Annotated in this window: 54 protein-coding genes and 3 pseudogenes (1 of these 57 running past the window's edge); 32 read left to right on the forward strand and 25 right to left on the reverse strand. The window is 40.6% G+C overall.

From position 1 onward, the window contains the following. Positions 1-19 precede the first annotated feature (19 nt). Together ACQXR1_RS04300 and fdhF are read right to left on the reverse strand one after the other, a co-directional pair. Positions 20-502, reverse strand: a complete 483-nt coding sequence (locus ACQXR1_RS04300) for a DUF1641 domain-containing protein (protein ID WP_069839593.1) — start codon at positions 500-502, stop codon at positions 20-22. A 22-nt stretch (positions 503-524) separates the two neighbouring features. Then, entirely contained in the window at positions 525-3,467 is a 2,943-nt protein-coding gene (fdhF, locus tag ACQXR1_RS04305; RefSeq protein WP_103749985.1) for a formate dehydrogenase subunit alpha, read from the reverse strand. 315 nt (positions 3,468-3,782) lie between these two features. On the opposite strand from fdhF, the gene ACQXR1_RS04310 reads away from it, so the two are divergent. The 7 genes from ACQXR1_RS04310 (at position 3,783) to cypB (ending at position 10,782) form a co-directional block, all read left to right on the forward strand. Then, the gene (locus ACQXR1_RS04310; RefSeq protein WP_014664781.1) at positions 3,783-4,151 is read left to right on the forward strand and encodes a DUF2294 domain-containing protein; all 369 of its coding nucleotides are present in this window, start codon (positions 3,783-3,785) and stop codon (positions 4,149-4,151) included. Positions 4,152-4,412: 261 nt separating this feature from the next. After that, positions 4,413-5,213 (forward strand): formate/nitrite transporter family protein, encoded by an 801-nt coding sequence (locus ACQXR1_RS04315; RefSeq protein ID WP_069149959.1) that lies wholly within the window; start codon positions 4,413-4,415, stop codon positions 5,211-5,213. 391 nt (positions 5,214-5,604) lie between these two features. Beyond that, on the forward strand, positions 5,605-5,754 hold the full coding sequence (locus tag ACQXR1_RS04320) for a YrzI family small protein (RefSeq protein WP_004399102.1): 150 nt from the start codon (positions 5,605-5,607) through the stop codon (positions 5,752-5,754). Between the two features lie 155 nt (positions 5,755-5,909). Then, positions 5,910-6,068: a hypothetical protein gene (locus tag ACQXR1_RS04325; protein ID WP_134975278.1), complete on the forward strand. Its 159-nt coding sequence runs from the start codon at positions 5,910-5,912 to the stop codon at positions 6,066-6,068. Between the two features lie 187 nt (positions 6,069-6,255). After that, positions 6,256-6,798, forward strand: coding sequence for a class I SAM-dependent methyltransferase (locus tag ACQXR1_RS04330; protein WP_134975279.1), 543 nt, complete (start codon positions 6,256-6,258; stop codon positions 6,796-6,798). A 219-nt stretch (positions 6,799-7,017) separates the two neighbouring features. Then, on the forward strand, positions 7,018-7,602 hold the full coding sequence (fatR, locus tag ACQXR1_RS04335) for a transcriptional regulator FatR (RefSeq protein ID WP_071581504.1): 585 nt from the start codon (positions 7,018-7,020) through the stop codon (positions 7,600-7,602). A 15-nt stretch (positions 7,603-7,617) separates the two neighbouring features. Then, on the forward strand, positions 7,618-10,782 hold the full coding sequence (cypB, locus tag ACQXR1_RS04340; RefSeq protein WP_430771782.1) for a bifunctional cytochrome P450/NADPH--P450 reductase CypB: 3,165 nt from the start codon (positions 7,618-7,620) through the stop codon (positions 10,780-10,782). 246 nt (positions 10,783-11,028) lie between these two features. On the opposite strand, the gene ACQXR1_RS04345 is transcribed toward cypB, so the two are convergent. The 5 genes from ACQXR1_RS04345 to ACQXR1_RS04365 all read right to left on the reverse strand — a co-directional run bounded on the left by ACQXR1_RS04345 (position 11,029) and on the right by ACQXR1_RS04365 (position 15,850). Next, complete coding sequence (locus ACQXR1_RS04345) at positions 11,029-11,319, reverse strand: YrhK family protein (protein ID WP_040082329.1); 291 nt, start codon at positions 11,317-11,319, stop codon at positions 11,029-11,031. A 133-nt stretch (positions 11,320-11,452) separates the two neighbouring features. Continuing rightward, entirely contained in the window at positions 11,453-13,357 is a 1,905-nt protein-coding gene (oatA, locus tag ACQXR1_RS04350) for a peptidoglycan O-acetyltransferase OatA (RefSeq protein ID WP_243572184.1), read from the reverse strand. Between the two features lie 113 nt (positions 13,358-13,470). Beyond that, positions 13,471-14,328 carry an anti-sigma-V factor RsiV gene (gene rsiV / locus ACQXR1_RS04355; protein ID WP_069839585.1) on the reverse strand — a complete coding sequence of 286 codons (858 nt, stop codon included), beginning with the start codon at positions 14,326-14,328 and terminating at the stop codon, positions 13,471-13,473. Next, on the reverse strand, positions 14,328-14,828 hold the full coding sequence (sigV, locus tag ACQXR1_RS04360) for an RNA polymerase sigma factor SigV (protein WP_106073615.1): 501 nt from the start codon (positions 14,826-14,828) through the stop codon (positions 14,328-14,330). The genes rsiV and sigV overlap by 1 nt, the downstream gene beginning before the upstream one ends. Before the next feature lie 194 nt (positions 14,829-15,022). Continuing rightward, complete coding sequence (locus ACQXR1_RS04365) at positions 15,023-15,850, reverse strand: TrmB family transcriptional regulator (RefSeq protein ID WP_014664770.1); 828 nt, start codon at positions 15,848-15,850, stop codon at positions 15,023-15,025. A gap of 153 nt (positions 15,851-16,003) precedes the next feature. On the opposite strand from ACQXR1_RS04365, the gene ACQXR1_RS04370 reads away from it, so the two are divergent. Further along, positions 16,004-16,636 carry a LysE family transporter gene (locus ACQXR1_RS04370; protein ID WP_040082335.1) on the forward strand — a complete coding sequence of 211 codons (633 nt, stop codon included), beginning with the start codon at positions 16,004-16,006 and terminating at the stop codon, positions 16,634-16,636. Between the two features lie 82 nt (positions 16,637-16,718). Here the strand turns inward: ACQXR1_RS04370 and ACQXR1_RS04375 are convergent, their stop codons facing one another. Further along, complete coding sequence (locus ACQXR1_RS04375; protein WP_069149951.1) at positions 16,719-18,107, reverse strand: amino acid permease; 1,389 nt, start codon at positions 18,105-18,107, stop codon at positions 16,719-16,721. Between the two features lie 731 nt (positions 18,108-18,838). On the opposite strand from ACQXR1_RS04375, the gene levR reads away from it, so the two are divergent. The 7 genes from levR (at position 18,839) to ACQXR1_RS04410 (ending at position 26,630) form a co-directional block, all read left to right on the forward strand. After that, positions 18,839-21,646, forward strand: coding sequence for a transcriptional regulator LevR (levR, locus tag ACQXR1_RS04380; RefSeq protein ID WP_430771783.1), 2,808 nt, complete (start codon positions 18,839-18,841; stop codon positions 21,644-21,646). A 189-nt stretch (positions 21,647-21,835) separates the two neighbouring features. Then, positions 21,836-22,276 (forward strand): PTS fructose transporter subunit IIA, encoded by a 441-nt coding sequence (gene levD, locus ACQXR1_RS04385; RefSeq protein ID WP_071581499.1) that lies wholly within the window; start codon positions 21,836-21,838, stop codon positions 22,274-22,276. Continuing rightward, a complete protein-coding gene (gene levE, locus ACQXR1_RS04390; protein ID WP_069150778.1) occupies positions 22,276-22,764 on the forward strand; it encodes a PTS fructose transporter subunit IIB in 489 nt (162 codons plus the stop codon). Before levD ends, levE begins: the two co-directional genes overlap by 1 nt. Positions 22,765-22,780: 16 nt before the next feature. Then, positions 22,781-23,590: a PTS fructose transporter subunit IIC gene (gene levF, locus ACQXR1_RS04395; protein ID WP_069839581.1), complete on the forward strand. Its 810-nt coding sequence runs from the start codon at positions 22,781-22,783 to the stop codon at positions 23,588-23,590. A 22-nt stretch (positions 23,591-23,612) separates the two neighbouring features. Next, positions 23,613-24,440: a PTS fructose transporter subunit IID gene (gene levG, locus ACQXR1_RS04400; protein WP_040082343.1), complete on the forward strand. Its 828-nt coding sequence runs from the start codon at positions 23,613-23,615 to the stop codon at positions 24,438-24,440. A gap of 116 nt (positions 24,441-24,556) precedes the next feature. Further along, a complete protein-coding gene (locus ACQXR1_RS04405) occupies positions 24,557-24,688 on the forward strand; it encodes a hypothetical protein (RefSeq protein WP_227098854.1) in 132 nt (43 codons plus the stop codon). Beyond that, positions 24,627-26,630, forward strand: a complete 2,004-nt coding sequence (locus ACQXR1_RS04410) for a GH32 C-terminal domain-containing protein (RefSeq protein WP_430771970.1) — start codon at positions 24,627-24,629, stop codon at positions 26,628-26,630. Before ACQXR1_RS04405 ends, ACQXR1_RS04410 begins: the two co-directional genes overlap by 62 nt. A 228-nt stretch (positions 26,631-26,858) precedes the next feature. Here the strand turns inward: ACQXR1_RS04410 and ACQXR1_RS04415 are convergent, their stop codons facing one another. Genes ACQXR1_RS04415 through ACQXR1_RS04435 form a run of 5 tightly spaced genes read right to left on the reverse strand, consistent with a single transcriptional unit; the run spans position 26,859 to position 29,176 of the window. Beyond that, entirely contained in the window at positions 26,859-27,158 is a 300-nt protein-coding gene (locus ACQXR1_RS04415) for a spore coat protein (protein ID WP_430771784.1), read from the reverse strand. 15 nt (positions 27,159-27,173) lie between these two features. After that, positions 27,174-27,371 carry a hypothetical protein gene (locus tag ACQXR1_RS04420; RefSeq protein WP_069839578.1) on the reverse strand — a complete coding sequence of 66 codons (198 nt, stop codon included), beginning with the start codon at positions 27,369-27,371 and terminating at the stop codon, positions 27,174-27,176. Positions 27,372-27,389: 18 nt separating this feature from the next. Further along, a complete protein-coding gene (locus ACQXR1_RS04425) occupies positions 27,390-28,526 on the reverse strand; it encodes a zinc-dependent alcohol dehydrogenase (RefSeq protein ID WP_069839577.1) in 1,137 nt (378 codons plus the stop codon). Positions 28,527-28,544: 18 nt separating this feature from the next. Continuing rightward, a complete protein-coding gene (locus tag ACQXR1_RS04430; protein WP_430771785.1) occupies positions 28,545-28,913 on the reverse strand; it encodes a spore coat protein in 369 nt (122 codons plus the stop codon). 17 nt (positions 28,914-28,930) lie between these two features. After that, positions 28,931-29,176 (reverse strand): hypothetical protein, encoded by a 246-nt coding sequence (locus tag ACQXR1_RS04435; RefSeq protein ID WP_014477469.1) that lies wholly within the window; start codon positions 29,174-29,176, stop codon positions 28,931-28,933. 286 nt (positions 29,177-29,462) lie between these two features. Between ACQXR1_RS04435 and ACQXR1_RS04440 the strand changes: the two genes are divergently transcribed. From ACQXR1_RS04440 to ACQXR1_RS04450, 3 genes are all read left to right on the forward strand, one after another. Then, positions 29,463-29,849: a VOC family protein gene (locus ACQXR1_RS04440; RefSeq protein WP_430771786.1), complete on the forward strand. Its 387-nt coding sequence runs from the start codon at positions 29,463-29,465 to the stop codon at positions 29,847-29,849. 448 nt (positions 29,850-30,297) lie between these two features. Continuing rightward, the gene (locus ACQXR1_RS04445; RefSeq protein ID WP_069839574.1) at positions 30,298-30,657 is read left to right on the forward strand and encodes an SH3 domain-containing protein; all 360 of its coding nucleotides are present in this window, start codon (positions 30,298-30,300) and stop codon (positions 30,655-30,657) included. A gap of 51 nt (positions 30,658-30,708) precedes the next feature. Beyond that, entirely contained in the window at positions 30,709-31,065 is a 357-nt protein-coding gene (locus ACQXR1_RS04450) for an SH3 domain-containing protein (RefSeq protein ID WP_103749966.1), read from the forward strand. Between the two features lie 282 nt (positions 31,066-31,347). Here the strand turns inward: ACQXR1_RS04450 and ACQXR1_RS04455 are convergent, their stop codons facing one another. Together ACQXR1_RS04455 and ACQXR1_RS04460 are read right to left on the reverse strand one after the other, a co-directional pair. Continuing rightward, positions 31,348-32,160, reverse strand: coding sequence for an alpha/beta hydrolase (locus tag ACQXR1_RS04455; protein WP_430771787.1), 813 nt, complete (start codon positions 32,158-32,160; stop codon positions 31,348-31,350). 136 nt (positions 32,161-32,296) lie between these two features. Continuing rightward, entirely contained in the window at positions 32,297-32,569 is a 273-nt protein-coding gene (locus ACQXR1_RS04460) for a CD3324 family protein (protein WP_255220428.1), read from the reverse strand. Positions 32,570-33,005: 436 nt separating this feature from the next. Between ACQXR1_RS04460 and csn the strand changes: the two genes are divergently transcribed. The 5 genes and pseudogenes from csn to ACQXR1_RS04485 all read left to right on the forward strand — a co-directional run bounded on the left by csn (position 33,006) and on the right by ACQXR1_RS04485 (position 37,518). Further along, a complete protein-coding gene (gene csn / locus ACQXR1_RS04465) occupies positions 33,006-33,842 on the forward strand; it encodes a chitosanase (protein ID WP_069839571.1) in 837 nt (278 codons plus the stop codon). Between the two features lie 195 nt (positions 33,843-34,037). Next, positions 34,038-34,280: pseudogene (locus tag ACQXR1_RS04470) on the forward strand (sigma factor-like helix-turn-helix DNA-binding protein); the annotation flags it as partial. Between the two features lie 153 nt (positions 34,281-34,433). Then, positions 34,434-35,189, forward strand: coding sequence for a metal-binding protein ZinT (locus ACQXR1_RS04475; protein ID WP_071581495.1), 756 nt, complete (start codon positions 34,434-34,436; stop codon positions 35,187-35,189). A 302-nt stretch (positions 35,190-35,491) separates the two neighbouring features. Then, the gene (locus tag ACQXR1_RS04480; protein WP_038829673.1) at positions 35,492-35,959 is read left to right on the forward strand and encodes a MarR family winged helix-turn-helix transcriptional regulator; all 468 of its coding nucleotides are present in this window, start codon (positions 35,492-35,494) and stop codon (positions 35,957-35,959) included. Between the two features lie 149 nt (positions 35,960-36,108). Beyond that, positions 36,109-37,518, forward strand: a complete 1,410-nt coding sequence (locus ACQXR1_RS04485; protein ID WP_103749968.1) for an MDR family MFS transporter — start codon at positions 36,109-36,111, stop codon at positions 37,516-37,518. Positions 37,519-37,957: 439 nt separating this feature from the next. Here ACQXR1_RS04485 and ACQXR1_RS04490 read toward each other — a convergent pair whose 3' ends face one another. The 4 genes and pseudogenes from ACQXR1_RS04490 to ACQXR1_RS04505 all read right to left on the reverse strand — a co-directional run. Continuing rightward, complete coding sequence (locus ACQXR1_RS04490) at positions 37,958-38,665, reverse strand: YrpD family protein (protein WP_151257265.1); 708 nt, start codon at positions 38,663-38,665, stop codon at positions 37,958-37,960. 394 nt (positions 38,666-39,059) lie between these two features. Next, positions 39,060-39,856: pseudogene (gene murI / locus ACQXR1_RS04495) on the reverse strand (glutamate racemase). A 333-nt stretch (positions 39,857-40,189) separates the two neighbouring features. Beyond that, positions 40,190-41,233 (reverse strand): nitronate monooxygenase, encoded by a 1,044-nt coding sequence (locus tag ACQXR1_RS04500; RefSeq protein ID WP_306289633.1) that lies wholly within the window; start codon positions 41,231-41,233, stop codon positions 40,190-40,192. A 100-nt stretch (positions 41,234-41,333) separates the two neighbouring features. Further along, positions 41,334-41,444, reverse strand: a pseudogene (locus ACQXR1_RS04505) (LysR family transcriptional regulator); the annotation flags it as partial. 243 nt (positions 41,445-41,687) lie between these two features. Here ACQXR1_RS04505 and aadK point away from each other — a divergent pair. From aadK to ACQXR1_RS04530, 5 genes are all read left to right on the forward strand, one after another. Beyond that, positions 41,688-42,542 (forward strand): aminoglycoside 6-adenylyltransferase AadK, encoded by an 855-nt coding sequence (gene aadK, locus ACQXR1_RS04510; RefSeq protein ID WP_306645081.1) that lies wholly within the window; start codon positions 41,688-41,690, stop codon positions 42,540-42,542. 286 nt (positions 42,543-42,828) lie between these two features. After that, positions 42,829-43,332, forward strand: a complete 504-nt coding sequence (locus tag ACQXR1_RS04515; protein ID WP_014664731.1) for a DinB family protein — start codon at positions 42,829-42,831, stop codon at positions 43,330-43,332. Positions 43,333-43,661: 329 nt separating this feature from the next. Beyond that, entirely contained in the window at positions 43,662-43,817 is a 156-nt protein-coding gene (locus ACQXR1_RS04520) for a hypothetical protein (protein WP_014664730.1), read from the forward strand. A 45-nt stretch (positions 43,818-43,862) separates the two neighbouring features. Continuing rightward, positions 43,863-44,234: a YrdB family protein gene (locus tag ACQXR1_RS04525; protein WP_430771788.1), complete on the forward strand. Its 372-nt coding sequence runs from the start codon at positions 43,863-43,865 to the stop codon at positions 44,232-44,234. 230 nt (positions 44,235-44,464) lie between these two features. After that, entirely contained in the window at positions 44,465-45,031 is a 567-nt protein-coding gene (locus tag ACQXR1_RS04530) for a cysteine hydrolase family protein (RefSeq protein ID WP_069839564.1), read from the forward strand. 608 nt (positions 45,032-45,639) lie between these two features. On the opposite strand, the gene ACQXR1_RS04535 is transcribed toward ACQXR1_RS04530, so the two are convergent. Genes ACQXR1_RS04535 through ACQXR1_RS04555 form a run of 5 tightly spaced genes read right to left on the reverse strand, consistent with a single transcriptional unit; the run spans position 45,640 to position 51,515 of the window. Then, entirely contained in the window at positions 45,640-47,139 is a 1,500-nt protein-coding gene (locus ACQXR1_RS04535; RefSeq protein WP_430771789.1) for a glycoside hydrolase family 32 protein, read from the reverse strand. Next, positions 47,132-48,388, reverse strand: coding sequence for an MFS transporter (locus ACQXR1_RS04540; protein WP_430771790.1), 1,257 nt, complete (start codon positions 48,386-48,388; stop codon positions 47,132-47,134). Before ACQXR1_RS04540 ends, ACQXR1_RS04535 begins: the two co-directional genes overlap by 8 nt. Positions 48,389-48,420: 32 nt before the next feature. Further along, positions 48,421-49,269 (reverse strand): carbohydrate ABC transporter permease, encoded by an 849-nt coding sequence (locus tag ACQXR1_RS04545; protein WP_430771791.1) that lies wholly within the window; start codon positions 49,267-49,269, stop codon positions 48,421-48,423. After that, on the reverse strand, positions 49,266-50,204 hold the full coding sequence (locus ACQXR1_RS04550; protein ID WP_069149932.1) for a carbohydrate ABC transporter permease: 939 nt from the start codon (positions 50,202-50,204) through the stop codon (positions 49,266-49,268). Before ACQXR1_RS04550 ends, ACQXR1_RS04545 begins: the two co-directional genes overlap by 4 nt. Before the next feature lie 12 nt (positions 50,205-50,216). Next, positions 50,217-51,515 carry an ABC transporter substrate-binding protein gene (locus ACQXR1_RS04555; RefSeq protein ID WP_430771792.1) on the reverse strand — a complete coding sequence of 433 codons (1,299 nt, stop codon included), beginning with the start codon at positions 51,513-51,515 and terminating at the stop codon, positions 50,217-50,219. Positions 51,516-51,754: 239 nt separating this feature from the next. On the opposite strand from ACQXR1_RS04555, the gene ACQXR1_RS04560 reads away from it, so the two are divergent. From ACQXR1_RS04560 to ACQXR1_RS04570, 3 genes are all read left to right on the forward strand, one after another. Next, positions 51,755-52,729 (forward strand): LacI family DNA-binding transcriptional regulator, encoded by a 975-nt coding sequence (locus tag ACQXR1_RS04560; RefSeq protein ID WP_322393562.1) that lies wholly within the window; start codon positions 51,755-51,757, stop codon positions 52,727-52,729. A gap of 533 nt (positions 52,730-53,262) precedes the next feature. Further along, positions 53,263-54,198 (forward strand): cation diffusion facilitator family transporter, encoded by a 936-nt coding sequence (locus ACQXR1_RS04565; RefSeq protein ID WP_014664724.1) that lies wholly within the window; start codon positions 53,263-53,265, stop codon positions 54,196-54,198. A gap of 87 nt (positions 54,199-54,285) precedes the next feature. After that, positions 54,286-55,323, forward strand: a complete 1,038-nt coding sequence (locus ACQXR1_RS04570) for a flavin-containing monooxygenase (protein ID WP_418657304.1) — start codon at positions 54,286-54,288, stop codon at positions 55,321-55,323. A 277-nt stretch (positions 55,324-55,600) separates the two neighbouring features. On the opposite strand, the gene ACQXR1_RS04575 is transcribed toward ACQXR1_RS04570, so the two are convergent. Beyond that, positions 55,601-56,467: a DUF1259 domain-containing protein gene (locus tag ACQXR1_RS04575; protein ID WP_430771793.1), complete on the reverse strand. Its 867-nt coding sequence runs from the start codon at positions 56,465-56,467 to the stop codon at positions 55,601-55,603. A 296-nt stretch (positions 56,468-56,763) separates the two neighbouring features. Here ACQXR1_RS04575 and ACQXR1_RS04580 point away from each other — a divergent pair, with 296 nt between their 5' ends. Further along, positions 56,764-57,671 carry the 5' portion of an FUSC family protein gene (locus tag ACQXR1_RS04580; RefSeq protein ID WP_071581584.1) on the forward strand. Its footprint extends 52 nt past the window's final position, so the window shows 908 of its 960 coding nt (coding positions 1-908); the start codon lies at positions 56,764-56,766; the stop codon falls past the right edge of the window.

Genomic DNA, 57,671 nt, shown 5'->3' on the forward strand with positions numbered 1-57,671 from the left:
CGCGATGGCTGTTTTTTTGTTATTTTTCTCGAAGTTCTTTTCCCATGCCTTTTAAAAACTGAAGGCCGAAGCCGACGGCTCTGTTGATGTCAGGGTCGTTCATTGCTTTTAACAGGTCGAGAACCCCGACTTTCTTGTCTTCTTTTAAAAAGCTTTGTGCCTGTTCAGTCCCAGCCATTACGCTTTCTAAAAGCTTTGCTGTAAACTCAGGGTCGGCTTTTGTCAATGCGCCTCCGGCGGCCATCATCGTGTTGATGAGGTTGGTGACAGGCTCACGGGAAACCTGGCCAAGCGCAATCTTGGCAATGTCTTCCTTCGCTCTGAGCATGCTTGTTGCCGCGTCAAAAATTCCTAGATCATTGAGTTCATTCATTAACGTCATCGTTTTAGAGACGGCGTCCTCGTTTTCCGCCAGCAGCTCTTTCAGTTCTTCTATTTTTTCAAGCTTCATTTGCTCGGCTGTTTTTGTTTCTTTTTTGATCGTCGTAATGGGAGTGGCCATTCGTTTTCCTCCTATCGGTTAATCAGTCAGTCAGATGGACATAGCCCGGGCGGTTCCATTTTCTTTCTGCTTCGACTCCATTTTGCGGGTGCCGTTTTTTGTTGCGCGGATTTGTTTTTGGAAGCGGCGCTGTTTCACAGCCGCCAAGCACTTCCATCCGGACCTTTGTCTGTTTATAAGCAGGCGTGTTCGTCCGTTTATCAGCTGCAGGCCCCGTCAAGAAGTTAATCGCTGACTCCTTATCAGTTGAGTTCATTGGCAGATAGAGTTCATTTTTCCGTACCCGATCTGTGATCAGCGCGTTCAATTTGACTGCTCCGAACGGAGAAACGAGGCGTACAAGCGAACCGTCACAAACACCTCGCTCTTGTGCAAGCTCAGGTGAGATCTCAACGAATACATTCGGCACTTTAGCTTGGATGCCTTTCGATTTATTTGTCATGTTCCCTTCGTGGAAATGCTCCAGCATCCGGCCATTATTGATATGAAGATCATATTCCTCTGGAAATGCCGCTGGCTCAGTCCAATCAGAAAGGGCAAAGCGGGCTTTTTTGTCAGGGAAATTAAATCCGTCTTCATACAGAAGCGGTGTGCTTTCACCTGTGAAGCTGCCCCATAGGAAGCTGTTCCAGCCTTCTAGCACCTCATAGCTTGCTTTGGCAAACAGAGGAGAAAGACTCGCCATTTCAGAGAAAATGTCACTTGGATGGCTGTAATTCCAATTCGCTCCTAAACGGTTTGCGACCTCTTGAATAATCCACCAGTCCGGCTTTGCGTCACCAAGCGTCGGAAGCGCCTGATACAATCGCTGCACACGGCGTTCTGTGTTGGTGAATGTTCCGTCTTTTTCAAGTGAAGGAGTGGCCGGCAAGACGACATCCGCATATTGAGCTGTTCTTGACAGGAAGATGTCCTGTACCACGAAGAAATCAAGGCTAGATAAAATATCATGCACATGGTTCGCGTTTGAATCGACCAATGCCATATCCTCACCGACAAGATACATGGCCTTCATTTTGCCTTCTTCAATGGCATGAAGCATTTGAATATTATCTAAACCAGGCTTTCCATCAATCTCAACACCATATGCCTCTTCAAATTTAGCGCGGGCTTTGTCATCTGTAATATGCTGATATCCCGGCAGCCAGCCAGGCAATGTTCCCATATCACAAGCGCCTTGCACGTTATTGTGTCCGCGCAGAGGATAAGCGCCTGCACCCGGACGGCGATAGTTGCCCGTAGCGAGAAGCAGGTTTGATATGGCTGCTGATGTATCAGAACCGCCTGTATTTTGTGTGACACCCATTCCCCAAAGGACACAAGTGCCGTCAGCATCACGGATCATTTCAGCGATTTGAATGATGTTTTCTTTTGAAAGGCCTGTGATGCGTTCTGCATAATCAAGCGTATACGTTTTAAGGGTTTCTTTATAATCTTCAAAGTAATTGACGTTCTCATCAATAAACGCCTGATCGTGCCAGCCTTGGTCGATCATATATTTCGTAACAGCCATCAGCCAAACTTGGTCTGTGCCTTGTTTAGGGCTGATGAACAGATCAGATCGCTCAGCCATCTCATTTTTACGCAGGTCGGCAACAATCAGTTTTTGACCGTGAAGCTTGTGTGCCCGTTTGACGCGTGTTGCAAGCACCGGATGTCCTTCCGCCGGATTGGCGCCGACGATGATGACGAGACCGGCTTTGGCGATATCTTTAATCGTGCCGGCGTCACCGCCCATACCGACAGTGCGGAACAATCCGTCTGTGGCAGGAGACTGACAGTAGCGTGAACAGTTATCGACGTTGTTTGTTTCAAATACCTGACGCGCTAGCTTTTGAATGACGTAGTTTTCTTCATTCGTAATTTTAGATGAAGAGATAAACCCGACAGAGCCTTTACCGTACTGCTCTTTAATTGATCCTAATCTGCTTGCGACAAGATCAAGGGCCTCTTCCCAAGAAGATTCCACAAAAGCTCCGTTTTTACGGATTAAAGGCTTTGTGATCCGCTCCTCAGAATTGACGAAATCCCAGCCGAATTTCCCTTTGACACATGTGGAAATCGCGTTAACCGGAGCATCAGAAACAGGCTGGATCTTTAGAATATCCCGGCCTTTTGTCCATACTTCAAAAGAACATCCGACACCGCAGAACGTACATACAGTTTTTGTTTTTTTCGTTCTCGTTTCTCGCATTGCCGCTTCAACTTCCGAAATGGCAAAAATGCTGCCATATCCCGGTTCAACGTTTTTCACGAGGTCAATCATCGGCTCCATAACGTCCTCTTTAATGCCTGTCATAAAGCCAGCCTGCCCGAGCATTGATTTTTCCATCAGTGCATTACATGGACATACTGTGACACACTGACCGCAGCTGACACAAGAAGATTCATTGATCGGAACTCCCTCATCCCAAATCACGCGAGGGCGTTCGCGTTCCCAATCGATTGAGAGTGTTTCATTTACCTGAAGGTTTTGACAGACTTCAACACACTGGCCGCAGGCAATACATTGGTTTGGATCATAGCGATAAAAAGGATGAGACATATCAACCGCGCAAGAAGGATCTTCTTTTGGCGTATATGGGTATTTTTGATGCTCAATCCCCATCATTTCCGCTGTATTATGCAGCGTACAGTTCCCATTGTTGTTATCGCAAACCGTACAATACAGCAAATGGTTTTCAAGAAGGCGGTCCATCGCCTCGGTTTGCGCTTCTTTCACTCGATTTCCCGAAAGATCAATTGACATTCCGTTTTCTGCGACCGTCGCGCATGAACGAACCAGCTTGCCATTTGCTTCTACAATGCAAGTATCACAAGTTTGAATCGGATCAACCTCTGGTACGTGGCAAATCTGCGGGTATTCAATTCCGTTTTCATTTAAAATGTCTAAAATTGTGGCCCCTGCTCGTGCTTGAATTTCTGTTCCGTCTACACGGATACTGATCGACTTACCGTCCATCATATTCATATTCCCCTCCATCTTTCTTTCAAGAAGTCAAAAAAAGCCATGTATAGATACACCTGTCCTTAATTCTAAGAAGGTGTAAACACACATGGCGGAATAGTTCACTAGCAAGTCTTACTAACAGACCAATCCTTGATTTTTATAAAACGATAGACTCATAACAAGATCCTATTACAAATCCATCAACACTGCTTTTATTATAAAGTGATATTTATTATAATACAATATGGCAGGAAAATTTTAACCAAGTGAAATGTCCTAAGGGGAACCGGGAAAAGCCTTTATAAGGCAATATCGGAAGGGGTAATCAGCATGTCTAAAAAAATTCACGAATTCAATGATATCATTCGAAAGCTTCGCAAAGAATTGTTCGGAAAAGGGCCTGAGCGAATTCATACTGTATTTGTAGAAAACATGGCAGTTTCAACGCTATACGGAAATCTGAGTGCAAGCGAGCAGTTTATCGCCCGTACGCCTGAAGGAAGAGAGATGGTGCATGCGGCTCGGACAAGCCTGATTCAAGACCTTTATTCCAAACAAACGCCAGAAGGGATGGAGGAACTTATGGGAGCTAAGCTAGTCCATTTGTTTTCTGATATTAAAATTGAGGAAAACATCGCTGTATCTGTATTTGTTTTTGACCGAAAAATAGATGATCAAAAAGAAGCTGTGCAAAGCTAGCATATTTGCCATTGACACAAATTTGTCACATTTGATATGATGTTGCTACAGTTATAGAAGGCTAAAGCAATGGAATGTATGCACGAACTGTATATATTCTCTTTCAATATCTTACATACTGCTTGATATTGTTGTATGGGTATGCATACAAGTTAGGCAGCATTCAAACGCCTGGTTTGACACAGGTTATTTGAGTGCTGCCTTTTTTATTGCCTTTCTTGCATAACTGTTAGAAAAGAAGAAGTATGGAGGCGTTTTATTATGGCTTTTCGAAAACCGGATGAAATAGCGGAAGCAGCAATAGAAGCAGGGATGAAAAAAATAAAGCTCTCGCTGCCGTCACTGCTTGTGCTGGGGTTTTTAGGCGGTGCATTTATCGCACTTGGGTATTTGCTTGATATCAGGGTGATCGGTGATCTTCCGAAAGAATGGGGGAGCCTGTCCAGTTTGATCGGTGCAGCAGTATTTCCAGTCGGTCTAATCCTTGTCGTTCTCGCTGGCGCTGAACTGATCACAGGAAATATGATGTCAGTTGCGATGGCGTTATTTTCGAGAAAAATATCAGTAAAAGAGTTGGCGATTAACTGGGGAATCGTCACAGTTATGAACTTAATCGGCGCATTGTTTGTTGCGTACTTTTTTGGGCATTTGGTTGGATTGACTGAAACAGGTCCTTATTTAGAAAAAACGGTTGCCGTTGCCCAAGGAAAACTCGATATGAGCTTTGGAAAGGTTCTCATTTCCGGCATCGGCTGTAACTGGCTTGTATGTCTTGCAGTGTGGCTTTCTTTCGGCGCCCAAGACGCAGCAGGTAAAATCCTTGGCATCTGGTTCCCAATTATGGCTTTTGTGGCTATCGGATTTCAGCACGTTGTCGCCAACATGTTTGTGATCCCTGCTGCCATTTTTGCAGGCTCGTTCACGTGGGGGCAGTTTATCGGAAACATTATTCCTGCTTTTATCGGCAATGTCATCGGCGGAGCTGTATTTGTCGGACTCATTTATTTTATTGCATATCATAAGAAAGACCGCTCCAGAAAAGAAATGAAGCAGGTATCATGAGCAACGGGCAAATCCATTCGATGATTTGCACAATTTCAGTCCATTTTTAGAAAAAGATGTTTACAAAATGGAATTTGGTGGATATACTTACAAAGTAAGAAAAAAGAGCAAAGGAGGCTGAACCAAAATGACAATGAGACAACGACGTCAACCTGTACGTGATACACAAGGAAAAGTTCATGGTTTATTCAGCCTGTGGAAGAGTTCGTGTCCTTCCTTAACCGATGCTTATCGCACGCATTAAATTCGGAATAGTCGGACATACGCAACTCCCCGCAGGCAGTAGAGGCATTGGTGTCTTCTTTTGTCTGCGGTTTTTATTTGCCCGCGGCAGAAGGATTGATGCTGCGGGCTATTTCGCTTGGTGCGGACTTTGAAAGGGGGTGAGCATATGACGATTAACCTATTCTTTTTAACGTTAACGATAAAAAAACGGTTTAAGAGCCTGGAAGAATTCGAACGAGAACAGCAGATTGAGCAGATTTATGATGAAATGAAGGAGTCTCAGTTAAAGCATCTTTATTTAACAAACTGGCGCTAAAAGCAATAAAAAAACTGAAGGGGGAATGGCATATGCTTAGAATGGAATTATTGATGCATTATACAATGGAGAAGGACCAAGTTTAGCGAAACAGCTGTCAAGAAAATGCGCGCCTGCATATAGTAAATCAACGTTATTATGAGGCAGGTGATGGCATCATGAACGATGATCAAAAAAGGCTGCCGTCGATTGGCCATGGTTATGCGTCCATGCCGCATTCCTTCAAACATGGCTATGGAAATCCGTTCCGACAGCAGAGGCTGATGGCAATGCAGCAGCAAAGGCTGTATGTATTCCCTTATCATTGGCATTAGAAAGAGGGCAGAAAACATTTTGTTTTCTGCTTTTTTTGCGGGAAAAATGAAAAAGTTTAGTTCTATCGAAACGTTTTTAGACACATTGCCGTCTAGTTGGTACCTTCCTTCCCTTTTAGAAAAGAAGATGATGTTTATTTTTCGAATATAATAAATAAACACAGGAAACCAAAAGCAGGTGTTTAAAATGCTAGAAAATAGACTCTATAAACGATCGAATCTTTGGAAATTATTTTCTCGGAAATATAAGCAAATTAAAACCATTGAGCATATGATGATTGACTCTATAGATATACAAGGAAATGACAGAATTTTAGAAATTGGAATTGGAAATGGCACTGTTTTTAAAAGCATAGCCAAGAAACTAGACAAGGGAAGCTTAAAAAGCATCGATCCTTCAAAGCGAAAGGTAAGACAGATATCCCGTGCGAATCGAAAAAACATGGGGAAAGGGGAGGTTTTTCATGGCTTTCCAGAGAACCTTCCCTTTGATGACCGTATCTTTAATAAAGTGTTTTCTTTACATACGGTTCAGAGCTGCACCGATATTAGGCTTGCATTAAGAGAAATTTACAGGGTGCTTCAAATTGATGGCCGGTGTTACATCAGTATTGATACAAATACCGCTGAAAAAGAGAAAACGTATATTCAACTGTTGAAAGACCAGCATTTCAGGGAACTTTCTGTCATCAGGCGTGATTCCTGTCTATGTATTGTGGCTGTTAAATAAAAAATTTCTCGGGAAATATATCCAAGATCCTTACATTAGGGATTGGGTATATTTTCTTAATTTTTTATTTTTTGCATATACTTTATATTAAAAAAAGTTTTTTTCATATAAACTTATAACAGAAGAAAGAACAAAGAGGTGATATCAGATAGGGCAGATATTATTTATGAACAAAAGGAATGAATATTCATTCCGCAAACGAATCGGAGGTTGCATTACATGTTATCCGCATCCAGCAGTAAATACGACATGATTATGAAAGCGTCTGTCTCGCTTTTTACAGAAAGGGGTTTTGACGCTACGACTATTCCTATGATAGCTGAACGTGCTCATGTGGGGACAGGGACGATCTATCGTTATTTTGACAGCAAAGAAACACTCGTCAACGTACTGTTTCAAGAAAGCATTCAGCGATTTACAGAAAAGCTGAAGCAAGACATTTCGGAACTGCCGGTCAGAGAAGGCTTCCATCACGTATTTAGCTGTCTCGTTCAGTTTACGAAAGAGAGTGACTATGCGCTTTTTTTTCTTGAAACTAAAAAAGACGCTCATTACTTAAATCATACAAGCAAAAAAATGATAGAAAATCTGACTCAAATGCTTGATGACTATTTTAATAAGGGAAAAGCGGAAGGCGTGATTCGCAGCCTGCCCTCTAATGTGTTAATTGCGATTGTATTAGGGGCGTTTCTCAAGTTATATCAGCTCGTCCAAACAGGTGATATAGAGATGGACACTGGTTTAATTACTGAATTGGAACAGTGCTGCTGGGATGCCATTAAGCTTCAATCATCACAAAAATAGGAAAGGGAGATGTCAATGAAACAGGCAAGCGCAATACCTCAGCCCAAAACATACGGACCTTTAAAAAATCTTCCGCATCTGGAAAAAGAACAGCTTTCTCAATCCTTATGGCGGTTAGCTGATGAATTGGGACCAATTTTCCGTTTTGATTTTCCGGGAGTATCCAGTGTTTTTGTCTCAGGCCACAATCTTGTGACTGAAGTGTGTGATGAAAGCCGCTTTGACAAGAACCTTGGCAAAGGTTTGCTAAAGGTGCGCGAGTTCGGCGGAGATGGCTTATTTACAAGCTGGACGCACGAACCGAACTGGCAAAAAGCCCACCGCATTTTGCTGCCAAGTTTTAGCCAAAAAGCGATGAAAGGCTATCATTCTATGATGCTGGATATCGCAACCCAGCTTATACAAAAATGGAGCCGCCTTAACCCCAATGAAGAAATTGACGTAGCGGACGATATGACGCGTCTGACGCTTGATACGATTGGGTTATGCGGGTTTAACTATCGATTCAACAGCTTTTACCGTGATTCGCAGCATCCGTTTATCACCAGCATGCTCCGTGCCTTAAAAGAGGCGATGAATCAATCGAAAAGACTGGGCCTGCAAGATAAAATGATGGTGAAAACGAAACTGCAGTTCCAAAAAGATATAGAAGTCATGAACTCCCTTGTCGATAGAATGATAGCGGAGCGAAAGGCGAATCCGGATGAAAACATTAAGGATCTCTTGTCTCTCATGCTTTATGCCAAAGATCCAGTAACGGGTGAAACGCTGGATGACGAAAACATAAGGTATCAAATCATCACATTTTTAATAGCTGGACATGAGACAACAAGCGGTTTGCTTTCCTTTGCGATTTATTGTCTGCTTACACATCCGGAAAAACTGAAAAAAGCTCAGGAGGAAGCGGATCGCGTGCTAACGGATGACACGCCTGAATATAAACAAATCCAGCAGCTCAAATACATTCGGATGGTGTTAAACGAAACCCTGAGACTGTATCCAACAGCTCCGGCTTTTTCTCTATATGCGAAGGAGGACACTGTTCTAGGCGGGGAATATCCGATCAGCAAAGGGCAGCCTGTCACCATTTTAATTCCGAAGCTGCACCGGGACCAAAACGCTTGGGGAGCGGATGCGGAAGATTTCCGTCCGGAACGGTTTGAAGATCCTTCAAGTATCCCTCATCATGCGTATAAGCCGTTTGGAAACGGCCAGCGCGCTTGTATCGGCATGCAGTTTGCTCTTCAAGAAGCGACAATGGTTCTCGGTCTTGTATTAAAGCATTTTGATTTGATAAATCATAATGGCTATGAACTAAAAATCAAAGAAGCATTAACAATCAAGCCGGATGATTTTAAAATTACTGTGAAACCGCGGAAAACAGTGGCAATCAATGTACAGCGAAGAGAACAGGCAGACATCAAAACAGAAACAAAGCCAAAAGAAACCCAACCTAAACACGGCACACCTTTACTCGTTCTTTACGGTTCAAACCTTGGGACAGCTGAGGGAATAGCCGGTGAACTGGCCGCTCAAGGCCGCCAGATGGGCTTTACAGCTGAAACGGCTCCGCTTGATGATTATATCGGCAAGCTCCCTGAAGAAGGGGCAGTCGTCATTGTAACAGCTTCTTATAATGGGGCTCCGCCTGATAATGCCGCCGGCTTTGTAGAGTGGCTGAAAGAGCTTGAGGAAGGCCGATTGAAAGGCGTTTCCTATGCGGTATTCGGCTGCGGAAACCGAAGCTGGGCCAGCACGTATCAGCGGATTCCACGCCTGATTGATGACATGATGAAAGCAAAGGGGGCAACGCGTTTAACAGCGATTGGGGAAGGTGATGCGGCCGATGATTTTGAAAGCCATCGCGAGTCTTGGGAAAACCGCTTCTGGAAGGAAACGCTGGACGCATTTGATATTAACGAAATCGCCCAGAAAGAAGACAGGCCTTCATTGTCGATTACTTTTCTCAGTGAAGCGACGGAAACGCCGGTTGCCAAAGCATATGGCGCGTTTGAAGGGATTGTATTAGAGAATCGAGAGCTCCAGTCAGCTGACAGTACGCGTTCGACCCGCCATATTGAATTGGAAATTCCGGTGGGGAAAACATATAAAGAAGGCGATCATATCGGAATCCTTCCGAAGAACAGCAGGGAGCTTGTTCAGCGGGTTCTCAGCCGATTCGGTTTGCAGTCCAATCATGTAATACAAATAAGCGGAAGCGCTCATATGGCTCACCTGCCGATGGACCGGCCGATTAAAGTAGCGGATTTACTGTCGTCCTATGTAGAGCTGCAGGAACCGGCTTCAAGGCTTCAGCTTCGCGAGCTGGCTTCTTATACAGTCTGCCCGCCGCATCAAAAAGAACTGGAACAGCTCGTTTCAGATGATGGCACTTACAAAGAGCAGGTGCTTGCAAAACGTCTTACCATGCTTGATCTTTTAGAAGATTATCCTGCCTGCGAAATACCGTTTGAACGGTTTTTAGCACTTTTGCCATCACTAAAACCGAGATACTATTCCATTTCTAGTTCACCGAAAGCCCATGCAAATATCGTGAGCATGACGGTAGGAGTTGTGAAAGCCTCAGCATGGAGCGGCCGAGGTGAATACCGGGGTGTCGCCTCTACTTATTTAGCAGACCTGAATAGAGGTGATGCAGCAGCCTGCTTCATTCGTACGCCGCAGTCCGGATTCCAGATGCCGGATGACCCTGAAACGCCTATGATTATGGTTGGTCCGGGTACAGGAATTGCGCCATTCAGGGGCTTTATTCAGGCTAGATCTGTTTTGAATAAGGAAGGAAGCACGCTTGGTGAAGCACTTTTATACTTCGGCTGCCGGCGCCCAGATCATGACGATCTTTACAGAGAAGAGCTGGATCAAGCGGAACAGGAAGGTTTGGTCACAATCCGCCGATGCTACTCACGCGTCGAAAACGAATCAAAAGGATATGTCCAGCACTTGCTCAAGCAAGATTCACAGAAATTGATGACACTCATTGAAAAAGGCGCTCATATTTACGTATGCGGTGATGGATCGCAAATGGCTCCTGACGTAGAGAAAACTTTGCGATGGGCATATGAAACTGAAAAAGGGGCAAGTCAGGAAGAATCCGCCGATTGGCTGCAAAAGCTGCAAGACCAAAAACGTTATGTAAAAGACGTTTGGACAGGAAATTAATAAAAAATAAAATCCCGCCAATCTGATTGGCGGGATTGCTTTGCATGTAAGAAAACCGGCACGATAATGAAATCTACTGAAAAGGATGTTATAGGGAGTATCGCGCCGGCCTTATTATTCATATCGTCATACAGAGGCAAAAGTTTAGTTCTTTTTACCTTATTTTTAAAAATAAATAGTCTAAAAGTCTTGTTTTTGATTTTTGACTCAGGCTTTCGGCATTTTTTTCTTTCTTATTCCTTAAGATCAGTCATCTGTTGAAGATTGATGCTTGAATTGCCGTTCTACATGTTTACGGTAATGAAAGTCATGAATCAGCCGAATGGTCGGCCTGATTAACAGCAGCAAGCTTCCGACCGCAAACAGCCATATCCCTGCAGACTTTAACTGGTCATAGAAAAAGAAAAAGCTTCCAACGAGAAACAAAGCACCGATGATAAAATCGTTTACTGTATAAAGAATCTTATATCGTTTTTTGAAAAAAAGCTCATATCGTTTCAGCTCTTTTTGGATATCATGTTCTTCATTTCCTTTCATTATCATCCCTCCATTCAATTTTGGCTTACCCTTACGTAAACGGCATGTAAACATAAGGGCTGCCTTGCTGAAAGAAGACATAATCAACGATCAGAAACTAAAGTAAAAAAGTGATCCGTATAGGATCTCTTTTTTACGATTTCATCGCCTGAACAATAAGAGCAGTCAAAGCTTTTGCCCCTTTAGGAACCAAGTGAACACCATCAGGGGTAAAATATTCCGGATGCTGAAGGGCTTCTGTATGCCAGTCAACTAACGTAACATTTTGATGTGCGCTTGCCTGGTGCTGTAAAGATTCATTAACCTTGCTTTCCCATTGGCGGGGAACCCGTGTATTGACGAGATAGATATGGGCTTTTGAGAAAGATTGAAGCAGTTGTTCGATTTGGCTGTTTGTAAAGTAGCCATTGGTTCCAAGCTCAATGATGACAGCCTTGTTGGACTGATTAAAAGACTTGTATTCCTTTGCGAGTTCCAAAGCTTGAGACATTTGTCTTCCCACCTTTCCATCAATCGTCACATTTGAAAGTGACTGATGCAGGTGTGAAGAAATATCAAGCATGACGGAATCGCCTATAGCTAACACTTCTTTCGCAGTGTCTGCGGGTTCTTTCGACTGTTGAGATTGCGTGTCTTTCTTTTTATGAGTCTCTTGCCCATTATTTTTATTTTCCTTTTGTCCTTGCTTGGAGCCTGGTGTTTTTTGTTCAGGATTGTGTTTTTTATCTGCTGCAGCATCCTTTTTATCCCCAGAAGCTTGGCTGGTGTCAGCATTTGTTTCTTGTGAGCTATAGGTCCATTTAGTAGGGTGCTTTTGCTCTCCGGCCAATCCAGACAGCCCTCCTGCAAAAATAAGTATAGTGAAAATGACGAAACCAATTGACATTTTGCTAATAACAGATGTCGTTTTCCATTCCTTGATTCTATGTATCAAAACACCGCTGAAAAATGTTCTAAATCCCTGTGTCCGTATCGGCTTCTCAATAAAATGATAGGAAAGCTCGGCAAGTATACATGTCACAATAATCTTTAGCACGATATGCCAAAAAACAGGATTTCCGATTTCTTGAACTGGTGTGCTCAACACAATAACAGGGTAGTGCCAAAGATAAATACCGTAAGACCTTGTTCCAAGCCACCGAAGCGGCCTCCATGAAAGGAGCTTGCCTAAAAAGCTGCTCGGATGGCAAACACATGCGATAAGAATTGCAGCAGTGATGCTAATGAATAGCATTCCGCCTCTGTAAAGAAAAGGTTCGTATTCATCTGTGAAATAGACACATAACATTAAAATACAAAATGCCGAAAATTCAGTGGCGTGCAAAGTGTGCTTCAGTTTGCTTGGCAGCCTGTTGGAAGACAGCCTTTTCATCGGCCATACCAAAGCCAAGGCGCATCCGATGAGAAGGTCAAACGAACGAGTGTCTGTGCCATAGTAGACGCGGCTCGGATCTCCGCCAGGTTCATACAGTATGCTCATCATCATGGCTGAACAAAGCGCAAGCAACGATATTACCGCAGCCAATCTGGCACGGCTTTTCAATATGTACATTCCAAAAACGAAAAACATTGGCCATATGATATAAAATTGTTCTTCAATCGCCAGCGACCAAAGGTTTTTTAGAGGTGATGGGGAACCGAAACTATCAAAATATGATAGCTTGTGAAAAATAAACCACCAATTGCTCATATAAAAGAGAGAAGAGATCGCATCCCCGCGTACAGTGTGCAATAGTTCCCGGTCAAACAATACGACCCAAACAACAGTGGAAAAGATCATAAGGTAAGCCGCTGGCAGAAGCCGCCGAATGCGGCGCACCCAAAAGTCCCGAAAATCAAGATTGATATCATTTCCATATGCCGGCAATAGAATGGAGGTAATCAAATATCCGGATAAAACAAAAAAGATATCAACTCCGATAAAGCCTCCGTTAGCCCAATTGAAATTTAGGTGATAAGCGATAACGGACAGGACGGCAAAAGCCCGAAGGCCATCAAGTCCAGGGATGTATCGATGATGCTGTGTCTTGTGATACATGGGTATTCCTCCAATAGTATGCAAATATTCTCGTTTGTTTTTGATAGCGAGGTTACGACCTCAAATAGAAAAGAGAGAAAACATCCATAATCTAAAATGGATGTTTTTTTATTTTATCGAATATAACGTTCTCCCACGAGCAAGTTTGAAATGACGCTGGTTGGAATTTTAAACTCGGTAACGCCCATATAGCCGGGGGCGACTTCATATTCGTCAAATGAGATCATAAGTTTATGGTCCTCAGTAATGTAAAACGTTTGATCAGGAAGAATCGTTTTGAACGGTTCAGCATCTTCATCAGTGAGCCAATATATTTTATTAGGATCTTCCTTCATTTGCTGTTTCATTTGCTCTTTGATGTTTTGACTGATGACTTTGATATAGCGCTCATCTTTGAATAAGCTTTTTAATGTAAGTAAAATATCATTCTTTTTGTCAATCGTAATATAACGGCTTTGTGTGTAGGAAGATGCTTGTGTTGTTTCAATATTGCGCCGGATCGAAAGCAAATCTGGCGTGTCTGTGACCGTCTCGTAATCACTGTAGATGCTGAGATGCCCTTTTTTGTTTTTGGATGTGGATTGTATAAACTCTTTATACAGCTGCTGGCTTTCTTTCAAATATTTCTCGTTAATGCTGTTTTCAAGCTCTTTATTAGAAAGTCCGGACAAAGCAGGTGTTTTGACATCAATGCTTGATTGGTCTTTTTCCTCTTTGATTTCAATAAAGGTGATCGCTTTGACGATTTTGCCGATGACAGGGATCTTAGACATAGCGTGAGCGGCGTCAGGGTTGATATTCACAAGCGCAGTGAATAAAATAGCTGCAGCGATTGCTGCTGATGTCGGCCACATGACAATTTTTTTCTTTTTTGGTTCTTGCTGAAGGGCTTTTTCAACAATGACATCCAATTCTTTAGGAATCGGAACATTTTTATATTCTTCTTTTAATTGCTGTAATCTCTTATCCATTAAGAAAGATCCTCCTTCGTCAACTGAATGCGCATCAGCTTCAATGCTCTGTATAGGCGCGTTTTGACGGTATTCGTGTTTTCTCCTGTAATTTCCGCAATTTCTTCTAATTTGAGGTCTTCAAAAAAACGTAAAATAATAATGGTTTTATAGCGGTAAGGCAATTCGTCAAGCGCTTCATGGAGATCAGTATCCTTGTAATGGTCTTCTTTTCCCTTGCTTAAAAATTCTATCGTTTCGTCGTCCATCACTCTTATCTTTTTTTGTTTGCGCAAAAAATCAATAGCTGTACGCACCAAAATTTTATAAAACCAGCTTTTTATCGTCTCGGGGTTTTTGACCGTTTCAACTGAGCTCAGCGCTTTTTTTATAGATTCCTGAACAATATCTAATGCGTCATCTTGATTTTTCACATAACTGAAAGCCAACCTGTAGAAATCTTGCTTATGATCAGTTATGCATGTGACAAGCAACGCTTTTGTTGTTTGTTTTTTCTTCATTGCAATAAAGGGCTCCTTTTTGAATATACGTATATCGTAGGCTGTTACCTAGGATAGACGCGGCAGCCTGAAAAATAGTTTGCGCAGAATCACATTTTTTAAAAGAAGTAAATCAGCATGGGGAAGTTTTTATGCATAAAAAAACAAGGCTTATTTCGTACAAGCCTTGTTTTTGGGGTAAACGATGCCAAACGCTATTCCAAGTAATGTTTTTTGAAATCTGAGTGGATAGAAAATTTACGACGCAATTGAATGAGGTTTTTCCCAAAGCTTTCTTCCAAAAGCTCTCTATGCTTTTTCAGAATTTCCATAAGATACAGATCATGAATGATCACTTCAGTAATAGGCATGACTAAACCTACATGCATCGTCCATGCGGCACGGCTGTCGTTGCCAAGCGAGACAATGCCCGCAACTACTTCTGAATCATCTCCGCTATAGACAAGCCACCGTCCGTCATACTCTTCTGTAATTTCACTGCTCATATCATGCAGGTAAATATTAGCGAAATCAGATACGATGTCTCCGTAAGCAATAATGGTGACAATAACGCCTTGATCTGCCGCCTGTTTGAGCTCTGATTCTATCTCTTCAAAATCCTCTTTCCATATTTCTAAGAGGATTCTTTTTTTGGCGGATAAGATACAGGCCTTCACCTTTTCAAGAATTTCACTGCGGCCGGTGATATTCCAGATGTTTTCCCGGTCATTTGCGGTCTGCTCGAACTTTTCAAAATATTTTTCAGCCTGATCAAAATGTTCTTCCGCTTTGAGCCGGCGGTTTTTAATCAGTTCTTTCGCGGGGACAGGAACATACTGAGGCGTATTTCCATGACTGACAAAAACATCTCCTCTGATCACAAGGCTTTCCAGGACTTCATAAATTTTAGAACGGGGCACTCCGGATTTTTTGGCAACGGCGTAGCCTGTTAAAGGTGATTCTTGCAATAACGCCAAATAAGCTTTCGACTCATATTCTGTAAAATTGAGGTTTTTCAAAATGTCTAACATATTTTCCTTCATATATCCTCCAATATAAAGAGCAATCACTGCCTTTGTAATCGCTATTTTAACAAACCATATTGATTTATTCCAAACGCATTGATACAATTTTTATAAGTAGTTACTTTTGTAGTCACTAAATGATTGAGGGGATTTTTAAAGGGGGAGAGAACAATGCACAGCTTACTCGCATACATACCGATCGCTGCCATGATGGTTATCATGCCGGGTGCAGATACGATGCTTGTGATGAAAAATACGCTTCGATATGGCCCGAAAGCCGGACGTTATAACATTCTCGGATTGGCAACTGGACTATCCTTTTGGACGGTGATTGCCATTTTAGGATTATCGGTGGTGATTGCAAAGTCAGTGATCCTTTTCACAACGATCAAATATTTGGGAGCGGCGTACTTAATTTATTTAGGCGTAAAAAGTTTTTTTGCTAAAAGTATGTTTTCGTTAGATGACATGCAGTCTCAAACAAAAAATATGGCAAGTTCTCCGAAACGTTATTATAAAACTTCCTTTATGCAGGGATCACTCAGTAACATTCTTAATCCTAAAACTGTTTTGGTGTATGTTACAATCATGCCCCAATTTATCAATTTAAACGGAAATATAAACCAGCAGCTCATCATTTTAGCTTCAATCCTAACCTTATTAGCGGTGTTGTGGTTTCTGTTTCTTGTTTATATTATTGATTACGCGAAAAAATGGATGAAAAACTCGAGGTTCCAAAAAGTGTTTCAAAAAATAACCGGAATGATATTAGTAGGTTTCGGCATCAAAACTGGTTTGAGTTAACACTTAAATGAAGTGAATGAAATTTAAAACTTAGTGTTTGGCCATAAAAAAGACAAGGGAGTGAGTATCCCTTGTCTTTTTTTTATTTCATCTGATGTCCTCTGCGGGTCTGCACCTTATACAAAATAATCAATAAAACAAACCAGACCGGGGTGACAAACAAAGCAACACGTGTATCATTCGCCAGTGCCAATATGACAAGAATGAATGCAAGAAATGCAAGTGTTAAATAGTTGGATAATGGATAAAAAGGCATTTTAAATTTGTTTGCTTTCGCTTCATGCTGTCTTGTTTTTCGATATTTCAAATGGCAAATCACCGTGATGCCCCAAATAAAAATGAAGCATATTGTAGAAACACTTGTAATCAGTGTAAAGACTTGCTCAGGCATTAAATAATTCAGACTAACGCCAATCAGAATGGCGATGGTTGAAAAGAACAGCGCATTGCTTGGAACGTTAGAAGAAGTCAATTTCTTTAATAGTCCAGGTGCGTGATGATCCTTTGCAAGTGAATAGACCATTCGGCTTGTGCTGAATAAAGCGCTATTGGCAGCTGATGCGGCTGATGTTAATACAACAAAATTGATCAAACTGGCGGCCACAACGATGCCCACAGCAGAGAAGACCTGAACAAATGGGCTTTCGTTTGGATTCAACACATTCCAAGGATAGATACACATAATCACGAAAAGTGCGCCTACATAAAAAAGTAAAATCCGGACAGGGATTTGATTGATGGCTTTAGGGATCACTTTTTGGGGATTTTCTGTTTCACCAGCTGTCAGTCCAACAAGTTCAATACCCACGAAAGCGAAGACGACCATTTGGAACGATAGGATAAACCCATGCCATCCATTTGGGAACATGCCGCCATGGCTCCAAAGGTTGGTAAGGCTGGCAGGGCCGGAAGCTGCGGAAAAACCTTTCACAATCAGGAAAATGCCAGTTACGATCAGGGCCAGTATGGCAATGACTTTGATCAATGCAAACCAAAATTCTAATTCTCCGAAAAGTTTAACGGTGGCAAGATTCATGATCAGCAGGATAATAAGCGCAAGAAGGCCGGGCAGCCATTGAGGCACATCGGGCAGCCAATATTGCGTATAAATGCCGACCGCCGTTAAATCAGCCATCGCGAGGGAAATCCAGCAGAACCAGTAGGTCCACCCAGTAATAAATGCTGCCATGTTTCCTAAATAGTCCCTTACAAAATCCACAAAAGAGTGGTATCCCGCATTTGATAAGAGCAGTTCTCCGAGCGAACGCATAATGAAAAAGCAAAATACGCCGGTGATCAAGTAAGCAAATAAAATGGATGGCCCTGCAAAGTGGATGGATTTACCTGACCCTAAAAATAAACCTGTACCGATTGCACCTCCAATCGCCATTAATTGTATATGCCTGTTTTTAAGGCCTCTAGACAATTTCTGTTGCTGGCCAAAATTGTCTTTGCTAGAATTGCCTATCAATTTTATTTTCCTCCAATAATAAAAAGATGAGTAAAGTTTTAAAGGATATTATAACATTTAAAAGAGGAGATGCTTTTATTTTTAAATTTTAAAACTATTTTGAGTTTATGAATAAAACTTGCAGTTCTATTGAATAACAGAATAAACAGGAACGTCATTTGGACGATCTGATAGGCTATTTTTTAATAGGCATCGATTTGAACCATTGTATGCCCGCTATAATGGTGGCCGCAGGGGATATCGGAGATTTTTCTATCCTAAGTGAATGGCTGTAAGACATCATCATTGCTGATAAGTTTACCGAATCATTAACTTTCCAGATGTATTGTAAAAATGAAGAATTATTGCATATCGTGCTACTGCGGCGAACACATAGAGTGACCGCCCTTTTTAATTGTGAATAAATCTCCCGGGTTATATTTAGGAAATTTGTCCTGAGCTATAAGGTTCATTTTTTATCATTGATGATTTTGACATCATTACATTCCTCAAGAATGATAAACTGTTTACTGATTATTACTTTTGAAGGGAACTTGCCCTCAAGAACTGCGAATCTATCATACTAAGATGAGATGCAAATGGTTCGAAATATAAATATATACGCATAAAAGTCAGCTTTGTCAATCTGCTATAGAGACCTTTTTGAACGGTGCAGATCATCTCAAGGTGGACAATAAAATTCGGAATATTCTTGTTAAAGGCTTATCTAATAAGGACAAAGGATGATAGACGTGAAAAGAATAGATAAAATATACCATCAGCTCATGCATAATTTTCATGATTCAACCTTAGATCATCTTTTAAAAATACAAGGGAATTCAGCAAAGGAAATTGCTGAGCAGTTGAAAATGGAGCGGTCCAATGTCAGCTTTGAGCTGAACAATCTTGTCCGGACCAAAAAGGTCATCAAAATTAAAACGTTTCCTGTGCGCTACATCCCAGTCGAGATAGCAGAAAAGGTATTCAGCAAGAAATGGGATACAGGGATGATGGAAGTGAAAGACCTTAAGGTGTTTTCTGGGGATTTAAAACAGAATCATCAACACATTTCCACGAATCCTCTAGAGCTTATGATTGGGGCAAAAGGGAGTTTGAAAAAAGCGATCTCCCAGGCAAAAGCAGCTGTCTTTTATCCGCCTAACGGTCTGCATATGCTCCTCCTAGGGCCGACTGGTTCCGGTAAATCCCTTTTTGCGAACCGAATTTACCAGTTTGCCATTTACTCTGACATTTTGAAGGCCGGCGCACCATTTATTACATTTAACTGTGCAGATTACTACAACAACCCTCAATTATTGCTTTCTCAATTATTCGGACACAAAAAAGGTTCATTTACAGGTGCCGCCGAGGATAAGGCAGGTTTAGTCGAACAGGCCAATGGGGGCATTCTGTTTATGGATGAAATCCACCGTCTCCCTCCTGAGGGACAGGAAATGCTGTTTTATTTTATTGACAGCGGTTCTTATAACAGGCTTGGAGAATCTGAACATAAACGAACATCGAACGTATTGTTTATTTGTGCGACTACAGAAAATCCGAGTTCTGCCCTATTGAAAACATTTTTGCGAAGAATCCCAATGACCATTCATATTCCTTCGCTTGAAGAACGATCGCTTAAAGAAAGAGTGGATCTGACAACATTTTTATTAGGGAAAGAAGCAGAGCGGATTAAGAAGAATCTCAGTGTGCACATCGATGTCTATAATGCGCTTATTCATTCCGCGAAATTTGGGAATGTCGGACAGCTGAAATCAAATGTCCAGTTAGTTTGCGCACACGGTTTTTTGCATAACCTTGACAGAAATGAGGTTATTGAACTGACGGTTCGGGATCTGCCTGATGAAATCAAGCAAGAATGGATGTCCAGCAGCAAAAACATGCAAAGAAGCAAAGCCATTTCAGAATATGTCAATATTACAACGATTATCTCTCCAATTGTAGAAGATGAAACAACAAAAATTGACGAAGACCTCTCCTTTAACTTATATCATTTGATCGAGGAAAAAGTAAAAACGCTTATGAAAGAAGGTTTATCCAAAAAGGATATTAACCAATACATCTTGACTGATGTCCATTTGCATGTCAGAAGTTTTTTTCATCATCAAGCCTTTCAAAAGGACAGCCTGCTGACATTCGTTGAAGATGACGTGATTCAAATGACAAAACAGTTAAAAGAAATAGCTGAACATGAACTGGATTGCACATTTGACCGTAAATTTATTTATTTCTTGAGTATGCATATTGACGCATTTTTAAAGCGCGGAAAGCAAATTGATGTTTTAAATACACAGGAGACGGATGAAATTCGTGATACGCACGTGAAAGAATATCGGGTGGCGATGATTTTTAAAGATAAAATGCAGGAATATTTTAAAGTGGCTATTCCTGAAATAGAAGTCATCTACTTAACGATGCTAATTCATTCGATCAAATCGTTAAAAGAGAACAAAAGAGTCGGTATTATCGTTGCTGCTCATGGAAACAGCACGGCGAGTTCAATGGTTGAAGTTGCGACAGAACTATTAGGGAGCACGCCGATTGCAGCAGTCGATATGCCGCTTTCTGTTTCACCTTCGGACATTCTTGAATGCGTAGCAGAAAAAATGAAACAGGTTGATGAAGGCGAAGGTGTGTTAATGCTGGTAGATATGGGCTCGCTTGCGATGCTGGAAAGCAGGCTGGAGGAAAAGACTGGCATTGCCATCAAAACGATCAGCAATGTTACGACCTCAATGGTGCTGGATGCTGTCAGAAAGGTCAACTATTTGAATTTGAATTTGCATGCGATCTATCAATCGGTTACGAAGGATTTTATCGAGTTATGGGAGCGCCAGCCAGCGGCAGCCGGCAAAAAGAAGGCTTTGGTATCCATCTGCACGACAGGCAGCGGAACGGCCAAAAAGCTGGAAGACATTTTAACCACGATCGTAAACAAGGCCTCCGATACCCCGATTCACATATTAACCGTATCATCGATTAAACTGGCCAACAGGATAAAAGAAATCGAAAAAGAGTATGAAATCCTTGCCACAGTCGGAACGAAAGACCCTAAAATGAATGCTCCGCATGTATCCTTAGAAGTGTTAATTGAAGGGGAGGGAGAGAAGATGATTCAACAGGCGATTACAAAAGGAAGCATTCCCTTGAGCAATGGATTAAACGAAGCAAATATTATTGTCAGGGAGCTTTGCGAGGATAGCTTGAAAAAGTATCTTGTCTTCTTAAATCCCCATCATGTGACCGAAATGTTAGTAGAGTGGCTGCAAACCGTTCAAGATGAGCTGGGTGTCATTTTCAATAATGCCGTTTTGATCAAAGTCATTATGCATACAGCTTTCGCCTTTGAAAGGGTAATTAAGCAGAATCCGATCGCTTTCTCGGAGGAAGAAGAAATTAATGATCAGATGAAGGAAATGGTGAACGTCACAGAGCGGACACTGGCCCCTTATGAAGAAAAGCTCGGACTTCGCATAAGTGATGATGAAAAATTATTTATAGCCGCCATATTTGCTGAAGAAGTGCATGGCCATCTGTTTTAAAAACAGTTTTTTCATATGAACCTGTATTAAATGGAACACCATTTTAATACAGGTTTATTTTTTTCGTTTTAAGTGTTTCAACAACAAACTGCAATTGGCTGAAATATCAATGAAAACGCTTAACACAAATGTGTTGGCACGATCCTTGCATTATATATGGATGTACAAAACAGGAAAGGAGCAATAGATATGATTTCAGTTATTATCAGTGGTCATGGAGATTTTCCCATAGCATTAAAAGAGTCTTCAGGGATGATATTCGGTGAAGAAAACAACCTGATTGCAGTGCCGTTTTTTAAAGGGGAAGGGATTCAAACGCTGCAGGAAAAATATCATCAGGCGCTCAAGGAAATTCCGGAAGAACATGAAGTGCTTTTTTTAGTCGATATTTTTGGAGGGACGCCATATAACGCGGCAGCTTCCATCATTGCTGAGGATCAAAGAATGGATATGGCAGCCGGCGTAAACCTGCCGATTCTGCTGGAGGTATTAAGCTTGAGAGAACATCTGGCTCTCAAAGCTTTGCTGAACAACTTAAAAGCAATGAGTCAGCAAAGCTTTCAAGTGTGCAGTGAACATTTAGAAAAAGTAAAAACAGCCAATCAAGATACAAGAGAGGATGAATTATGATGAACATTGTGTTAGCAAGAATTGATGACCGCTTTATTCACGGCCAAATCCTGACAAGGTGGATTAAAGTACATGCGGCCGATCGAATCATCGTTGTCTCCGATGATATTGCTCAGGACGAAATGAGAAAAACGCTGATCCTATCTGTTGCGCCTTCAAATGTAAAGGCGAGTGCCGTCTCTGTTTCTAAAATGGCAAAAGCCTTTCATAGTCCGCGCTATGAAGGAGTAACAGCCATGCTCTTGTTTGAAAATCCGTCCGATATCGTATCCCTCATAGAAGCAGGCGTACCGATCAAAACCGTAAACGTCGGGGGAATGCGTTTTGAAAATCAACGCAGGCAAATCACAAAATCAGTCAGTGTCACAGAGCAAGATATAAAGGCATTTGAAACATTAAGTGACAAGGGCGTGAAACTGGAATTAAGGCAGCTGCCTTCAGATGCCAGTGAAGATTTTGTACAGATATTACGGAACGTAACAAAATAATCAAGGGGATGAGAATATGTCTTCATTACAAATTATTTTGTTGTTAGTCATTGCAGCAATCACCGGAATCGCAAGTGTATTGGATGAAGGGCAGACACACCGTCCGCTTGTGGCCTGTACGTTAGTTGGCTTGGTGCTCGGGGATTTAAAAACGGGAATTATTCTTGGAGGCACACTGGAGCTGATGGCGCTCGGCTGGATGAACGTCGGGCTTGCCATGGCGCCTGATACGGCGATCGCCTCTGTCATCTCAACCATTTTAGTTATTACAGCTGATCAGGGAATTGGCGAAGGGATTGCTGTCGCTGTTGCTTTGGCAGCTGCGGGTCAGGCGCTGACGATTTTTGTTCGGACGATCACTGTCTTTTTCATTCACCGCGCTGACAAATATGCAAAAGAAGGAAATATAAAAGGAATTGAAATTATGCATATTACCGCGATGGTGTTTCAAGCTTTGCGCGTCATGATTCCTACATTGATTGTTGCTTTAATTAGTGTCAGCGCTGTTCAGGCATTCCTGGGAAATATTCCTGATGTCATTACAAAAGGACTGCAAATAGGCGGAGGCATTATTGTGGTTGTCGGGTATGCCATGGTGATCAACATGATGAATATTCCTTACTTAAAGCCATTTTTCTATATCGGTTTCTTATTAGCGGCGTTTACCGATTTTAACTTAGTGGGATTCGGAGCCCTTGGTCTCTGTCTGGCGCTTTTATACCAGCAGATGATGCAAAAACAAAGCGCGCACGGAGCAGTCGCGGCCGCATCAGACAGTGGCAGTGTTGCTGTTTATGATGACGATGATGACGATCTTGATGCCTAAACGATGAGGGGGGAAGAAAAAAATGGAGAAAGAAAAACGATTAACGAAAAAAGAAATTTTCAGCATGTTTATTCGTTCAAATTTTTTGCTCGGTTCCTTTAACTTCGAACGTGTGCAGGCAATGGGATATTGTTACGTCATGATACCGGCGATCAAAAAATTGTACGCTCCCGGAGCGAAAAGAAACGAAGCCTTGCAGCGCCATTTGGAATGGTTTAATACACATCCGTGGCTGACAGCGCCTATATTTGGCGTGACGGCAGCCATGGAAGAAGAAATGGCGAACAATAAAGGAATTGATGGAAAAGCGATAAGCGGAATGAAAATCGGTTTGATGGGACCAATAGCGGGCGTAGGCGACCCCATTTTCTGGGGAACGATTCGCCCGGTCTTAGCTGCCTTAGGAGCCTCTCTTGCTTTAGGAGGAAACATTGCCGGCCCTTTGCTATTCTTTTTCTTGCTGAATGCCATAAGGTTAAGCACAAAATATTACGGATTAAAGTATGGTTATGTGAAAGGAATGGAGATTCTTCAGGATTTAGCGGGGAATCGCATTCAAAAGCTTACAGAGGGTGCTTCGATTCTCGGGTTATTTGTTATGGGGGCCCTCGTGTCTAAATGGACCACCATCAACATTCCAATCGTTGTATCCAGAATTAAGGATGAAAGCGGAAAAGTAGATGTTCAAACGGTACAAAATGTGTTAGACAGCATTATGCCGGGTGCGCTGCCGCTCGGATTAACGTTATTGGTGGCTTGGATGCTGCGCAAAGGAGTGAACCCTCTTCTCATTATTTGCGGCATCTTTATCATCGGGATTCTCGGGTATTGGGCTGGATTCTTAGCATAAGCTGTGTGAAGGAAGAAGAGAGAAACTGCAACAGTCTTTTAAGATATAAATGATTCGGATAACAGCGAAACAGAAGAGAATTTCCAGAAACGGACCAGCTTGCGCAGCAGTCTCTCTTGAAAGTGTTCAACCATGAAGAGAGGAGCGAAGGAACAAATGAAAAAGAGACTTATTCAAGTCATGATCATGTTCACCCTGCTGTTGACTATGGCATTTTCGGCGGATGCAGCCGATTCAAGCTACTATGATGAGGAATACCGTCCTCAATATCACTTCACACCGGAAGCAAACTGGATGAATGACCCAAACGGAATGGTATATTATGCGGGGGAATATCACTTGTTCTATCAATACCATCCTTACGGGCTTCAGTGGGGGCCAATGCATTGGGGGCATGCCGTCAGCAAAGATTTGGTTACATGGGAGCACCTTCCTGTTGCGCTGTATCCGGATGAAAAAGGCACGATCTTTTCTGGAAGCGCAGTTGTCGATAAAAATAACACAAGCGGTTTTCAAACAGGCAAAGAGAAGCCGCTTGTGGCCATTTATACACAGGATCGGGAAGGCCATCAAGTGCAAAGTATTGCCTATAGCAATGACAAAGGCAGAACATGGACGAAATACGCAGGCAACCCTGCCATTCCAAACCCGGGTAAAAAAGATTTTCGCGATCCAAAAGTCTTTTGGTATGAGAAAGAGAAAAAGTGGGTGATGGTACTGGCAGCTGGTGACCGAATTCTCATGTATACATCAAAAAATCTGAAACAGTGGGCGTATGCAAGTGAATTTGGACAGGGGCAAGGAAGCCACGGGGGAGTATGGGAATGTCCGGATTTATTTGAGCTACCGGTAGATGGCAAACCGAATCAAAAAAAATGGGTCTTGCAAGTCAGTGTCGGAAACGGAGCGGTTTCGGGAGGATCAGGCATGCAATATTTCGTAGGGGACTTTGATGGAACTCATTTTAAAAATGAAAACCCATCAGACAAAGTTCTCTGGACGGATTACGGCAGAGACTTTTACGCAGCTGTATCCTGGTCCGATATTCCATCCAGAGACGGCCGGAGGCTTTGGTTAGGTTGGATGAGCAATTGGCAATATGCGAATGATGTTCCGACATCCCCATGGAGAAGTGCAACGACTATTCCAAGAGAGTTAAAATTGAAAGCGCTTACCGACGGGGTTAGAATTATCCAAACACCAGTAAAAGAGCTGGAAGCCATTCGCGGGACATCTAAGAAGTGGAAGAATCTGAGCATATCACCTGCAAGTCATAATGTGTTAGCGGGTCTATCTGGAGATGCCTATGAAATAAATGCAGAATTTAAAGTAAGCCCTGGTTCAGCTGCTGAATTTGGTTTTAAGGTCCGAACAGGAGAAAAGCAATTTACGAAAGTCGGCTATGACCGAAGGAACTCCAAACTGTTCGTTGACCGGAGCAAGTCGGGCAACGTCACCTTTAATCCGGCCTTTGACACCGGAAAAGAAACAGCACCGCTGAAGCCGGTAAATGGAAAGGTTAAGATGCGCATTTTTGTTGACCGCTCCTCGGTTGAAGTATTTGGGAATGACGGACAGCAGGTCATAACAGATGTCATTCTCCCAGATCGATCAAGCAAAGGGCTTGAATTATATGCTGCAAATGGAGATGTAAAGGTAAAATCTTTAAGGATTCACCCTTTAAAAAAGGTCTGGGGCACGTCACCTTTTATGTCCAATGTAACCGGATGGACAACGGTAAATGGCACGTGGGCCGACACAATTGAGGGAAAACAAGGGCGGTCGGATGGCGATTCCTTTATCTTGTCTTCAGCATCCGGGTCAGACTTCACTTATGAAACTGATATCACCATAAAGGATGGAAACGGAAGAGGGGCGGGAGCACTCATGTTTCGCTCTGACAAAGATGCCAAAAACGGTTATCTTGCCAACGTGGATGCGAAGCATGACCTGGTGAAATTCTTTAAATTTGAGAACGGCGTTGCTTCTGTCATTGCTGAATACAAAACGCCGATCGATATTAATAAAAAGTATCATCTGAAAACAAAGGCCAACGGTAATCGTTTTACAATTTATTTAGATGATCGTCTTGTGATTGATACCAATGATTCCACATTTTCAGAAGGCCAATTTGGTTTGAATGTGTGGGACGCGACTGCTGTCTTTCAGAATGTAAACAAGGAGTCTTAATTTTTAAGAAGGCACAGATCTGAATAATCTGTGCCTTCTCGTTATTTCAACAAATTAATGATTCGCGGTTACATGCTTCCAAATCATCTTAGAAAATCCGTATCAATGTTAATCTGTTTACACTCATGAGGACCGAAAGATGAAAAACAGTGCTCATAGCGACTAAAAAAAGCTGAGGAGCAGTTTTGGTCTATCAATACTGTTCCTCAGCAAATCAATCATTGTCTATTAAAGGGTTGGTAATTGGATCGCCGTATCAATATTTTGTAAATTCAGCTTGACTTGCTCGTCTGTATTCCAAGGATGGTACCAGCCTTTTTCTATCATATAGCTTAAGAGTTGTTCATGCATATCGAGTGCTTCTTCCAAATGGCGGATAAGGACCTCTTTTACTTCAGGCGTTCCGGCTTCAGTGGCTGCCATCGCATAATTTCTGACTCCGTTTTTTGCTGAAATTAATAAGTCCATAGCAATGATTTGGTCTGTCAGAACATTCATGCCTGTTAGATATTCAATGATTGGATTCATTATTCACTCATCTCCTCATTCTTGCTTTGCATTAGATAAAATAGCGGCAAATTCCTGCAGCTGCCGGGTGGTGATGTCAACGTCTTGCTGCATGATTTCTTTAAGCTTCGGATCAGATACCAATGCTTTCATTGTTTTAGATTTCGTCAAACAGAGGGTCTTGAAAGCAGTCATTTCCTGGACCTCAAGCAGTTCATGTAAGGCGTATTCCATTTCTGTCACCTCCGTTTTTTAAGGCTTTAACACAACTTTTATACAATCATCCATTTTTGCATCAAAAATGTCATAGCCATGCTTGGCTTCACTAAGCGGCAGAACATGGCTGACAACATCTCCCGGATCAATTTTGCCCGTTGATACGAGTTCAAACATGTACGGCATATAGTGGATTACAGGAGCCTGTCCAGAGCGTATATTGATGTTACGCTGCATGATATCTCCTAACGGAAAACCGTTATATCTGCCTCCATACACACCTGTAATTTGTATGGTTCCTCCTTTGCGAACAGCCTGGGAAGCAATGACCAATGCACTCATCGTTCCCCCATGAAGCTTTAACCCGCTGGCTAGGAACTCGAGGTCGCTCATTTTCCCATCCATCCCAACAGCGTCAATGACTACATCCGCTCCGCCTTTCGTAATTTCCTTTAAATAATTCCCTGTATTCTCATGGTCTTCAAAATTAACGATTTCTACTTTGTTTGTGCGTTTCGCATGCTGTAAGCGATAGTTTACATAGTCAACTGCTATGACGCGTTTTGCGCCTTTTAGCCAACAAAACTTTTGAGCAAACAGGCCGACTGGTCCGCAGCCGAGAACGATTACAGTATCGCCTTTTTTTACGCCGGCATTGTCAACACTCCAAAAGCCGGTGGTCATGGCATCGGCAATCACGCTTAATTTCTCATCGGGCTCCTCACAAGATTCAGGAATTTTAAAATGGGTAAAATTCGCAAAGGGCACTCTTAAATATTCAGCTTGGCCGCCTGGATAACCGCCAGTTTGCCCTGAATAGCCGAAATAAGCACCCATTTCCCCATTGTCATTAGACTGATCACATTGGCTTTCCAGCTGGTTTTTACAAAAAAAACATTCCCCGCATGCTATATTAAAGGGAATAATTACCCGATCTCCCTTTTTTAGTTTAGTCACATCAGAACCAACTTCTTCGACGATTCCCATCGGTTCATGGCCGATGACATAGTCTTCTTGCATATTCGGAATGAATCCATGGATTAAATGTAAATCTGATCCGCAAATGGCTGTACTAGTGACTTTGATAATCATGTCATCGGATTTTTCAATCTTTGGATCGGGGACATCTTTGACAACAACATTTTTAATGCCTTGATACGTTACTGCCTTCATGCTGTAAAACCTCCAGTGTTAGTGTTCATCAGGTGTCCGGTCAAACATCCCTTTTCCATTTGTTTCATCAGGAAAGAGGTTCATATTGCCGACCATGATCGTGTTTTTTGCAGAGAGCTGATCCAGCTTATACTGTTCGCTCAGCTCATATGGATGGAACCATTTTTTGCTGATCATCAGTTCTGTAATCTCTTGGTGCATCGCAATTCCTTGCATCAGCTGTTTTCGCAGCAGGGCTCTTACATCTGGTGAAGCGGTTTCTGTCAAAGCTACAGCAGTATTCCGTACGCCTTCCTTAGCTCGTATAAGAAAATCCATCGCGAATGTAGTGTCTGCTAGTTCAGGCACATTCAGCGAATTAATGGGGTCTAAATGATCATTATTCAAAGAGGCTTACCTCCCTTTCAATTGATGATTGGCGTTGGGCGGCTTTGAGGGACAGGGGCCTGAAATGAGGCACGCTCATAAACCGCTTGTAATTCAGTAAGGTCTTGAATGGATTGCTGCACATCTTTTTGCATCAAGTCCTTCAGTTCTTGGTCAAACACAAGTCCTTGCATTAACTTTGATTTCGCTATACAAAGTGTTTTAAAGTTCACGATTTCATGTAAGTCTACAGCTTCGTGAGCTGCTAATGTTTGATGATCCATATTGATGCAACCTCCTTTTATCAACGTTACATTTCCCAAAATGAAGTTGAAGCATACAGAAAGAACACTCGGTATTATTTTTTGTTTATGCAGGAACGCTGTTTTTGCTCGTTAGCGTACATTACTCATGACATGGAATAAACTGCACTTTAAATGGTGAGTATATTTTGAACCTGAAAGACGAGTGAAGTTTTTTATGGAAACTTGACATCATGCTGTCAAGTTTCTTTTTGTATCATTAAAATGTATGACCAGTAAAAAGTATTTTTTATAGGAGGCACATAATATGAAGCTGCTGCAAATTAGACTTTTGGTGAACGATTTTAAGAAAAGCGTCGAGTTTTATAAAGATTCATTAGGACTTCCGATAAGTTGGTTAGAGAATGAAATGGAATATGCACTCTTTGATAATGGGGAAACGAAAATAGAGCTATTATCTCGAGAAACGATGGCTGAAATCGTTGGAGAGGAAAAACAATCTTTAGAAGGAGATGCTCAATCAAAATTTTTGCTTCAGTTTAAGGTAGCTGATGTTGACAAAACGTATGACGATTTACACAAAAAAGGAGTGAAATGTGTGAATAAACCGCATGATCGCAAGGAATGGAGTGCCCGAGTTGCTCACTTCAGAGATCCAGATCATAACCTGATTGAAATATATAAAATGATATAATTTTTCGACTTGCAAAATGATAGAATCAGCTTTTGATAACGCACCTTATCCTTTTAGTTACGCCCTAGAAAAAAAGCAAAGCCATAACACCCTTTGGACACTGAACTTACAGCATTTACGCTGGTTTGTTTGGTGTTCGTTTTTGATTAGATGAAAAAGGAGAAGTATCCACGAATCGAGGAAAAGCGCGGATACAAGGCAGCAGTACACGGATAGAGTTAATTGGTGGAAATGAACCGCATGATCCAAGTCCTTAATATCAAGCCTGACTGCCATTTATTTTGTATCTTTAATTGTCGAAAACATAGGAATAATTCCACTTTTGAAAGATCTAGTTTATGGTACATTGATACATATATGGGAGGGGAGGGGGCATGTTTCTGAAAGTAGATCTTGTAACTGGATTAAAGTAAGTCAAACGTACGGCATTTAAAGGGGAGGGTATAAGATGAATAAGCTAAAGAGACTAGGTATGCTAATGGTAATGATCGCATCATTGTTCATTTTTTCTAGTCATGCACTTGCGGCTCAGTATTATACGGTTTCAACAAGCAGCGGTGCGCCTGTAAATATGCGTAGCGGCCCAGGTACAAGTTGGGGAATTGTAACGACCATTCCGAGCGGAACCCGCATCCCGATCTATTGCTACAAAACCGGTACAACTGTAACTGGAAAGTATGGGACGAGTAATATTTGGAATTACACAGAGCGGACGCTTGCAAGCGGCGAGATCGTTCCTGGTTTTGTCTCTGATACTTATATGTATACAGGCTCAGACGGTCCGGTTGTTCCTAAATGCAGCTGGTAGCATTGTTCTATCGATTCTCAAAATGAAGAAATTGAAGAAAGAGGGATGACATTGGCTAAACTGAGAATGCTCAGTATGTTAACCGTTATGATTGCATCATTATTCATTTTTTCCAGTCAAGCGCTTGCCGTTCAGTACTTTACTGTCTCAACAAGCAGCGGTGCGCCTGTAAATATGCGCAGCGGTCCAGGTACAAATTACCCTATTATGCTTTCCATTCCGAGCGGCTCCCGTGTTCCTTATTATTGTTATGCTTATGGAACAACAGTGACTGGGAAGTATGGAACGAGTAATATTTGGGACCAAATCCAATGGAAAGATTCCCGGGGGATCGTAAATATTGGATATGTGTCTGACACGTATGTGTACACAGGCTCAGATGGCCCAGTCGGTTACAAATGCAACTAGCGATATACGGATCTCCCTCTTAGGGTCTATCAGAGAGAAACCATACCAATCACAATAGTTGGTATGGTTTTTGCTATGCTTGCGTCTTCTATTCCTGCATTTGTGGTGATTTTCAAAGTAGCTTCATGATGTTAGACACTGGTTGTTGGTGAGGACAAAATAACCAGCCGCATTAGGGTTCTAATGCTCTAAAATACGAAATTAAGATAGGGAACATCTCACATTGCCGTTCTCGTTATTGAAAAGTTCTCTTGGTCCTTTTATGAAAATTTTAATCAATCCTTAACCCGTATGTTTATTTTTTTCTAACATGTCGTGTAACCTCTCAGAAAATTCTTTATGATGCATGGTGTACCCCGTATGATTTCCGGGGAATTCAACCAATTCTGTTTCCAAGTGTTCTGCTAGGGCGTTCGCGCAGCGATAAGGAAAAAGCTCCCGTGAAGCACTTCCGCCAGCTGGGATTATCTTCACCGATGCAGATGTAAACACAGTTTTTAATGCTTCGATATCTAATGTATAGTTGAGAATTCCTTGAATTTCATAATCAGTGAAATACGTTGAATTGCCGAGGAGCCGTTTTGTCAGGACATTCTTTGATTGTTCGTCAATCTCTAATCTTGCTATTAACTTCGTGACTTCACCTCGATGATTTATCTTAAGGTCCTCCATGAATTGCTCGGCTTGTTTCAGCTCATTTCCATGCAGAAGCTGCAATAGGATTGGTTCGTGCGGGATCATGACACGTACTTGTTCAGGGTGGCGTATGCACAGATCAAGCCCTATAACAGCACCGGAGCTGCTTCCAAATACATAGGCCGGCTTATTGGTGATTTTGGCTAGAAGACGGTGAGCATCGTCGCTGTGTGTTTCCACACGGTAATTCTCAACCTGATGGGCGAGATTGCTGCGGGAATGGCCGCGGCGATCGTAAGTAACAACCGTGTACCAGTTAGCCAGATGATTGGCAACATGATGGAACTTGTCGGCATCACCGCCTCCGCCGTGGACCAAAAGAATGATTGGACCTGTGCCCCGCACCTGATAGTGGATGTTGGCGCCGGGTACTTGCAACGTTCCATTGTTTATCGTCATTTGTAAAACCTTCCTTTCTTCTCATCTCCCTTAACTTTACACAATGAGCCAATGGGATCATATGCAGGAAATAACTAAGAAACAAACTCGCCATATAAAAAGCACTGATTATATTTCATCAGTGCTTCCGTTTGGTTTATTTAGAGTAGACAATTTTTTTTATTGTTTCATCAGAGAGGTGATATTCCTCAGATAATTGATGAATGGTTTTGCCGTTTTTAAATGCTTTTTTAATAGAAGCGTTTCTGTCATCGATCAGCTTTCTTGTTCCTGAACACGCGCCCCATTTTTGATGAGAGGTTTCAGGTTTAGGAATATATATTGTTTCTCCTTGAACATACTTTTGAATTTCCGATATCAGCTTTTCAGGTAAAATAGCGGTTGCTTTTACATATGCCATTTCTGCCAGCTCCTTATTTTTTATGTTAAATAAGGTGCAAAGCCACTATATCAGAAAAGCTTACTTGGGCGATCTTTTAGAAAGTCTACCCCATGCAAAGTATCGCCTTCCCAATAATAGGCTTTGCATGGGACGTTGCGGAATCTGGCATTCTCATCTTGCTTGCCATTTACATCACCTCCATACCTATTTTCGATGATCATTTCCATTATAAATTAGAGTAAAGCTTTATGGCATCTTGTTAATGAAAGTTGAAGCAGTATGAAAATCAAAGGGGGAACTTCCAAGTAAGAAGGGCTGAGGATGATTGGCAAAGAAAAGAGTAAGATGCAAGTTATATTACTTTGGATTCAAAATATTGACAAAACAATGTATTTTCAACAATAGGACAGCCTCTTCATGTATACTAAGTCTGGATTTACAATATTTAGAAGGAGGCAATAAAATGAATATCAGTTTGAAGAAAAAAGCGGACTTCTGGAAAAAGGCAGCAATCTCATTACTTGTTTTCACCATGTTTTTTACCTTGATGATGAGCGAAACGGTTTTTGCGGCGGGACTGAATAAAGATCAAAAACGCCGGGCGGAACAGCTGACAAGTATCTTCGAAAACGGCACGACGGAGATCCAATATGGATATGTCGAGCCATTGGGTGACGGGCGAGGCTATACATGCGGACGGGCAGGTTTTACAACGGCTACCGGGGATGCATTGGAAGTAGTGGAAGAATACACAAAGGCAGTTCCGAATAACAAACTGAAAAAGTACCTGCCTGAATTGCGCCGTCTGGCCAAGGAAGAAAGCGATGACATAAGCAATCTTAAGGGCTTCGCTTCTGCCTGGAAGTCGCTTGCAAATGATAAGGAATTTCGCGCTGCCCAAGACAAAGTAAATGACCGTTTGTATTATCAGCCTGCCATGAAACGATCGGATAATGCCGGACTAAAAACAGCATTGGCAAGAGCTGTAATGTACGATACGGTTATTCAGCATGGCGATGGTGATGATCCTGACTCCTTTTATGCCTTGATTAAACGTACGAACAAAAAAGCGGGCGGTTCACCAAAAGACGGAATAGACGAGAAGAAGTGGTTAAATAAATTCTTGGACGTACGCTATGACGATCTGATGAATCCGGCAAATCATGACACCCGTGACGAGTGGAGAGAGTCGGTTGCCCGTGTGGACGTGCTCCGCTCTATCGCCAAGGAGAACAACTACAATTTAAATGGGCCGATTCATGTCCGTTCAAACGAGTACGGTCATTTCGTAATCAAATAAGCATTGAATAAAGCGGCAGCGTTTCTTGCCGCAGCATTCTCCGCATGATGTGAAAAAGACAAGAGACAAACAAGCTCTTGTCTTTCCTATATATGATCGTTCAGCATAAATATTTTAGAAAAATGTCAGTATCAAGTAATGAATGTATCACCAGGCGTATGCTTCAGGTGTCTCTCCTCCAGGTCCGGGAAAGATACTGTGTGTATTCAATCGACCATCAAACGGTTGCCTGAAAAGTATCGAGAGGCGCTCGAGTTAACTGAATATCAGGGGTTATCACAAAAAGAGCTGAGTGAAAAGCTCGGCATTTCTTACTCGGGAGCAAAATCAAGGGTACAACGCGGAAGGGGAAAATGAAAACAGCTGCTTGAGGGATGCTGTCATATTGAAGCGGATCAATATGGAAATATCGTAGACTTTCGTATTGTAAAGGAATAACTGATGAACAAAGTCAGTTTTCTAAAGTAAATTGGCCATCCGCTGCCAGATACGATTCTGCAATAGGAAGATGAAGTTCCCGTTGATGTAGGCAAGAGATAGATGTATAATATAAATCGTAACGTTTTCGATTTAATGAAAAGGAGTGTTGGAATGAAGATTTTATTTGCAAAGAGGTTAGGTATATTAGCTATAGGTTCATTACTCGTATTGTCAGGATGTCAGACTTCCGATTCATCTAAAGGTGAGTCTAATCAAACAACATCATCCTCAGCAGCTGAAGAAAACTCTTCCAAAGCGCAAGAGCACACATCTGAAAGTCACACACATGAACATTCTCACGATCATAGTCATGCGCATGATAAAGAAACAGAAAAAATGTATGAAGGCTATTTTAAAAACAGCCAAGTAAAGGATCGCCCACTTTCTGATTGGGAAGGAGATTGGCAATCTGTATTTCCATACCTGCAAGATGGTACTCTTGACGAAGTGTTTTCATATAAATCAGAACACGAAGGCGACAAGACAGCTAAAGAATATAAAGAGTATTATAAAAAAGGTTATCAAACAGATGTTGACCGTATTGTAATCCACAAAGATACTGTAACCTTCTTTAAAAATGGAAAAGAATATTCTGGTAAGTATACGTATGACGGATACGAAATTCTAACATATGATGCGGGCAATAGGGGGGTAAGATACATATTCAAACTTGCTAAAAAAGCGGAAGGGCTTCCTCAGTATATCCAGTTTAGCGATCATAGTATTTATCCGACTAAAGCTAGTCATTACCATCTCTATTGGGGTGACGATCGTGAAGCTTTACTTGATGAAGTCAAAAACTGGCCTACCTACTACCCATCAAAAATGGATGGGCACGATATTGCCCATGAGATGATGGCTCATTAAATGATGATTATTCTATGAAGTATGGTGTTCTTTTATCATAAAGTATGGAATGAAATATTTATACGCCCTTGTATTAGCTGCTGACCCTTCGCCAGCAGCTTTTTGTCCTCTTTAGTTTTTGGCGTTTTTTCTCTCCGCCGACGGTGATTTTTAAATTAAGGTGGTCTATAAGCCCGACAGCATCCAATTAAAAGTCAAGGGACTGCCCTGATGTTACTAGTTATCATTTTCTCATTTTGTTGAAATAGAAACAAAAAATGAATATAATATGGCTAGTGCACCAACTGGTGGGAGGGCAGGCCATGAACAAAGAAGAACAGCTCATATTGAATTTCAGAGACTTATTTAACAAGATGGTGTTGCTTAATAAGTCTAAGATGGAAGACAGTTTGAAGGGGTACAAGCCTTCTGAAGTACATTGTATTGAATCCATTGGGAAAAATGCTGATAGCAATGTGAGAAAACTTGCGGAGTCCCTTTATATGACGAGAGGTGCCATAAGTAAATTAACTAAGAAACTGATAAAAAAAGACCTTATTGAAAGCTACCAGAAGCCGGATAATAAAAAAGAAATTTATTTTAGGCTTACTGCGCAAGGCAAAGTAATTTATAACATCCATGAGGAACTCCATAAAGAGTTTCGAGAACGGGACAAAGTCGTTTTTGAACAAGTTACCGAAGAACAATTTGACAGTATGCTTAGCTTCGTGGAAAAGTACAGCAGGCATTTGGATACTGAAATAAAGAAACAGGGAATAGCTGTTAATTAGATCGGATAAATAGAATAAAGAAACCATAGTCAGCCCAACTCTATTGTGAATGGGCTGTCTTTTTTATTCTTAATTTTGTTGACAGGGAAACAATATGGTGCTATCTTTTTGTTGACGAGGAAACAAAATGGTTCTGAGAGGAGAATAATATGTCAAAAGATCAAATAAAGAAATCAGGCTTATCGAAAGAAATTCTCTCGGCTGCCTGGGCAATTGCACTTGGAGCAATTGCTCCAATGCTTGATTCAACTATGGTAAACATCGCCATTGACAAATTAAATAAAGATTTCAGCACGACGTTGGATACCATTCAATGGTCCATTACAGGTTATGTTTTAGCCCTTGCTATTGCAGTTCCTGTATCCGGATGGCTTATGAACAAATTTAACGGAAAGAAAATCTTAATCGGTGCAGTCATCGCCTTTGGTGTAACTTCTGTTTTTGCTGGGGTTAGTTGGAAAATTTCTAGCTTTATCTTATTCCGTTTACTTCAAGGATTTAGCGCTGGGATTATTACCCCGCTTATGTCAACGCTATTGGTTAAAACAGCAGGCCGAGAACATATAGGGAAAGTGATGGCTATTGTCAGCACACCAATGATTTTGGGCCCAATCTTAGGACCTGTAATCGGGGGCTTCATCGTCCAAGCTACATCATGGCATTGGATTTTCTTCATCAACGTGTTCATCGTTTTGATTGCTGCACCACTGATGATGAAAACTCTTCCAGACTTTGAGCCATTCAACAAAAATAGCAAACTTGATATTTTTGGAATTATCAATTTATCCTTAATGAGTGCAGCAATGATATACGGAATTACGAAAGCAGCGGACCATGCATCATTTAACAATAGCGAAACAATCCTATGGACGGGCATCGGCCTCGCATTAGCTGTAATTTACATCGTATATAACCGAATCAGAAAAAATCAAACCGTACTCCCCATAAATTTGTTTGCACACAAAAACTTCTTAGCATCCAGCGTCGGGTTATTATTAGCGAATATTGCCGTCATGGGACCCATGTTAATACTTCCATTGTTCTTTCAAAACTTCCGTCATTTCACGGCAATCGAAGCTGCGCTAGCATTAATCCCTCAAGGAGTCGGGATGCTTGTTACTCGGCCAATGATTGGAAAAATGATTGATCGGATCGGTGCGAAATACGTCGTTATGGCCAGTCTTGTTCTTTCGCTTATCGGGTCTATTCCACTTATCTTTATCACCGATAAAACGAGTATGATTTGGATTTCCATCATATTATTCATCCGTGGGACCAGTTTTGGAGGAATTATGCTTCCATTGACGAGTGATGCTTATACAGGACTTGGCAGCAAACAACTTCCAGAAGCAGGTGTCGGTATTCATATTATTGAGAATCTTGGTTCGAGCTTTGGTACGGCTGTTATCGCCACTGTGGTCGCAACTGTCATGCAAGGATTACAACCAACGATTGCGAATGGCTTAAAAGGTTACCATGCTGGGTTCTTAGTATCCACCATTGTCCTTGCTGTAATCTTCATCCCAAGTCTATTCCTCACACATAAAAAAGCTAAATAAGCAAATGAGAATTGGTGATTATTGGATTTGTATACTTGTATCAATCGGGAACTAAAAAACTCTGTGCTTACTAGTACAGCGGAAATCAGAGGGGAAGCTAAAGAACATATATTAGAAGAGATGCCCTATCCTTTAAGAGAGCGGTATGCATAGTTGACAACTGTAAAAAACAGATGAAGAGAATGTAAAGGGGAGCCTTAATTTTTCGCGCTTATCACGTAGTAAGTAGCTGAAAAGAAGGAGAATACAGACAAGTGATTCGTTTTAAAAAGAACCGCCTTCGACCTTAATAAGTTGAAGCGGTTTTTGCTGTACAAACAGTTAGCTGTCTTGGCTACCGGGCGGGCTGCTTACCAAAGCTAACTGTTAAATTGAAATGAAAAAAGGGCCTTTTAAAGCCCCTTTTAAGCCAATTGCCGCACTGGTTGCTCGACATGTTTTAGTTTTTCACAACGGACAAACTGACACTGTTGCCTGAGACTGTTACTTTAGCAAAGTCTTGAGTATCAATCACAGGTGTTATGGCTTTGTTGTCGATGGTGATGTTTGTAAAAGATGTTGAAAAATTTGATTTGATAGATTGGCGTGACCCTGTTGTTGCAACTGTAGCGAGTGCTTTCCATTTAGAGATGGAGCCGACATTTGTTTTGCTGATTTCTGAAATGAGACGGCCGTTGTATCCCGCATTGTTCGTGCCCCAGTAGGTAGCGCGGGTATTGCCGTTAAGATTTTTGTAGATGGTAAGTTGTACGGTGCTGCCTGGACGGAAACCTTTCGTATTCGTGAATTGGCTTCCACCTTCGAGGTACTGAACCTGATCCTGTCCTTTTGAACCAACTTTCATATATGGTTTCCATACATTATATTTATCACTGTACTGAAGCCCGATATCGGATTCTGTGCCTCCGCTAAAGCCAGAGTAGATGTAGGCTGTTCCATTTGAAACTTGAATGGAGCTAGGAAGCTGGATTTTCGTTACAAGAATGGCACCAGTGCTGTTCAAGTAAGCCCTCCCGCCGATTCCATCAGTTAGCTGTGATGCAGCTTCTGCGGTTTTTGGGCTAATAATACCCGGCACATCTACTGCACATGTGCCCAAAAGCATGGTTGCCGTAAGCGCACCCGCAAGCAGTCCTTTTTTCATCATCAATGTTTCCTCCTATCATTATAATTAGAAAACGCTATCATCTTGTATTATAAAACATTATGAAAAAAATTCCGTAATAAACATGCAGATAGACACAGAATTTACACTTTATGACTTTATAGATCTGGCAAACGGTTGATTCATAATCTCAAATAATGCCCTATGAAGTGTACATTTAACTATAAATTTCTAATGTGCTTGTGCTTAAAAGAAATTCAATATAAAAAAGGGGGAGAGATAAGAGAGGGAAAAATATAAACATAAAAGGGTAATGAAGTGGGCTTTTGAAGCCCGCTTCTTAGTTCATATTTCCCTTCAGGAGACTGTCTTTATCATTTTGTACATTTACTGAAAACCCATAATTTGCATTGTTTATAACCAGGAGCCCTTACATTCAATGTCCAACATGACTCCTTTGATTTTCATCTAATATTTCAAACAATGTTTTGTACTTTAATACGATTTCGTGGTCATCGACTTTATGGCCTGAATTGAAAAAGGTGATTGAGCCCGATCCTTTACCAAGCTGGTTACGCTCTGCAAGTATTTTCTTCAACTGTTTTGCAGTACCGACGCTGCCTGAAATAATATCAACTTTTTTTCCAAACAGTTTTTCAAAACTGTTTTTGAAAAACGGAAAATGAGTGCATCCTAACACAATGGTTCCGTATTGTTTCAAATCAAAAGAAGATAGTTCATTCTTTAGATATTTAATGATCTTGTCTTCATTAAAATCAAAGTTCTCAGCAAATTCAACCAGCCCTGGAAGAGCTAAGCAATCAACAAGGTCATGGTGATCAACTTCTTTTACTAGATGATGAAATTTCTCTTCTTTAAGCGTCAAATGAGTAGCAACTACGAGAACTCTTTTCCTTTCCTCCTCACAGTTTTTTATAGCAGGTTTTACAGCAGGCTCTATTCCGATTATCGGAAAGTCGAAGTTTCTCCGAAGATCTTCTATAGCTATGCTAGTAGCTGTATTACATGCAATAACAAGAGCTTTGATATTTTGACTGGCTAGAAATTCAACTGCATTAAAAATATATTCTTTCACTTCTATCTTTGATTTTTCACCGTATGGAACAGTAAAGTGTCCGCATAAAAAATGTAATCTTCATAAGGAAGAACTTTTATGGCCTCATACAATACAGTCATTCCACCTATTCCAGAATCAAAGAAACCTATTTTCATAACTTTTCACGCTTTCTATCTAATCTTTTTTTATCATATGACTTCATATCATTTGAATCAAATGAAAAAGGCTGATTTTAATATTCGAGTTAAATATGGGGGCTATCGATTTTTTGAATAGGCAGCAACTCTTGAGAAGAGAGAGAAGACCAATAGTGAAAACTTGGTGATGTAAAATGTGGCGAAAACATCAAGATCGCACCAACCAGTCAAGTCTTCGGATTCTGGGCTAGATTCTGGATGATTTTACGGTTCAGGGTGCGAAATCACAAAAAAAAGCAAACTGACTTGTCGGAGTTTGCTTGTTGGCTCTATCCAAACAATGAGCTGCACCTATATTTTTATATCCTCCGGGCAAAGCTTATGTAAAAGCTGCTTAACCGACATTTCCTCAGTTAATGATCGTATCCCTTGACCTGCCCATAAAGACATCTGATCATGGTTATTTTGAAGTGAAGCCTGCTGCCTCATTGCCTTTGTTAGTGTATTTTGATAGGGATACGGAAGGGTTTGTGTCTCATAATGTTCTTTTTCTTCCATCCATTTATTTACGATTCCTCTGGCCTCTTTACCTGAAAATAGTTTCGTAAGCTTTGTATCTGCTTCGTTTGCCTCTCGTATTTTCTGTTTATGCACTGGATGTGCGCTGCTCTCGTGACAAATTAAAAAGGCAGACCCAATTTGAACGCCTTGGGCTCCAAGGGTTAAAGCTGCTTTTACTCCTCTGTGGTCTATAATTCCCCCAGCAGCTATGACAGGTACACTCAATGCATCTGCTGCTTGTGGAATCAGAGCCATTAAACCTATGGCAGATTCACCTTTGGAAGGTAAAAATGCTCCGCGATGTCCACCGGCTTCGCTTCCTTGAAGGACGACGATATCCATTCCCCGTTCCTCCATTAACAATGCTTCTTCCACTGTTGAAGCGGTTCCAATTAAACAGCATCCAGCAGTTTTTAGCTCCTTGACTGCGTCTTCCGGAGGCAGATCAAAAGTGAATGAGCAAGCCTTTACCTTGTATCTTAAAATCATATCAATTTTTTGATAGAAATCATCCCACTCTTCTTGCACAGGTGTGAATTGATTTATTTGATTCGCTAACGGTATGTTTGCTTTCCACTTTTTAACCTGGTCTTCTGGCGGCATTTCTAGACCTAGCGGAACAAACACATTAATTTGAAAAGGAGCGTCTGTCAGCTCAAACATTTCTTTTATTTGTTGTTCTAGCAGTTCTGGCTTAAGGTACCCCGATGCTAAACTACCAAGAGCACCTTGATTTGAAACAGCAGATGCCAGTTGCGGCTTTGTAATGCCGCCAGCCATTGGAGCTTGAATAATCGGTTTTGTTAAGGAAAGCTTCTTCATAAATTCATTCATACCGAATCCCCCCGTTAAGACATGACTTTTGAAAAAGTGTCATTTCTCATTTTCCTCAAAAACTCGTATTCGCTTAAATATATCGTTTTCCTTCTTTTTGTCAACCAATGTTTTTCTGAAAATGGTCCCTCATATTCGTTAAAAAAGCAGTTAAAGCAGGGGTAATGAAAGTGTCTTTTCGCCTGATAAACATGGTTGATACGAAAGAATAATAAGAGAACTTCATGTAAACTAAAGCTTAGAAGAATAAATCATTTCGTGAGTGAGTCATATACATAAGGTTATTTCATTCAAGAGTAAAAAAATCTATATGACGTGCACAAAAATAACACGGCGATATGGATGACATCTATTGATAATGAAAAATCTTTATTTCATAATAAAATCAATATTCGGTTTTAGAGTTAGATGTTAGGCTGTATAAAGAAAAGTCTGAAACGGAGGAATACATGCAATGCGAAGTGAACAGGAAATGATGGACATGTTTTTAGACTTTGCTTTGAACGATGAGAGAATCCGATTGGTCACTTTAGAAGGGTCACGTACAAACAAACATATTCGCCCCGACAACTTCCAAGATTATGACATTTCTTATTTTGTAACTGATATAGAATCTTTTAAAGAAAATGATCAGTGGCTTGAAATCTTTGGGAAGCGCATTATGATGCAAAAACCCGAAGATATGGAGCTTTTCCCTCCCGAATTAGGTAATTGGTTTTCATACATTATTCTTTTTGAGGATGGCAACAAAGTAGATCTAACCCTTATTCCAATTCGTGAAGCAGAAGATTATTTTGCTAATAACGATGGTTTGGTTAAGGTCTTGCTCGATAAGGATACGTTCATCAGCTATGAAGTGACCCCAAATGACCGCCAATATTGGACGAAAAAACCGACTGCAAGGGAATTTGATGATTGCTGTAATGAGTTCTGGATGGTTTCGACTTACGTAGTCAAAGGATTAGCAAGAAATGAAATCCTTTTTGCCATTGATCATTTAAATGAAATCGTCCGTCCTAATCTATTGAGAATGATGGCTTGGCATATCGCATCCCAGCAAGGATATTCATTTAGTATGGGGAAGAACTATAAGTTTATGAAACGTTACCTTTCAAATAAAGAATGGGAAGAACTCATGTCTACCTATTCTATGAGTGGGTATCAAGAAATGTGGAAGTCTTTATTTACTTGCTATGCATTATTTAGAAAGTATTCAAAAGCTGTATCAGAAAGTCTTGAATATAAGTATCCTGATTACGATGAAGGTATCACTAAGTATACGGAAGGTATTTATTGCTCAGTAAAGTGATAAGAATATAGATCGTCTTCATATGATGTTTGATTCTGGCTGATATGTAGAATTGCAGTATGATTATCATCAGTTCCTGTTTTTATTTCACTCATACTATACTTTCCATTAATAATGGATATATGCATTCACGAGCTTATCAGCATGTTAGTGTAAGCATGGAGTTTTTCAGTGATTCATTTACTAGGCAGCACGCTTGTAAAATTTTTGTTCTTTTTAACGAAATGGTGCATTATAATAAACCTATAGATATAGAAAAAACAAAAGAATAAAAAGGAGGATTTTTGTGTTTCAAACCTTAGAGCATTTTTTGAAATCTTGGGAGTTCGAAGCAGATGCTACACAGAAACTATTAAATAGTCTGACTGATGAATCACTTAAACAAGAAATAACTTCACAAAATTGGACTCTAGGCCGTATTGCTTGGCATACCGTTGCTGCCATTCGCATCATTACCTCAAACACAGACTTAACGTTCCAAGCCCCAGCTGAGGATTATCCTGTTCCAACTTCTGCTCAGTTTATTGCTGACAGCTATCATCAAGCCAGTAATGCATTTGTACAGGCATTAAAAACCCAATGGACTGACCATACACTTCAAGAAAATATCAACTTTATTGGACAACAAATGCCTAACGGTTCACTTTTGATGTTTTTGATTCAACATCAAAATCACCATCGAGGACAAATGACTGTTCTCATGAGACAAGCAGGTTTAACTGTTCCAGGTATTTATGGTCCAGCAAAAGAAGAATGGACAAAATTTGGTTTGGAAGCCCCGAAAATGTAATCAAACTTTTTATAAAAAAGTTACGCTATGACAACATATTAGAAGATGTTTTGATCATTCTCTTTTCAAAACATGTTCTTTTTTTGTGCGTTTATCAACGATATTTTCCAAACGCTTCAAATAACAATGACCTTCCGCACCAATGATGTAGGTATGATTTCTCATGCTGGAGGCAGGTTATTACCGCGTCACCACCTAAATTCATACAATGAGTAAAGCCTCCCAGCGAGAAGCGAGGTCAACATAGTCATTACTTCGTTCGACAAATTCTGCAAATCGTAGACAACCTCCTGATTATTTGGATAATTAACTGGATAGGAGGGGGAAAGTTGTCATATTTCATTATACTTATCATCGTTCTATTAATCGGAGCATTGGTAACTGCAGCAGTCGGTATCATCTCTTCAAAAATGGAGGTAACCTCGCCGAAAACCACAATTGAATCTAAAGAGGAAGAACAGAAAAGTTTTTATACACTGAAATAAAGGAGAGAAAGAGCATCTCCTACGGGGGTGTTTTTAATAGAGGAGTTGGAAAAACTGAATCAGGCTAATTTACTTTTAAGATTCATCCTTGAAATGACTGCACTAATCTCCATAGGGGTGTTTGCTTGGTTAAGCTTTAATGGTTATTTTAAATATGTTTTCACTTTGGTTTTACCTATTGCAGTTATGATTGTCTGGTCTGTATTTGCAGTACCTCATGATCCTAGTCGAAGTGGACAAACTGTAATACCTGTAAACGGGATAACAAGGTTAGTTATTGAATTATTGATCTTTGCAATGGCTGTTGCAGCGCTTTATTTTAGTCACTTAAAACCAGTTGGCATTATCTTTTTATGTCTTATCATACTGCACTACATCATTTCAGCTGAGCGTATCAAATGGCTTCTAAATCAATAGTCTTTCATTTCAGCACTCCTTATGAGAGTGCTTTTTCTTATTCGCTGTCGATTCAGTGGTTCCCAGATTAGATTATTGGCGGTTAATGGCTTGGACACAGTTGCAGTTTAGAACGCATTTTCCAATAAGGAAGGCGCTCATTTGAAATTCATCATTAAACAATTGTACAAAAGTAAAATTTGTATTTAAAATGTAGTAATAAATAGAAATTCTGCGTAGGAGGGTATCTTGTGGAAGAAAAGAAAAAAGCTTTAATCATTGTGGATGTACAAAAAGCCTTCGATGATAAAAAATGGGGGGAACGAAATAACGTAAAGGCGGAAGAAAACATTAGTAAAATACTGAAATTATGGAGAGAAAAAGGATGGACAGTCATATACATACAACACACTTCTGATAAACCTCATTCTTTATTCCATCCAGAGAATGAAGGGTTTGTTATAAAGGAAATAGTTAAGCCTATGGATGAAGAAGTCATTATAACCAAGAAAGTAAATAGCAGCTTTATTGGTACGAATTTAGAAGAATTCTTAAAATTAAATGGAATAACAACTGTAGTAATAACTGGTTTAACCACGCCTCACTGTGTATCAACAACCACAAGAATGAGTGGTAATTTGGGGTTTGATACATACCTGATTTCAGATGCAACAGCAGCCTTCGGAATGAGAGACCAAAATGGTACATATTATGATGCGGCGACTATTCATAATATATCTCTAGCTACATTGCATGATGAATTTGCCACAATAGTAACAACTGATCAATTAATAAATGATTTTATAAAAACTCACTGATGAAAAACATTTAATAATAAAGCGGCAGGCGCCTTTCCAATAGGAAGGGCGCTCTGATCCGAATTCCCGCTTTATTTGCTCAACGGAACTATTAACCTCAGGCAGCACAATTTCTGTCCAAACCGCATTTCCACAGTACACAGGCACAAATAGCCAGCCCTTCGCCTTGATTGGCTCATTCATTAAGATATATGGGATGGCTGGGACAATTAAACCCCTTCTGTAGCAGAAGGGGAGGGGTACATTCAGTTACCTCATTTTAGATCCGGTTTTACTGTCTTTTTATGATGGTTTCAGGTGATGAAACAAAATAAAGCCTTACTGATTTATGGATCAAACTCCTTTATGGATCGAAACGCTAGTGTATTATATTTCGAGATGTTTAATTAATTTAGCTGGGTTGCGCCCAACTACAACACATTTTTAGCAACAACAGAACCACAGCAATAACAGAACCACAGCAATAACCACATTGTTACCTATCGTAACTCCTGGATTCATGACTGAACTTCCTCCAATTCATAGGAGTGAAGGATTTTTAAGTTTTTATTTTTCTTTTATTTCTGTCCTGGCCGAAATAAAGCTCTGGAATGAAATCAATCAGTGTTTTACCGATGCAAAATATTTTCTTCAAGCGATTCATTTTCCTTCCAGATGTCTTTTAAAGTCCAATAAGTGAATTCCTCAACCCTTACAGCGCCTTTCTCAGAAAAAAGCTCAATGCCCAATCGATCTTTTTTCGGGTAAATGCGGCTAGTCATCGTTATTTCTCCGTGGTTTGCGAATACTTCGATCGAGGATCTGTCAACAAATAGACGCAGTGTCAGCTTTCCATTTGCTTCTAGCGGCGCATGTCTCACACTGTCTCGCGATTTCCCCATCTTAGAGCAATCGAGTGACAGCTTATGATCAGTTATGCTGTATGTGATAGCCATTTCTTCTTCTTCAAGGCCGCGAATTTTCAGCCCTACTGATTCGGCACTGCAATCTGTTAAGTCATACACGACTTGAATTTCAAGAAGCTCTTCGGCTATTTTTGCCAGGTAATTCTCTGAAATCAACTGATTAGCACAGTCCAGATGTTTTGATTTTCGCAACAACTTAGTTTCTTCCACTGGATTCATCAAAATTTTATGATCATCCCGCAATGTTAATTCTCTCGGTAATGTCAAAGCACCGCACCATCCATCTGCTTTTGTCGGCATCTCGGACTCCCACATATCCATCCAGCCGATGGCAATTCTGCGTCCTTTATCATCTAATAACGTTTGTACAGCATAGAAGTCATGGCCGTGATCCAGCTCTGTAAAAGCACCGTACACAAATTTGTTTGTTTCACCATTATATTCTCCGATTAAATAGCCGGTTTGATGCAAATTATTATATAAATCACCGTCTGCCTCAATGCCCTGCGGAGATATCAGCAAGACATGTTTGCCGCCCAATTCGAAGAAGTCAGGACATTCCCACATATAGCCGAGATTTCCATCACTTTGGGCAAGAACACCTTTGTATTCCCAATCTCGCAAATTAGGCGAGCGGTATAAAATAACTCGTCCTACGTTTTCTTTCGTTGAATTTCCGACTACCATATACCAGCTGTTACGATCCTTCCATACTTTGGGGTCGCGGAAATGGCGGGAGCTGTCTGCCGGCGGCTTCGCAATGACAGGGTTTTCCTGAAGCTTTTCAAACACGATCCCGTCTTGACTGACAGCGATATTTTGATTTTGATAGAAAATGTCTTTCTCTTGATCTATCACATTATGCCCTGTATAAATTAAAGCAAGTTTTCCGTTATAATCTACTGCGCTTCCTGAGAAACAGCCGCTTTTATCAAAAGAGTCACCGGGAGCTAAAGCGACCGGGAGATGTTCCCAATGAATGAGATCCTTGCTTTTTACATGGCCCCAATGCATTTGTGCCCAATTCTCATCATACGGATGATGCTGATAAAAAACATGGTATTCTCCTTTATAGTGTATAAGACCGTTCGGGTCATTTATCCAGTTTGCCCGAGGCATAATATGATACCCTAATCGATAGCGAGTGTTCATCTTTTCCTCCGCTTTTTTCAACGCTTCTTCTGCCTGTTTGATTCTATCCATTTGTGACATCCTCTCTATATCTGTTTTTTTGAAAAGGTGAAGCATATCCAACACCTTTCTTTGAATCTAATAAAGTGAAAATTGAAATAATTGTGAAGCACAAAGCCAGGGTCCCCATGAAAAGATATGTGTGACGGAAACCTATACTATCGTATAAACCACCCGCAATCGGAGAGAAAATCGATGTACCTACTTGAGATGCAAATTGAAAGCCGACAAGGTAAAGAACGGATGAAAGACGTGTATCAAAATTCGCGGCTAAATATTTGAAAATCGCAATCAGCATGATTGGCAATTCTAAAGCATGAATTAGTTTCATCGATGAAATTCCTAACGGCCCGATGACAATTCCAGACCCAATAATACGGAAAGACATCAAAAGCCCCGCGAGAATCAAGCTTTTTTTAGGGCCAAGTTTATTAACGATAAAGGGGGCCAGAAACAACATACCTGCCTCAATAAATACTTGAAATGAGTTTAAATATCCAAATATCTGATTCCCCATAGCCGATGTGGGAAATAAAGAAGCGTAGTAAATCGGGAATTGCTGATCATAGACGCCGTACACGCATGTCACCCCGATTACGTACAACATTAAAAACCAAAAGTCTTTTAATAGAAAGAGTCCTCCTACGTCTTTTAACCGGATCGAATCCGCTCTTTCCTTATCATAATCCGTCATCTCAATTTTTATGGACATAATAATGGCAACCAAAATGACTGCTGAAAGGGAAGCAATCCAGAAATTGATATTCGGATTGATATTGAACAGCTGTCCTGCAAAAAAAGTTGCTACCGCCCAGCCGAGTGAACCCCACATCCTTGTCTTGCCGTATTCGAACTGATATTTTCGGCTGACCTTTTCAATATAGGTTTCAATAGCGCCAACTCCCGCAAGAAAAGCAGTTCCTAGATAAATACCGCCGACAATAGCGCCAAGGAAGACATCATATTGTAAAAGAGGTCCGTAGATAAAGATATAAAACGGCCCGGTAAAAACAATAAGTATACTAATCATAAATAATATGTTTTTCTTCAGCCCAAGTTTATCAGAGATAAAGCCATATAAAGGCTGCATGCATAAAGTAAAGATAGCGTTTACAGAAAAGATGATCCCAGTCGCCGATCCATTCAATTTGACTTCCTGTCCCAACCAAATCGCAAACAAAGAGTAGCTGGAAGACCAGGTAAAAAAGAAAAAGAAGAGATAAGCGCTCAGTTTCCAATACAGACTTTTTGAGCCTTTCATTTCTACAGCTCCTTTTAACCCAACATTGATATCTACTTAATACCTGTTCCTGAACCGCTAAGACCTTCCAAAATGTAGCGCTGAGCCACAATATAAATCAAGATCAATGGGATGGTGGAAATCGTCAAGACAGCCATAACTTGATTTGTGTAGACAGGCTCTGTGCTGTTGATAGCTGTAATCGCAACTTGAATCGGAAATTTCGACTTATCCGTCAAAACCATTAGCGGCCAAATATAATCATTCCAGCTGCCGATAAAGGCTAAGGTTCCGACAGTTGCTACAGCTGGTTTAGACATCGGTATCATAATCCGCCAGAAGATTTGCCATGTATTTGCCCCGTCAAGCTTGGCCGATTCAATCATTTCCTCCGGAATTGCCATGAAAAAGTTTCGGAACAGATAAATATTGAATGCCCCCGCTAATGCCGGCAAAATAACGGCAAGGCGTGTATCGACCAGACCGATTTTATGAATAATTGTAAACTGTGAGATTAAAATCGTTTCAAACGGCACAATTAAAAGCGCTAACAAAATGCCAAAGAGCATCTTTTTCCCTGTGAATTGCAGTTTGGCGAATGCAAACCCTGCCATTCCGTTAATCACAACAGATCCAACTGCTACGCACAAACCATAAAAAAGACTGTTACCAATATACATAAGCAAATCAAAACGAGTCAGCACTTCCCTATAGGACGAAAACCATTCTGCCAGATGAAGAGAGGGCAGAAATGCTTTGAAGCTGTTCATGTTGTTGTAAATTTCCGCTTCCGGCTTCATTGAGGATGCAATCATCCAAATGAGCGGAAAGATAAATAGAACGGCCAGCAGAACAAGACACGTATACTCCAGAATTGTCAAAGGCCCGAACTTACGTCTCATTGGTCTTCATCCTCCTTAACAAGCTTGCGTTGTGCGAGTGTCACCAATCCAATAATCGTTCCAAATAAGAGCGCGATTGAGCTTGCATATCCGACCATCCGATCGGTAAATCCAGTTTGATAAATATAATAGACAACCGTCATCGTTGAATTGACTGGTCCGCCCTGGGTCATGACCATGGGCTGAACAAGGAGTTTAAACGCGCTGATTAGCGTGGTGATAAAGATAAAAACAGATGTCGGTTTTAACAAAGGTAAAGTAATGTAAATAAAACGCTGCCATTTATTCATGCCATCTAATTGCGCCGCCTCGTAGACATCCTCGGGAATGTTTTGCAAACCAGCTAAAAAAATCAGCATCTGAAAACCTGCTCCCTGCCAAGCGGAAACGGCAACGATCGTAAAGATTGCTTGCTTAGGGCTCGTCAAGAAAGGCTGTGGTGATAGACCGAAGTGCGCCAATACATTATTGATCATTCCTTCATTTGGATTTAGCAAGTACATCCACAAAACGGAGATGACAACCAATGACATGACGACAGGACTAAAGTATGCGACTTTGAAAAAAGCGTTGGCTTTGCGCTTTTTATTCAATAGGAGGGCAAGCCCGAGCGCTGCCCCGATCTGTAGCGGTATCAAAAAGACTACAAATGTAACGGTGTTGCCCAAACTTTTTAAGAATATTGGATCCTGAAAAAGTTTGATGAAATTATCAAAGCCGATAAACTGACGCAAATCAGGCGTCAACAAATAATAATCTGTAAATGCGTAGTACACAGCCATGATAGAAGGAATCACAAGAAACATGAATAAAATCAGCAGCGCCGGTCCTAAGAACATATATGCGACTGCGTTTTCCCGCCAGCGTATTTTATTCACTGTTTTTCTTTCTAATGGAAGGGCCTGTCCAGTCTCTTTCAATATTGTTTTATTCATGGCGTCCACCTGCTAGTTTGCCTTATCAATGGCAGATTGCATTTCTTTTACACGTGTATCCAGCACTTTTTGAATATCCTGATTTTGATCATAAAAGCTGATATCATCGATTGTTTGTTGAAAAGCTCGAGTTACCTGCGGATATGCCGGTGTCACCGGACGAGCATGGCCTGTTTGTTTCAGCTGCTGCATAAAGACATTCATTTCATCAGAAAATTCTTTTGTCAGCACTTTCTCTGATGAATAACGTACAGGCAGAGCGGCGATTGATCGGCTCAATTCAATATTGGAATCCTTATTAGTCATCCAATCTACTAATTTTGCTGCCCATTCTTTATTTTCAGACGCTTGTGTCATGGCGAACTGCCAGCTTCCCGAAGGAGAGACAAGCTTTTTGGTTTTTGGTGATACAGGATATGGCATTACTCCATAATCGACGTTGGAAAAGTTTGTTTTCAGATCGGTTATTGTCCACACGCCGCTCATCTTCATCGGGTATTTCTCCGTTTCAAACGCTTGTTTGACAGGAGTGCGTGTTGTATAGCCCTCTTTAAGCATCGTTTGTATAAACGTCATCGCTTCAACGGTTGGTTTTTTGTTAAAGACACCATCCGCTTTCTTCCCATTTTCTGAAAGGATATCCCCGCCAGCTGACCAAACAAAAGGTAAGAGGGCATAAGTCAACATTTCGTCTTTTGACTGTAATTGCATATCGATGGCTGGTTTATCATATTTATGTTTCAGCTTTTTGCAAAGCGCAAGAAATTCTTCCCATGTCCAAGGGTCTTTTACTGTTGGCAGCGTTTTCAAATCAACCCCGGCATCCTCAAGCATTTTTTTGTTATAGTAGATGCCAACCGACGATTCACTGACGCCGATGGCATACAGTTTACCTTGATAGGTGCCTTGCTGCTTAATGCTTGGCAATAAATCTTTCTGGTCTTTAACATACTCATCCAAAGGTGCAATAACGCCAGATTTTGCATAAGCCGCAGTGTTTGGTCCGTCCAAAGTGATGACATCAGGCAGGGTGTTCGTTGTTAATGCCGCATTCACTTTGTCTTCATAACCTCCACCATTTCCGCTTCGAGGAATGAATTCAATTTTTGCCTCGATATTTTCTGAAGCGTACTTTTTATTAAAGGCATCCACCCTTTTTTTGTAAATCTTTCCTTCCTCGTTATCATCGGATACATGCACCCACATCGAAATCATTTTCTTTCCGCCGCTATTTGCACTTTCGCTTTTGTTACAGCCCCAGATGGCACACATAAGCAACAGAGACAAGCTTCCTAACATCAATCTTTTCATATTCGTTACTTTCCCTCCTTTTGCACAAATTGTAAAAGCGCTTTCAAGAAGAATTGTATGTCAACCGGTTTTATGTGTCAACCGGTTGACATAAATTTATGTACAATTCAAAATATAAAGAACAATGTGGTGTATAGCCATTTGATCTATGGAAAATCCTTGCACATGTCAGTCTGATTCTCTAAAATAAGTGCGTGATGAGTATTGTAAGCCATTTCAGTAAAGCAGGGGGAAAGGGAATGAAGCCTAGCATTCATGATGTTGCAAAAATAGCGGGAGTTTCATCTACAACGGTTTCAAGGGTATTAAATAATCGCGGCTATATTAGCGAAAAAACAAAAGATAAAGTTTACAAGGCGATGGAAGAAATCAATTACTTTCCAAATGATTTGGCCCGTTCTTTGTTCAGAAAACGCACCAATTTAATAGGGCTTATCATTCCAAACTCCAGCAATCCGTTTTTCGGCGAACTCGCCTTTTATATTGAAAGCATCTGCACTTCCATGGGCTATAAACTGCTGCTTTGCAATAGTTTAAATCGAATAGATAAAGAAGAAAAATATCTCGAAATGCTGATTAGAAATCAAGTGGATGGCGTCATCGCCGTCACTTACAACCGGGGAATACTCAATTATCACCAGCAAAATCTTCCGATTGTCGCGATCGACCATTACTTATCAGAAACAGTTCCTGTTGTCGGCTCAGACAACTTTGATGGAGGCAAAAAGGCAGCAGAACTACTGATAGAAAAGGACTGTCAGCATATCGTTCACATCAATGGGCCGATTGAACTTGAAACGCCTGCAAATCTCAGGAGAAAAGCATATGAAGATGTGATGCGTGAACACGGAAGACAGCCTATTACATATGAAGTGTCATTTCATGAAGACTACCAGAACATCATTTCAAAACTATTCGATGAACAGCCTGCAGTTGACGGAATTTTTGCCAGTGATGACATCATGGCTGCCGGAGTCATTACAGAAGCAAAAAAACGTGGAAAAGACGTTCCAGGTCAATTAAAAGTGATTGGTTATGACGGTACAGAAACCATTCAGGCTATTCTGCCGGAATTAACTACAATCCAACAGCCGATTGAATTAATTTCCAAAACAGCCATTGAGATTTTAGAAAAACAAATTGAAGGCGAATTTGATGATTTACCACTTGAAACGTATTTGCCCGTACAGCTTTTCGAAGGCGGGACGACGTAATGAACATGGCAGAAGAGTTCCAGGAGTTAGATGATCTCTTTTTATAGATGACCTTTTAATGCTTCTAATTGATTTGCTTGTTCTATATTTGATACACATAAAATTAGAAGAAAGAGAAATTGAGAAGGATCATTCGCAGAGGGTGTATATCAAGAAGAAAACATACCAAAATCAATTTGGTATGTTTTTATTTATATGTTGAATCTCTTAAAGGCATCCATACATGCTCCCAATGCTGTGTGCGTGTAAGCTACCCGAGACAAACATAGCATCACCAAGTTAGAGGAGTAAACCTTGAGTTTGCTCCTCTTTTTATATGCTAACGATGATTCTTGTGAAGCGATATGGGGAAGATTAAAGACTAATCTGGAATTTTCATAAAAATTATTTTGACATTTCAATGTAAACAACTTATATTCATATATGAGCATACATTCATATAATTATTTTGCATCACGTTAGAATGCTCAATGACAGATGTAACATCATAACTACATATGTATCAACAAACTTTCGTTAAGGAGGAGATTTTTATGGGTCATAATCATACCGAAGGAGCCAATAAAAAAGTTTTATTGTTCTCTTTTATCATCATTACAGGTTATATGATGATAGAAGCTATAGGCGGATTTCTAACAAATAGTCTGGCGCTTTTATCAGATGCAGGCCATATGCTGAGTGATTCAATCTCATTAATGGTTGCCCTGATTGCTTTTAGATTAGCTGAAAAGAAGGCAAGTCACAATAAGACATTCGGATATAAACGATTTGAGATTCTCGCCGCGGTGATAAACGGGGTTGCATTAATTCTTATTTCCCTTTACATCATTTATGAAGCAATCGAACGTTTCTCTCACCCACCGGAAGTTGCTACAACTGGCATGCTTACGATTAGTATTATCGGGTTAATTGTGAATGTATTGGTTGCATGGATTATGCTGAGAGGCGGAGACACAGAGGGTAACCTGAACATAAGAGGAGCTTATTTACATGTGCTAAGCGATATGCTCGGCTCTGTAGGCGCCATTTTAGCTGCCGTACTTATCATCTTCTTTGGGTGGGGCTGGGCAGACCCATTGGCGAGCGTCATTGTGGCTATTCTTGTTTTAAGAAGCGGTTACAATGTGACTAAAGATGCCATTCACGTATTAATGGAAGGAACACCAGAAAATATCGATGTCACTGACATTATTCATACAATTAAAGAGACAGAGGGAATTCAAGACATTCATGATTTACACATATGGTCTATCACAAGTGGATTAAATGCTCTTTCCTGCCACGCTGTTGTTGCCGATCAACTAACCATTTCAGAAAGTGAAAATATTTTACGCAAAATTGAACATAAGCTTGAGCATAAAGGCATTACGCATGTAACCATACAAATGGAAACCGAAGCGAATCATCACGATAATACGATCCTTTGTCAGGCCAAAATTGAGAAGCCTCTTGACCACCATCACCATTAAATTTTTTCTCTCATTATATAGTGAGGAGATCAATAGCATTTTGCAGATTCTGTCTACTGATAATATAAAATTGATGGAGGGCTTAATATGTACGACACTATCGTAATCGGGGCTGGTCAAGCAGGAATCTCAATAGGGTATTATCTTAAGCAGACCGGCCAAAGGTTTCTCATTTTGGATAAAAGCCATGAGGTTGGGGAGAGCTGGAAAGATCGGTATGACTCATTGGTTTTATTTACTTCTCGAATGTATAGCTCATTGCCTGGAATGCATCTTGAAGGAGAAAAGCATGGATTTCCTTCAAAAAATGAAATTGTTGCTTATCTAAAGAAATATGTTGAAAAATTTGAAATCCCAATCCAATTACGGACAGAAGTAATAAGTGTCCTAAAATCAAAGAATCATTTCTTAATAAAAACCAATAGAGAAGAATATCAAGCGAAGAATCTTGTCATTGCTACAGGTCCTTTTCATACCCCTCATATTCCATCAATATCAAAGGATTTAGACAGTAATATTAATCAATTACACTCGTCACAATATAAGAATTCAAAACAATTGGTAGATGGAAATGTACTAGTAGTTGGTGGGGGGAATAGTGGTGCTCAGATAGCTGTTGAATTATCCAAAGAAAGAGTTACATATTTAGCTTGTAGTACTAAACCAGTTTATTTCCCTTTATTGATTGGAAAAAGAAGCATCTTTTGGTGGTTTGATAAATTAGGAGTTTTACATGCAAGTCATACATCAATATTAGGAAAATTCATTCAAAAGAAAGGCGATCCAATATTTGGGTTCGAATTAAAACATGCCATAAAACAGAGGGAGGTCATCTTAAAAACAAGAGTCATAGGGGGAAAGCAAAATGAAATCGTTTTTAATGATTCATCTTCATTAGAAGTAAATAATATTATTTGGGCTACAGGTTTTAGGAATCCCCTTAGTTGGATAAAAATAAAAGGTATTTTGGATAAAGAAAATCGAATCATACATCATAGAGGTGTTTCACCTATAGAGGGATTGTACTTTATTGGTTTGCCTTGGCAGCATAGGCGAGGTTCAGCATTGCTTCAAGGCGTTGGAAATGATGCTGAATACATTGTAAAACAAATGAACGGTGAATAAATTGAGTAGAGCAGTAACTCACAAGTTTACTGCTCTATTTTTTGTGTGAGTAAGTGTCGTTATGTTACGGTGTAAAGCCGCAAAGGTATCGCTGTTGTATCTCTTGACTTGCAACCTTCTCGTGCTACATGTGCAGCACGTAAGGTTGCTTCCCAAATCGTAGGATGAACTGAAGAATGACTGATAATGCCGTTGCAATACTCTTCACTATATTAAGGGGCTCATTTAGTATATGTATAAAGCGATTTTTCAAATCGCTTTTTTTGCAAAAATCATGTTAACCTCTAACTTCTTTATCAGTAAGAACTTTTAAAGCATCTCTTACTTTTAATGCGAAGTTGATAGGTTTATCGATTGATTCGAAATGAATATACATCAGTCTTGGTTTATCAAACAACCAGTGATTATGAAGTGACGTGACAATCAGATCATGTTCCCGAAGCACACTAATAAATGGATTGATTTCTTTTTGAAGAATCACGGTTTCACCACTGCAAAGAGCGCGGCCATCTTTTGTCATTGATTCAAATGAAAACATCTGAGGAATGAGTAAAAATGATCTTCCCGGTCTTCCCAGTACTTTTGGTTTTATATTCGTTCGTGATCTCATCACTGTGCAAATTCCATTTTCAAAAGTATGCATGGTTCCACCTAAAATATCGTTGAATTCGTCACAAAGACCATGCTGTTGAATCATTTCACCATCAACTTTTGCTTCTGCACGGACTGTTCTCTTGACAAGAACTTTCATAGCCTCCCTTACTTTTCTTGCAAAGGTGAGAGGTTCGTCTATTGATTCAAAATGCATAAACATCAGACGTGGCTTATCAAACAGCCAATGGTTATGAACGGCAGTTACAATAATACCAAATTCGCGTAACTCAGTCATAAACGGGTTCACTTCTTCTTGAAGTAAAACAGTCTCACCTAAACATAAAGCTCTGCCATTCCGATCCATGCTTTCAAATGAAAAGGCTTGAGGAATAAAAGGAAATGCTTCTGCTCTTCTTCCAAGTACCACTGGATGAATGTTGTTTCGAAATCTTGTAGCCGTACATACACCATTTACGACACTAGGTGTTGAATTGAGAATCCTTGCAAATTCCCTGCAAAGTTGGGATGGCTCCATGCCCATTTCTTCCACTGAATATCTCCTCCTGAATATATTTACACCTTACTTTAAAGATATGTGGAGATGGAAAAAATGTAACACGGCATGAGTCTATATAGGAGAAATTCAATTGTTATTTAAGTTACAAAATGATCAATATTCCTCTGAAAAAATGAGTAGCCGAATGTCGTATGGTCCAATAATAGTTTTTTTAATATGACAGTATAAAATCCTTTGAGTAAAGAAACCTAACGGAAAAGGTTCGCTGAAAGGAGGAAGAGTATGTGGGGAAGAAAAAAATTGAAAACAAAACATCCTTAGTCTGGAAAATGGCTATTGCATCTGCTGTTTCTTGGGAAGCGGCAAAACTAGTGGGCTCTAAACACCCGTATTTAGCACCTCTATCTGTTATATTATGTTTGCAAACGACCATCGATAAGTCGATTCGATTTTCTTTTCACAGGATTGTGGGAACGGCAATCGGGGTCATGTTAACAGCCTATCTTGTTAGTCATTTACATATGAATGGTTGGATATTGGGTCTTTTAATGTTAGGCGGGACCTACATTGCAAAGTGGTTAAGATTAGATGAAACGGTTTTACATCAGGTTGCCCTCACCATTTTATTAGTATTTACGTTTGAAAGAACATCTAAAGATTATGTGATAGATCGGATCATCGATACGATTATTGGAGTCATTATCGCTATTTTGATTCATATGTTACTTTTTCCGCCAGACTTTACAAAAAAGGCAGCCGGATCTTTTCAAACATTAGCTCATCAGCTTTCTGACATACTTTTAGAACTGTCCAAATGGGTTCAATTAGAGTGGGGACAAGGAAAAGGGAACTTAATGGAGTATAAAATGAACCATCTCCTACAGGAGCTGCATGCGACAAAAGAAATGTTACAAACGGCTTCTCAGAGCGTAAAATTCAACCCAATCAGAAAAAAGCATAAAATCATTCTCTCAAGATATCAAATGCAGATGCAAAAGATGAATGCAGGATATGAGTATGTATCAAATATCGCGAAAACGTTAAAAGAATGGGAAAAAGAAGGGACTTTATCTTCAAGTGACAAAATGGAGTTGGGCAATGATTTAAAAATGTTAAGTGAATTTTTTGAGGAATTTAAAGGAATACAACAGGGGCAAATAAACGATTGGAAACACAACATGCTATTGGAATCTCTTCGTTCAAAACTGATGTTGTATCCACCGCCTAATCATAAGGT

The sequence above is a fragment of the Bacillus sp. ATD genome, assembly GCF_050585765.1.
Taxonomy (GTDB): domain Bacteria; phylum Bacillota; class Bacilli; order Bacillales; family Bacillaceae; genus Bacillus; species Bacillus stercoris.

Coding starts and splice junctions, on each gene's coding strand:
- ACQXR1_RS04300 (WP_069839593.1), bottom strand. CDS start 502: ATGGCCACTCCCATTACGACGATCAAAAAAGAAACAAAAACAGCCGAG.
- fdhF (WP_103749985.1), bottom strand. CDS start 3,467: ATGATGGACGGTAAGTCGATCAGTATCCGTGTAGACGGAACAGAAATT.
- ACQXR1_RS04310 (WP_014664781.1), top strand. CDS start 3,783: ATGTCTAAAAAAATTCACGAATTCAATGATATCATTCGAAAGCTTCGC.
- ACQXR1_RS04315 (WP_069149959.1), top strand. CDS start 4,413: ATGGCTTTTCGAAAACCGGATGAAATAGCGGAAGCAGCAATAGAAGCA.
- ACQXR1_RS04320 (WP_004399102.1), top strand. CDS start 5,605: ATGACGATTAACCTATTCTTTTTAACGTTAACGATAAAAAAACGGTTT.
- ACQXR1_RS04330 (WP_134975279.1), top strand. CDS start 6,256: ATGCTAGAAAATAGACTCTATAAACGATCGAATCTTTGGAAATTATTT.
- fatR (WP_071581504.1), top strand. CDS start 7,018: ATGTTATCCGCATCCAGCAGTAAATACGACATGATTATGAAAGCGTCT.
- cypB (WP_430771782.1), top strand. CDS start 7,618: ATGAAACAGGCAAGCGCAATACCTCAGCCCAAAACATACGGACCTTTA.
- ACQXR1_RS04345 (WP_040082329.1), bottom strand. CDS start 11,319: ATGAAAGGAAATGAAGAACATGATATCCAAAAAGAGCTGAAACGATAT.
- oatA (WP_243572184.1), bottom strand. CDS start 13,357: ATGTATCACAAGACACAGCATCATCGATACATCCCTGGACTTGATGGC.
- rsiV (WP_069839585.1), bottom strand. CDS start 14,328: ATGGATAAGAGATTACAGCAATTAAAAGAAGAATATAAAAATGTTCCG.
- sigV (WP_106073615.1), bottom strand. CDS start 14,828: ATGAAGAAAAAACAAACAACAAAAGCGTTGCTTGTCACATGCATAACT.
- ACQXR1_RS04365 (WP_014664770.1), bottom strand. CDS start 15,850: ATGAAGGAAAATATGTTAGACATTTTGAAAAACCTCAATTTTACAGAA.
- ACQXR1_RS04370 (WP_040082335.1), top strand. CDS start 16,004: ATGCACAGCTTACTCGCATACATACCGATCGCTGCCATGATGGTTATC.
- levD (WP_071581499.1), top strand. CDS start 21,836: ATGATTTCAGTTATTATCAGTGGTCATGGAGATTTTCCCATAGCATTA.
- levE (WP_069150778.1), top strand. CDS start 22,276: ATGAACATTGTGTTAGCAAGAATTGATGACCGCTTTATTCACGGCCAA.
- levF (WP_069839581.1), top strand. CDS start 22,781: ATGTCTTCATTACAAATTATTTTGTTGTTAGTCATTGCAGCAATCACC.
- levG (WP_040082343.1), top strand. CDS start 23,613: ATGGAGAAAGAAAAACGATTAACGAAAAAAGAAATTTTCAGCATGTTT.
- ACQXR1_RS04410 (WP_430771970.1), top strand. CDS start 24,627: ATGTTCACCCTGCTGTTGACTATGGCATTTTCGGCGGATGCAGCCGAT.
- ACQXR1_RS04415 (WP_430771784.1), bottom strand. CDS start 27,158: ATGAATCCAATCATTGAATATCTAACAGGCATGAATGTTCTGACAGAC.
- ACQXR1_RS04420 (WP_069839578.1), bottom strand. CDS start 27,371: ATGGAATACGCCTTACATGAACTGCTTGAGGTCCAGGAAATGACTGCT.
- ACQXR1_RS04425 (WP_069839577.1), bottom strand. CDS start 28,526: ATGAAGGCAGTAACGTATCAAGGCATTAAAAATGTTGTTGTCAAAGAT.
- ACQXR1_RS04435 (WP_014477469.1), bottom strand. CDS start 29,176: ATGGATCATCAAACATTAGCAGCTCACGAAGCTGTAGACTTACATGAA.
- ACQXR1_RS04440 (WP_430771786.1), top strand. CDS start 29,463: ATGAAGCTGCTGCAAATTAGACTTTTGGTGAACGATTTTAAGAAAAGC.
- ACQXR1_RS04445 (WP_069839574.1), top strand. CDS start 30,298: ATGAATAAGCTAAAGAGACTAGGTATGCTAATGGTAATGATCGCATCA.
- ACQXR1_RS04455 (WP_430771787.1), bottom strand. CDS start 32,160: ATGACGATAAACAATGGAACGTTGCAAGTACCCGGCGCCAACATCCAC.
- csn (WP_069839571.1), top strand. CDS start 33,006: ATGAATATCAGTTTGAAGAAAAAAGCGGACTTCTGGAAAAAGGCAGCA.
- ACQXR1_RS04475 (WP_071581495.1), top strand. CDS start 34,434: ATGAAGATTTTATTTGCAAAGAGGTTAGGTATATTAGCTATAGGTTCA.
- ACQXR1_RS04480 (WP_038829673.1), top strand. CDS start 35,492: ATGAACAAAGAAGAACAGCTCATATTGAATTTCAGAGACTTATTTAAC.
- ACQXR1_RS04485 (WP_103749968.1), top strand. CDS start 36,109: ATGTCAAAAGATCAAATAAAGAAATCAGGCTTATCGAAAGAAATTCTC.
- ACQXR1_RS04490 (WP_151257265.1), bottom strand. CDS start 38,665: ATGATGAAAAAAGGACTGCTTGCGGGTGCGCTTACGGCAACCATGCTT.
- ACQXR1_RS04500 (WP_306289633.1), bottom strand. CDS start 41,233: ATGAATGAATTTATGAAGAAGCTTTCCTTAACAAAACCGATTATTCAA.
- aadK (WP_306645081.1), top strand. CDS start 41,688: ATGCGAAGTGAACAGGAAATGATGGACATGTTTTTAGACTTTGCTTTG.
- ACQXR1_RS04535 (WP_430771789.1), bottom strand. CDS start 47,139: ATGGATAGAATCAAACAGGCAGAAGAAGCGTTGAAAAAAGCGGAGGAA.
- ACQXR1_RS04540 (WP_430771790.1), bottom strand. CDS start 48,388: ATGAAAGGCTCAAAAAGTCTGTATTGGAAACTGAGCGCTTATCTCTTC.
- ACQXR1_RS04545 (WP_430771791.1), bottom strand. CDS start 49,269: ATGAGACGTAAGTTCGGGCCTTTGACAATTCTGGAGTATACGTGTCTT.
- ACQXR1_RS04550 (WP_069149932.1), bottom strand. CDS start 50,204: ATGAATAAAACAATATTGAAAGAGACTGGACAGGCCCTTCCATTAGAA.
- ACQXR1_RS04555 (WP_430771792.1), bottom strand. CDS start 51,515: ATGAAAAGATTGATGTTAGGAAGCTTGTCTCTGTTGCTTATGTGTGCC.
- ACQXR1_RS04560 (WP_322393562.1), top strand. CDS start 51,755: ATGAAGCCTAGCATTCATGATGTTGCAAAAATAGCGGGAGTTTCATCT.
- ACQXR1_RS04565 (WP_014664724.1), top strand. CDS start 53,263: ATGGGTCATAATCATACCGAAGGAGCCAATAAAAAAGTTTTATTGTTC.
- ACQXR1_RS04570 (WP_418657304.1), top strand. CDS start 54,286: ATGTACGACACTATCGTAATCGGGGCTGGTCAAGCAGGAATCTCAATA.